Source organism: Burkholderia sp. LFS061 (genome assembly GCF_047978125.1).
In the GTDB taxonomy this organism is placed as follows: domain Bacteria; phylum Pseudomonadota; class Gammaproteobacteria; order Burkholderiales; family Burkholderiaceae; genus Burkholderia; species Burkholderia pyrrocinia_C.
Map to the genome: position 1 here is coordinate 226,740 of NZ_JBFPFS010000001.1, position 57,671 is coordinate 284,410.

The 57,671-nt window shown below is 66.5% G+C and carries 41 protein-coding genes and 7 pseudogenes (1 of these 48 only partly in view); 28 read left to right on the forward strand and 20 right to left on the reverse strand.

What is annotated here, in order from left to right; translation table 11 throughout:
* Positions 1 to 31: 31 nt before the first annotated feature.
* Entirely contained in the window at positions 32 to 991 is a 960-nt protein-coding gene (locus ACNQQL_RS01075) for a LysR substrate-binding domain-containing protein (RefSeq protein ID WP_347062902.1), read from the reverse strand.
* A gap of 147 nt (positions 992 to 1,138) precedes the next feature.
* Between ACNQQL_RS01075 and ACNQQL_RS01080 the strand changes: the two genes are divergently transcribed.
* Positions 1,139 to 1,564 carry a PACE efflux transporter gene (locus tag ACNQQL_RS01080; protein ID WP_347062903.1) on the forward strand — a complete coding sequence of 142 codons (426 nt, stop codon included), beginning with the start codon at positions 1,139 to 1,141 and terminating at the stop codon, positions 1,562 to 1,564.
* Between the two features lie 125 nt (positions 1,565 to 1,689).
* On the opposite strand, the gene ACNQQL_RS01085 is transcribed toward ACNQQL_RS01080, so the two are convergent.
* The 4 genes and pseudogenes from ACNQQL_RS01085 to ACNQQL_RS01100 all read right to left on the reverse strand — a co-directional run.
* Complete coding sequence (locus ACNQQL_RS01085) at positions 1,690 to 2,637, reverse strand: choline ABC transporter substrate-binding protein (RefSeq protein WP_034180834.1); 948 nt, start codon at positions 2,635 to 2,637, stop codon at positions 1,690 to 1,692.
* A gap of 98 nt (positions 2,638 to 2,735) precedes the next feature.
* Complete coding sequence (locus ACNQQL_RS01090) at positions 2,736 to 3,734, reverse strand: GlxA family transcriptional regulator (RefSeq protein ID WP_034180835.1); 999 nt, start codon at positions 3,732 to 3,734, stop codon at positions 2,736 to 2,738.
* A 109-nt stretch (positions 3,735 to 3,843) separates the two neighbouring features.
* On the reverse strand, positions 3,844 to 4,740 hold the full coding sequence (gene choW / locus ACNQQL_RS01095) for a choline ABC transporter permease subunit (RefSeq protein WP_072444506.1): 897 nt from the start codon (positions 4,738 to 4,740) through the stop codon (positions 3,844 to 3,846).
* Positions 4,733 to 6,190 (reverse strand): annotated as a pseudogene (locus tag ACNQQL_RS01100) (quaternary amine ABC transporter ATP-binding protein); the annotation flags it as partial. The pseudogene ACNQQL_RS01100 and the gene choW, both read right to left, overlap by 8 nt.
* A 370-nt stretch (positions 6,191 to 6,560) precedes the next feature.
* Between ACNQQL_RS01100 and ACNQQL_RS01105 the strand changes: the two are divergent.
* Together ACNQQL_RS01105 and ACNQQL_RS01110 are read left to right on the forward strand one after the other, a co-directional pair.
* Positions 6,561 to 9,509 (forward strand): DUF2339 domain-containing protein, encoded by a 2,949-nt coding sequence (locus tag ACNQQL_RS01105; RefSeq protein WP_347062904.1) that lies wholly within the window; start codon positions 6,561 to 6,563, stop codon positions 9,507 to 9,509.
* Positions 9,506 to 10,864 carry a DUF3999 domain-containing protein gene (locus ACNQQL_RS01110; RefSeq protein WP_347062905.1) on the forward strand — a complete coding sequence of 453 codons (1,359 nt, stop codon included), beginning with the start codon at positions 9,506 to 9,508 and terminating at the stop codon, positions 10,862 to 10,864. The genes ACNQQL_RS01105 and ACNQQL_RS01110 overlap by 4 nt, the downstream gene beginning before the upstream one ends.
* Before the next feature lie 329 nt (positions 10,865 to 11,193).
* On the opposite strand, the gene ACNQQL_RS01115 is transcribed toward ACNQQL_RS01110, so the two are convergent.
* The gene (locus tag ACNQQL_RS01115; RefSeq protein ID WP_347062906.1) at positions 11,194 to 11,982 is read right to left on the reverse strand and encodes a GNAT family N-acetyltransferase; all 789 of its coding nucleotides are present in this window, start codon (positions 11,980 to 11,982) and stop codon (positions 11,194 to 11,196) included.
* A 281-nt stretch (positions 11,983 to 12,263) separates the two neighbouring features.
* Between ACNQQL_RS01115 and ACNQQL_RS01120 the strand changes: the two genes are divergently transcribed.
* The 12 genes and pseudogenes from ACNQQL_RS01120 to ACNQQL_RS01175 form a co-directional block, all read left to right on the forward strand.
* Positions 12,264 to 12,569 carry an NIPSNAP family protein gene (locus ACNQQL_RS01120; protein WP_347062907.1) on the forward strand — a complete coding sequence of 102 codons (306 nt, stop codon included), beginning with the start codon at positions 12,264 to 12,266 and terminating at the stop codon, positions 12,567 to 12,569.
* Between the two features lie 310 nt (positions 12,570 to 12,879).
* On the forward strand, positions 12,880 to 13,530 hold the full coding sequence (locus ACNQQL_RS01125) for an NADPH-dependent FMN reductase (RefSeq protein ID WP_072444516.1): 651 nt from the start codon (positions 12,880 to 12,882) through the stop codon (positions 13,528 to 13,530).
* Positions 13,531 to 13,793: 263 nt separating this feature from the next.
* Positions 13,794 to 14,012: a hypothetical protein gene (locus ACNQQL_RS01130; RefSeq protein ID WP_034180843.1), complete on the forward strand. Its 219-nt coding sequence runs from the start codon at positions 13,794 to 13,796 to the stop codon at positions 14,010 to 14,012.
* A gap of 95 nt (positions 14,013 to 14,107) precedes the next feature.
* Complete coding sequence (locus tag ACNQQL_RS01135) at positions 14,108 to 15,010, forward strand: ferritin-like domain-containing protein (protein WP_204421905.1); 903 nt, start codon at positions 14,108 to 14,110, stop codon at positions 15,008 to 15,010.
* Between the two features lie 1,076 nt (positions 15,011 to 16,086).
* Complete coding sequence (locus ACNQQL_RS01140; RefSeq protein WP_347062908.1) at positions 16,087 to 22,170, forward strand: ESPR-type extended signal peptide-containing protein; 6,084 nt, start codon at positions 16,087 to 16,089, stop codon at positions 22,168 to 22,170.
* Positions 22,171 to 22,294: 124 nt separating this feature from the next.
* Positions 22,295 to 22,963 carry an OmpA family protein gene (locus ACNQQL_RS01145; RefSeq protein ID WP_347062909.1) on the forward strand — a complete coding sequence of 223 codons (669 nt, stop codon included), beginning with the start codon at positions 22,295 to 22,297 and terminating at the stop codon, positions 22,961 to 22,963.
* 392 nt (positions 22,964 to 23,355) lie between these two features.
* Positions 23,356 to 24,501 (forward strand): DUF2827 domain-containing protein, encoded by a 1,146-nt coding sequence (locus ACNQQL_RS01150; RefSeq protein WP_347062910.1) that lies wholly within the window; start codon positions 23,356 to 23,358, stop codon positions 24,499 to 24,501.
* Positions 24,502 to 24,515: 14 nt separating this feature from the next.
* A complete protein-coding gene (locus ACNQQL_RS01155; RefSeq protein WP_347062911.1) occupies positions 24,516 to 25,670 on the forward strand; it encodes a DUF2827 domain-containing protein in 1,155 nt (384 codons plus the stop codon).
* 25 nt (positions 25,671 to 25,695) lie between these two features.
* Positions 25,696 to 26,163: a DUF4019 domain-containing protein gene (locus tag ACNQQL_RS01160; RefSeq protein ID WP_347062912.1), complete on the forward strand. Its 468-nt coding sequence runs from the start codon at positions 25,696 to 25,698 to the stop codon at positions 26,161 to 26,163.
* Between the two features lie 30 nt (positions 26,164 to 26,193).
* Positions 26,194 to 26,632 (forward strand): annotated as a pseudogene (locus ACNQQL_RS01165) (DUF2827 family protein); the annotation flags it as partial.
* On the forward strand, positions 26,626 to 27,231 hold the full coding sequence (gene rhlI / locus ACNQQL_RS01170) for an acyl-homoserine-lactone synthase (protein WP_003138177.1): 606 nt from the start codon (positions 26,626 to 26,628) through the stop codon (positions 27,229 to 27,231). The pseudogene ACNQQL_RS01165 and the gene rhlI (ACNQQL_RS01170), both read left to right, overlap by 7 nt.
* Positions 27,232 to 27,936, forward strand: a pseudogene (locus ACNQQL_RS01175) (DUF2827 family protein); the annotation flags it as partial.
* Between the two features lie 172 nt (positions 27,937 to 28,108).
* On the opposite strand, the gene ACNQQL_RS01180 reads toward ACNQQL_RS01175, so the two are convergent.
* Together ACNQQL_RS01180 and ACNQQL_RS01185 are read right to left on the reverse strand one after the other, a co-directional pair.
* Positions 28,109 to 28,549, reverse strand: coding sequence for a hypothetical protein (locus ACNQQL_RS01180; RefSeq protein ID WP_416392490.1), 441 nt, complete (start codon positions 28,547 to 28,549; stop codon positions 28,109 to 28,111).
* 69 nt (positions 28,550 to 28,618) lie between these two features.
* A pseudogene (locus tag ACNQQL_RS01185) lies at positions 28,619 to 28,843 on the reverse strand (EAL domain-containing protein); the annotation flags it as partial.
* Between ACNQQL_RS01185 and rhlI (ACNQQL_RS01190) the strand changes: the two are divergent.
* Positions 28,833 to 29,438 carry an acyl-homoserine-lactone synthase gene (rhlI, locus tag ACNQQL_RS01190; protein WP_003138177.1) on the forward strand — a complete coding sequence of 202 codons (606 nt, stop codon included), beginning with the start codon at positions 28,833 to 28,835 and terminating at the stop codon, positions 29,436 to 29,438. The pseudogene ACNQQL_RS01185 and the gene rhlI (ACNQQL_RS01190) overlap by 11 nt on opposite strands.
* On the opposite strand, the pseudogene ACNQQL_RS01195 reads toward rhlI (ACNQQL_RS01190), so the two are convergent.
* Positions 29,438 to 30,028, reverse strand: a pseudogene (locus ACNQQL_RS01195) (EAL domain-containing protein); the annotation flags it as partial. The gene rhlI (ACNQQL_RS01190) and the pseudogene ACNQQL_RS01195 overlap by 1 nt on opposite strands.
* Before the next feature lie 355 nt (positions 30,029 to 30,383).
* Here ACNQQL_RS01195 and ACNQQL_RS01200 point away from each other — a divergent pair.
* Positions 30,384 to 30,533, forward strand: coding sequence for a hypothetical protein (locus tag ACNQQL_RS01200; RefSeq protein WP_347062913.1), 150 nt, complete (start codon positions 30,384 to 30,386; stop codon positions 30,531 to 30,533).
* A 281-nt stretch (positions 30,534 to 30,814) separates the two neighbouring features.
* Here the strand turns inward: ACNQQL_RS01200 and ACNQQL_RS01205 are convergent, their stop codons facing one another.
* Positions 30,815 to 31,957, reverse strand: a complete 1,143-nt coding sequence (locus tag ACNQQL_RS01205) for a DUF2827 domain-containing protein (protein WP_347062914.1) — start codon at positions 31,955 to 31,957, stop codon at positions 30,815 to 30,817.
* 196 nt (positions 31,958 to 32,153) lie between these two features.
* Here ACNQQL_RS01205 and ACNQQL_RS01210 point away from each other — a divergent pair.
* Positions 32,154 to 32,354 (forward strand): annotated as a pseudogene (locus ACNQQL_RS01210) (galactosyl transferase GMA12/MNN10 domain protein); the annotation flags it as partial.
* 78 nt (positions 32,355 to 32,432) lie between these two features.
* Here ACNQQL_RS01210 and ACNQQL_RS01215 read toward each other — a convergent pair.
* The 5 genes from ACNQQL_RS01215 to ACNQQL_RS01235 all read right to left on the reverse strand — a co-directional run bounded on the left by ACNQQL_RS01215 (position 32,433) and on the right by ACNQQL_RS01235 (position 40,774).
* Complete coding sequence (locus tag ACNQQL_RS01215) at positions 32,433 to 34,547, reverse strand: phosphocholine-specific phospholipase C (RefSeq protein WP_347062915.1); 2,115 nt, start codon at positions 34,545 to 34,547, stop codon at positions 32,433 to 32,435.
* A gap of 568 nt (positions 34,548 to 35,115) precedes the next feature.
* Entirely contained in the window at positions 35,116 to 37,113 is a 1,998-nt protein-coding gene (locus tag ACNQQL_RS01220; RefSeq protein WP_347062916.1) for an acetyl/propionyl/methylcrotonyl-CoA carboxylase subunit alpha, read from the reverse strand.
* Between the two features lie 39 nt (positions 37,114 to 37,152).
* A complete protein-coding gene (locus ACNQQL_RS01225) occupies positions 37,153 to 37,938 on the reverse strand; it encodes an enoyl-CoA hydratase/isomerase family protein (protein WP_175918591.1) in 786 nt (261 codons plus the stop codon).
* Positions 37,939 to 37,953: 15 nt separating this feature from the next.
* The gene (locus ACNQQL_RS01230) at positions 37,954 to 39,561 is read right to left on the reverse strand and encodes a carboxyl transferase domain-containing protein (protein WP_347062917.1); all 1,608 of its coding nucleotides are present in this window, start codon (positions 39,559 to 39,561) and stop codon (positions 37,954 to 37,956) included.
* Between the two features lie 31 nt (positions 39,562 to 39,592).
* On the reverse strand, positions 39,593 to 40,774 hold the full coding sequence (locus tag ACNQQL_RS01235) for an isovaleryl-CoA dehydrogenase (RefSeq protein WP_034180867.1): 1,182 nt from the start codon (positions 40,772 to 40,774) through the stop codon (positions 39,593 to 39,595).
* A gap of 170 nt (positions 40,775 to 40,944) precedes the next feature.
* Here ACNQQL_RS01235 and ACNQQL_RS01240 point away from each other — a divergent pair, with 170 nt between their 5' ends.
* Positions 40,945 to 41,691: a TetR/AcrR family transcriptional regulator gene (locus ACNQQL_RS01240; protein ID WP_204421916.1), complete on the forward strand. Its 747-nt coding sequence runs from the start codon at positions 40,945 to 40,947 to the stop codon at positions 41,689 to 41,691.
* Positions 41,692 to 41,760: 69 nt separating this feature from the next.
* On the opposite strand, the gene ACNQQL_RS01245 is transcribed toward ACNQQL_RS01240, so the two are convergent.
* Positions 41,761 to 42,249: a MarR family winged helix-turn-helix transcriptional regulator gene (locus ACNQQL_RS01245; RefSeq protein WP_347062968.1), complete on the reverse strand. Its 489-nt coding sequence runs from the start codon at positions 42,247 to 42,249 to the stop codon at positions 41,761 to 41,763.
* A 198-nt stretch (positions 42,250 to 42,447) separates the two neighbouring features.
* On the opposite strand from ACNQQL_RS01245, the gene ACNQQL_RS01250 reads away from it, so the two are divergent.
* The 6 genes and pseudogenes from ACNQQL_RS01250 (at position 42,448) to ACNQQL_RS01275 (ending at position 48,803) form a co-directional block, all read left to right on the forward strand.
* On the forward strand, positions 42,448 to 43,527 hold the full coding sequence (locus tag ACNQQL_RS01250) for an aromatic ring-hydroxylating dioxygenase subunit alpha (RefSeq protein WP_347062969.1): 1,080 nt from the start codon (positions 42,448 to 42,450) through the stop codon (positions 43,525 to 43,527).
* A complete protein-coding gene (locus ACNQQL_RS01255) occupies positions 43,524 to 44,489 on the forward strand; it encodes a PDR/VanB family oxidoreductase (protein WP_347062918.1) in 966 nt (321 codons plus the stop codon). Before ACNQQL_RS01250 ends, ACNQQL_RS01255 begins: the two co-directional genes overlap by 4 nt.
* A gap of 48 nt (positions 44,490 to 44,537) precedes the next feature.
* Complete coding sequence (locus tag ACNQQL_RS01260) at positions 44,538 to 45,599, forward strand: aromatic ring-hydroxylating dioxygenase subunit alpha (protein WP_347062919.1); 1,062 nt, start codon at positions 44,538 to 44,540, stop codon at positions 45,597 to 45,599.
* Positions 45,600 to 45,755: 156 nt separating this feature from the next.
* A complete protein-coding gene (locus ACNQQL_RS01265) occupies positions 45,756 to 47,099 on the forward strand; it encodes an MFS transporter (RefSeq protein ID WP_347062920.1) in 1,344 nt (447 codons plus the stop codon).
* Between the two features lie 102 nt (positions 47,100 to 47,201).
* Positions 47,202 to 48,194 (forward strand): annotated as a pseudogene (locus ACNQQL_RS01270) (porin); the annotation flags it as partial.
* A complete protein-coding gene (locus tag ACNQQL_RS01275; protein WP_015877501.1) occupies positions 48,192 to 48,803 on the forward strand; it encodes an acyl-homoserine-lactone synthase in 612 nt (203 codons plus the stop codon). The pseudogene ACNQQL_RS01270 and the gene ACNQQL_RS01275, both read left to right, overlap by 3 nt.
* A gap of 125 nt (positions 48,804 to 48,928) precedes the next feature.
* On the opposite strand, the gene ACNQQL_RS01280 is transcribed toward ACNQQL_RS01275, so the two are convergent.
* Positions 48,929 to 49,375, reverse strand: coding sequence for a hypothetical protein (locus ACNQQL_RS01280; RefSeq protein ID WP_347062921.1), 447 nt, complete (start codon positions 49,373 to 49,375; stop codon positions 48,929 to 48,931).
* A gap of 412 nt (positions 49,376 to 49,787) precedes the next feature.
* On the opposite strand from ACNQQL_RS01280, the gene ACNQQL_RS01285 reads away from it, so the two are divergent.
* Entirely contained in the window at positions 49,788 to 51,989 is a 2,202-nt protein-coding gene (locus ACNQQL_RS01285) for a TonB-dependent siderophore receptor (RefSeq protein WP_347062922.1), read from the forward strand.
* A 63-nt stretch (positions 51,990 to 52,052) separates the two neighbouring features.
* On the opposite strand, the gene ACNQQL_RS01290 is transcribed toward ACNQQL_RS01285, so the two are convergent.
* From ACNQQL_RS01290 to ACNQQL_RS01300, 3 genes are read right to left on the reverse strand one after another with little or no spacing between them, the layout of a single operon-like run.
* Positions 52,053 to 53,084 (reverse strand): Zn-dependent oxidoreductase, encoded by a 1,032-nt coding sequence (locus tag ACNQQL_RS01290; RefSeq protein ID WP_072443811.1) that lies wholly within the window; start codon positions 53,082 to 53,084, stop codon positions 52,053 to 52,055.
* A gap of 29 nt (positions 53,085 to 53,113) precedes the next feature.
* The gene (gene manD, locus ACNQQL_RS01295) at positions 53,114 to 54,322 is read right to left on the reverse strand and encodes a D-mannonate dehydratase ManD (protein WP_347062923.1); all 1,209 of its coding nucleotides are present in this window, start codon (positions 54,320 to 54,322) and stop codon (positions 53,114 to 53,116) included.
* Positions 54,323 to 54,343: 21 nt separating this feature from the next.
* Positions 54,344 to 55,072, reverse strand: a complete 729-nt coding sequence (locus tag ACNQQL_RS01300; protein ID WP_347062924.1) for a GntR family transcriptional regulator — start codon at positions 55,070 to 55,072, stop codon at positions 54,344 to 54,346.
* Between the two features lie 158 nt (positions 55,073 to 55,230).
* Here ACNQQL_RS01300 and ACNQQL_RS01305 point away from each other — a divergent pair, with 158 nt between their 5' ends.
* Together ACNQQL_RS01305 and ACNQQL_RS01310 are read left to right on the forward strand one after the other, a co-directional pair.
* Complete coding sequence (locus ACNQQL_RS01305) at positions 55,231 to 56,697, forward strand: mannitol dehydrogenase family protein (RefSeq protein ID WP_347062925.1); 1,467 nt, start codon at positions 55,231 to 55,233, stop codon at positions 56,695 to 56,697.
* A gap of 126 nt (positions 56,698 to 56,823) precedes the next feature.
* A protein-coding gene (locus tag ACNQQL_RS01310) for an MFS transporter (protein ID WP_347062926.1) crosses the window boundary here: on the forward strand, positions 56,824 to 57,671 show its 5' portion. Its footprint extends 427 nt past the window's final position; 848 of the gene's 1,275 nt are visible here — the first part of the coding sequence; it begins with the start codon at positions 56,824 to 56,826; the stop codon falls past the right edge of the window.

The following is a 57,671-nucleotide window of genomic DNA, read 5'->3' on the forward strand; positions in this document are numbered from 1 at the left end:
CAACCGGAGCCCGACACGCGCGGGTTCGCGGTCACTCGCCGGATCGCGCGTCGACAGGCTCATCGGCGCGGCGGTCGCCCGGCGCCATCCGCGCCACCGCCGCACGCGTGTGCGCGATTTCCGCTTCGAGCCAGTCGAACCGCCTGACCTGCGGCTCGCGTTCCCGCCCGGGGCGACACAGCGCGACGAAGCGTGCACCGTCGATCCGCACCGACGGCTCGATCGGCATCAAAGCACCGCGCTCGACGTGCTCGGCGACCAGCACCGAACTCAACAACGCGACGCCCTGCCCATGCAACACGGCCTGCAACGCGTACTGCTCGTCGTCATAATGCCGGAACACCGCGCGTTCGAGCCACGCCTCGCGATTGGCAGCGCGACACCACGACACCCAGTCGATCGACACCGGCAGCGGCGTATCCCACACGGTCTCGATCAAATCGAGACGCTCGTCCGAACGATGCGCATCGAACCCGGCAGCCGCATACGCGCCGAAATACTCGTCGATCAGCGCGATCTCGTGCAGCGCCGGGAACGTGCGCGACGTCGCGCGAATCGCGAGATCGATCCGCGCTTCGCGTTCGAGATCGGCGAGCGCGTTGCCGGTTTCGACCTTGATGTTCAATTGCGGATCGACGCGACGGAACCGGCCGAGGCGCGGAATCAGCCACATCGCGGCAAATGCGGGCGTGGTGGTCAGCACGAGCGTGCGCTCGTCGGCCGCTTCGGGCCGTACCGCATCGAGCCCGCGGCTCAGCGCAAGCAATGCATCGTGACTCGCGCGAAACAGCCGCTCGCCCTCCGCCGTGAGCCGCACGCCGCTCGCGCCGCGCTCGAACAGCAGCACGCCGAGCCGGCTTTCGAGCGACTTGATCTGGTGCGACACGGCGGCCGGCGTCACGGACAATTCGTCCGCGGCGGCCTTGAACGTGCCGAGCCGCGCCGACGACTCGAATACACGCAATGCGGTCAGGGGAATTTTCGAGAACACGGGGCCTCGCGGGCCGGATGCGGCCGGGTTGAATTCGATTCAATCGGGGTGAGATTAGGTGAATTGAAGCAGGCGCGCAACGCGAATAGCCTTGCGGGACGTCGCGGCACGGTGCCGCGGCGGTTGCCGTCGAACCGGAGAAACAACGTGCAAGGCCTACCGCGCAGGATCACGCAGGCGGTGCTCTACGAAACGATCGCCATCTCCTGCATCTCGCCCGCGATCGCGGCGATCTTCAAGCAGGATCTCGTCTATTCGGGCGCGCTGTCGGCGACGATGTCGGCGATCGCGCTGCTGTGGAACATGATCTTCAACGCGCTGTTCGAGCGCTGGGAAGCGTCGCGCCGGCAGCCGGCACGCACGCTCGGACGGCGGATCCTGCACGCCACGGGATTCGAAGGCGGGCTGATCTTCATGCTCGTGCCCGTGGTGTCGTGGTGGCTCGACATCTCGTGGTTCGACGCGTTCGTCGTCGATATCGGGCTGTTCGCGTTCTTCTTCTGCTACGCGTTCGTGTTCCAGTGGGCGTTCGATCGCGTGTTCGACGTGCCGGCGGCGACGAAGAGGGCGTGACCTTCGTTCTCGCGCGCTGCTTCGCCACACCAAAAAACAACGCGGCCCGCCCGCACGATGCGGGAGGGCCGCGCTTCATCACGCCGGCGCGCCGCCTTCAGCAGGCGCGCCGGCCACGTCGCCGCTCAATGCACGCCGAGATACGCCTTCACCGCCGGCAGCCCCGGCTTCCCGTCGAGCGTCGTCACGCCTGCGAGCCACTTGTCGAGCGCCTGCGGGTTCGCCTTCAACCACGCGGCCGCCGCCTTGTTCGGGTCTTCCTTGTTCATGATCGGCATCATCACGTGGTTCTCGATCGTCGTCGTGAACTGCAGGTTCGACACGAACTTCGCGACGTTCGGGCAGCGCTGCGCGTAGTCGGGCGGCGTTGCCGTCAGCACCTTCGCCTCGCCGTAGTTCGGGCCGAACACGTCGTCGCCGCCGCTCAGGTAGTCGATCTTCATCTGCACGTTCATCGGATGCGGTTCCCAGCCGAGGAACACGATCCACTGCTTGTCGCGGATCGCGCGGTTGACCTCGACCAGCATCCCCGCCTCGCTCGACTCGACCATCTTGAACTTGCCGAGGCCGAACTGGTTGCCGTCGATCATCTTCTTGATCAGCAGGTTGCCGTCATTGCCCGGCTCGATCCCGTAGATCTTGCCGTTCAGCTTGTCCGCGTACTTCTGGATGTCCGCGAACGACTTCAGGCCGCCCTGATACACGTAGTCGGGCACCGCGAGCGTGTACTTCGCACCGGTCAGGTTCGGCGTCGAGAGCACCTTGATCGTGCCGGCCTTCGTGAACGGCTGGATGATCGGGTCCATCGTCGGCGACCAGTAGCCGAGGAACACGTCGATCTGCTTGCTCTTGATCCCGGCAAACGTGATCGGCACCGATGCGATCGTCTTCGTCGGGCTGTAGCCGAGCCCTTGCAGCATCGTCGATGCGAGGCCCGTGGTCGCCGCGATGTCGGACCAGCCGACGTCCGCGAAGCGCACGTTCTTGCACACGGGCGGATCGGCTGCATAAACGGCCGACATCGGCGCGGTTATCCCGATCCCGCACACCGCTGCGATCAATAGGCGCTTCATCTTTCTTCTCCTCAAAGTGATGTCGTTTGCATGAATGCGGGATCGTTTATTGAAGCCGCGCACCGCGATCCCGGCGGCGTCGCGGATCGTACAAACCGTCAGCGCCCCGGCAACCTGCGCTCGTAGCTCGGCGCATGGCCGAACTGCGCGCGGTACGCCTTGCTGAAATGACACGGCGAATGAAAACCGCAGACCGTCGTCACGCGCGCGATCGACGCGTCGGTCGTGCGCAGCAGGTCGCGTGCGCGTTTCAGGCGCAGCGTCAGGTAATAATGGGTCGGCGACACGTTCAGGTACACCTTGAACATGCGCTGCAGGTGCCGCTGCGACAATCGCACGAGGCGCGCGAGCTCCTCGAGCGACAGCGGCTCCTCGATGTTCGCCTCCATCAGCCGCACGACCTCGATCAGCTCCGCACGCGAGAAGCCGACGCGCGCATCGACGGGAATCGGCTGCGTGTCGGTCGAGCTGCGGATGCGCTCCAGGATGAACTGCTCCGACACCTGCGCGGCAAGCTGCTGGCCGAACCGCATGCCGACGAGGTTCAGCATCAGGTCGAGCGGCGCGGTGCCGCCCGTGCAGGTCAGCCGGTCGCGGTCGACGACGAACAGCTCGTCGGCGAAGCCGACCTGCGGAAACTCGGAATGCAGCGCGGACAGGTTCTCCCAGTGCACGGTGCAGCGATAGCCGTCGAGCAGCCCGCTCGACATCAGCGCATACGCGCCCGTGCAGATGCCGCCGAGCGGCAGCCCGCGTTCGGCGAGCGCCGCGAGCGTATCGCGCGCGCCCTCGTCGACCACGTCGCGAATGCGGATGCCGCCGCACACGATCATCACGTCGGGCAGGTTCGTGTAGTCGAGCGCCTGCGTGGGCCGTACCGCAATGCCGTTGCTGGCATGCGCGGGGAAACCGTCGAGCGAGTAGATCGACCACTTGTAATGATCGGCGCGCCCGACGTAGTTCGCCATCCGAAGCACTTCGACCGCGCTCGAAAACGCGATCATCGAAAAGTTCGGCAGCGTCAGGAAGCCGAAATGGGCGAGGGACGAAACCGGTGAAACGCAGGCGGCGGGCGCGACAGCGGCGGCGGACGTCACATCGGACTCCTGGCGAACAGGTTACAAGCGGCCAGCCCCGCGGCAAACGCCGCGGAAGCGGTTATCGAATCAGGGAAGGCGGCCGGAAGACGGGCCGGCCGCCGGTCAGTCAGGCTTGCGCGGGTGTGGCCTTCGCGCGAAAAAGCTGCTTGAGGCCCGAGAACAGCGGCGATTTCACGGCGCCGGGTGCACGGCCGAAGCTTTCGGTGATGCGGTCGAGAATGATCGCGAGCAGCACGACCGACAGACCGCTTTCGAAACCGAGGCCGATGTCGAGGCGCTGGATACTCGCGAGCACGTCGTTGCCGAGACCGCCCGCGCCGACCATCGACGCGATGATCACCATCGACAGCGCCATCATGATCGTCTGGTTCACGCCCTGCATGATCGACGGCAGCGCATTCGGGAACTGCACCTTGTACAGCAGTTGCCACGGCGTGCAGCCGAATGCCTGGCCGGCTTCGACAATCTCGCGGTTCACGTGGCGGATGCCGAGGCTCGTCAGGCGCACGGCAGGCGGCATCGCGAAGATCACCGTCGACAGGATCCCCGGCACGCGGCCGAGACCGAACAGCATCGCGGCCGGAATCAGGTAGACGAATGCGGGCATCGTCTGCATCAGGTCGAGAATCGGACGCACGATCGCGGCGACCCACTTGCTCTTCGCGGCCCAGATGCCGAGCGGGATGCCGAGCACGAGGCTGATGATCGTCGACGACAGCGTGAGGCCAAGCGTGATGACCGTCTGGTCCCAGAAGCCCGTCGCGAAGATCAGCAGCAGCGACGCGGTCGTGAACAGCGCGAAGCGCCAGCCCACCCGCCATAGCCCGACGCCGATGAAGATCGCCATCATCAGCCACATCGGGATCGCTTGCAGGCCGTGTTCGACGAGCGCCGCGAGGCCCTCGATCGCCTGGCCGATCGCGTCGAATGTCTTGGCGTCATGGTCGAGCAGGTAGTGAACGGACTGGTCGACCCAGGTACCGAGCGGAATCATTTCAGACATGGGAACCTCGCGAACGCGTGATGGCTTTCAGGATGAGTGCGCGGTCGACCGAGCCGCAGTAGCAGCCGTCGTCGTCGACGACGGGCAGTGCGTTCGGGCTCGCCACCACGCGGGCGACAACGTGATCGAGCGTCGCGTCGCGGCGAATGCTTTCGATCGGACGGACGGACGGCGACGCATCGCCGATCGCGTCGCGCGTGACGAAGCCGCGGATCTTGCGTTGGGCGTCGAGCACGAACGCGTATTCGTCGTGGCCGTTCAGCGCCGCCGCGACGTTCGCGGCATCGCACTTCGACATGGTCGGCACGACACCCGTCTGCATCAGGTCGCCGGCGGTCAGGTAGCGGCTCGTGTCGATGCCGTCGAAGAACGCGCGCACGTAGTCGTCGGCCGGGTTCGCGATGATGTCCTGCGGCGTGCCGACCTGCACGAGCCGGCCGCCTTCCATGATCGCGATGCGGCTGCCGATGCGCAGCGCTTCCTCGAGATCGTGCGACACGAACATGATCGTGCGGCGCTGCTCCTTCTGGAGCTGCAGCAGCACGTCCTGCATTTCCCTGCGCTTGAGCGGATCGAGCGCGGAGAACGCCTCGTCCATGATCATCAGCGACGGGTTCACGGCCAGCGCGCGTGCGAGGCCGACACGCTGCTGCATCCCGCCCGACAGCTCGGACGGCAGCTTGTGCGAGAACGGCGCGAGGCCGACCTGCTCGAGCACTTCCATCGCACGGCGCTCGCGTTCCTTCTTGCCGACGCCCGCGACCTCGAGGCCGAACGCGGCGTTCGACACCACGGTGCGTTGCGGCATCAGCGCGAACGACTGGAACACCATGCTCATGTCCTTGCGGCGCAGCGCGGTGAGCGCCGAGCGGCGTGCCGACGCGACGTCGAGCCCGTCGATCAGCACCTTGCCGGCGCTCGGATCGACCAGCCGGTTCACGAGGCGGATCAGCGTGGATTTGCCGGAGCCGGACAGGCCCATCAGCACGAAAATTTCGCCTTCCTGCACATCGAAGGAGACGTTGTGTACGCCGACGACCTGACCGGTGCGCTTGAGCACTTCGTCCTTCGTCGCGCCGGCGGCGAGCATGTCGAGCGCCTGCTTCGGGTTGTTTCCAAACACCTTGCACAGACCTTCGACTACGACCTTGGGGGCATCCATCGAAACCTTCTCCTCGTGTAGCGGGGACTCACGCGAGTCATAGCGTGCCTACATAGTTGCTAGAAAAAACCCCGGCCTGCCGACGAATTACGACAAACGCTTGCGCAAATACGACACGGCCTCCAGCCCCGCCAGGCGGGCCGCTGCACGCGGCGGCCCCCGATTGCGGCAGCGCAATACGCGCACACCCAACAACGACGGGCATCGCACGCGGGACTTGTGCGCAGCAGCGCGGCGCGAATCGCATGTTTTTTCGCGCCAATCCGCATCGGGCGCGCGTCGTTTTGCGACAATTTCACGTCCGATCAGCCGGCGTCGCGACTGTCGTCAGATCAATGCATCCCGGCAGCCGTCTCGCCGTGCCTGCCGGCCCCCCCGCAAAAAGCATGACCGTACAGAAAAAACCGTGCCGAGCGATCGTCGTTAACGACGATCAGGCACGCATCGGGGCCTCTCCGCAACCCAGAAAATCCCGCATGCCCGCTGTGATACATTGCCGGCAAACACGCCGATCGCGCTGTTGCCGCGCGCCTTGCGCACGACGATCCGCCAACGGCGCGCGCATGCCGGTTCGCCTGCCGGCCGTGCTGAAACCCGCCTCGATCCGGTGCGAACCGCGAGCGAAGGACGATAACGATACGAGAGAGGGAGTAAGGCGTTGAACTGGGCATTCGCCGTAATCGGCTTCATCATAGGCGGCATCGCCGCATTGATCGGGGATTTCTCGGCCGCGAACGGCTCGCTGCTCGGCGCCGTCGTCGGATTCTGCATCGGTCACGCGCTGCGGCAACACAAACCCAGGAACGACGGCGCCGCGCCCGACGCGTTCGAGATGCCCGCGACGCCGCCGCCCACGCCCGCGCCGCTCGTCGAGCGTGTCGCGCGCCTCGAAGCGACCGTCGAAACGCTCACGCGCGAACTCGATTCGCTGCGCGGCCAGCTCGCCGGCGCGAAGGCCGACGCGGCCGGTGCCTCGTCCGTTCCGCCCTCACCCGCTGCTTCGGCAACGCCACCGCCTGTGCAACCCGCAATCGCAGCCGCCGCGCGCGCGGGCACACCGGCATCGACATCGGTGCCGACGCCGGCCGCGACACCGGCCACCGCAGCGCCCGCCCCCGTTCCCGCCGCCGCCCACGCAACGGCGAACGCACCCGCAACACCCGTCCGCCCCACCCCGCCCGCACCGCGCGAACCCGGCATCGCCGAACGTGCATTCAGCGCCGCGCGCGACTGGCTGCTCGGCGGCAATACCGTCGTGCGCGTCGGGATCGTCGTGCTGTTCTTCGGCGTCGCGTTCCTGCTCAAGTACGCGGCCGACAACAACATGCTGCCGATCGAATTCCGCCTCGCGGGCACCGCGCTCGCCGCGGCCGCGCTGCTCGCGATCGGCTGGCGCGTGCGCGGGCGCCGCGCCGCGTACGGCCTCGTGCTGCAAGGCGGCGGCATCGGCATCCTGTACCTGACGATCTTCGCCGCGACCAAGCTTTATGCGCTGCTGCCCGTCGGCGCCGCGTTTCCGCTGATGGTCGCGGTCTGCGCGCTGAGCGCGTTCCTCGCGGTCAGGCAGAACGCGCTGCCGCTCGCGTTCATGGGCAGCGCGGGCGGCTTTCTCGCACCGGTGCTGCTGTCGACCGGCCAGGGCAACCATGTCGCGCTGTTCAGCTACTACGCGCTGCTGAACGCGGGCATCTTCGCGATCGCGTGGTTCAAGGCATGGCGCCCGCTGAACCTGCTCGGCTTCGTGTTCACGTTCACGATCGGTTCGGCGTGGGGCGTGACGGCCTGCCGCCCCGCGCTGTTCGCGAGCACCGAGCCGTTCCTGATCCTGTTCTTCCTGATGTATGTCGGCATCGCGCTGCTGTATGCGGTGAAACGCGAACTCGCGCTGCGGCACTACGTGGACAGCACGCTCGTGTTCGGCACGCCGATCGTCGCGACCGCGCTGCAGGCGTCGCTCGTAAAGGGCATGCCGTTCGGGCTCGCGTGGAGCGCGGTCGCGCTGTCGGCGTTCTACGTCGCGGTCGCCGCATGGCTCGCGCGGCGCCGCGACCGCCTCGCGCTGCTGTTCGAAGCGATGCTCGCGCTCGCGGTGATCTTCGCGACGCTGGTCGTGCCGCTCGCGTTCTCGGGCCCGACGACGAGCGCCGCCTGGGCGATCGAAGGCGCGGCCGTCGTGTGGCTCGCGGTGCGCCAGAAGCGCCTGCTGCCGTTCGGCTTCGGCCTGCTGATGCAGGTCGCCGCGGCCGGCGCGTTCTTCACGAGCCTGCTCGGGCCGGCCGACGCAACCGCGCTGCCCGTGCTCAACGGCCCGTATATCGCGATGCTGCTGATCGCGCTCGCCGGCCTGTTCACCGGCTGGTGGCTGCACGGGCGTGGCGAAGCGCGCGCGTGGCACGCGTGGATGCCCGAGATCGGCGCCGCGGCCGCGGCGTGGGGGCTGCTGTGGTGGGTGAGCGGCGGGCTGCACGAGATCCTCGTCTACGCGAGCCGTCACGTCGACCTGCATGCCGACCGCTTCGTCGTCGACGCAACCGCGCTGTTCGCGGCCGGCACCGCGTGGCTCGCGCACGTCGCGCGCCGCCGGCTGGCATGGCCGCTCGCCGAATGGCCCGCGCTCGCGCTGACGCCGGTGCTGGCGCTGCTCGCGTTGCGTGCGTTCGATGCGTACGAAGCGCCGCTGTCGGGCCTCGGCGCTTTCGCGTGGCCCGTCGCCGTCGGCGCGGGTCTTGCGCTGCTGTGGCGCCAGTCGCGCGGACCGGCAAGCGCCGATGCCGCGCAGGGTGCGGCACCCGGCATCGGCCAAGCCAACGTCGCAGGCGTGATCGCGCCGCTGCATACGCTGATGTTCTGGACCCTGTGCGGGCTGCTGTCGCTCGAAGGCTTCTGGCGCCTGCGCGCATTCGTGCCCGAAGGCGCATGGAGCTGGAGCGCGTGGGCCTACGGTTTCGGTGCGCTGCTCCTGCTCGTATCGGGCCCCGGCTCGCGCCTGCACTGGCCCGTCGCCGCGTTCCCGCGCGCTTACCAGGTGTGGGGCGCGGCGCCGCTCGCCGCGCTGCTGTGGCTGTGGAGCATTGCCAGCGCGACAAGCGACGGCGACGCATCGCCGCTCTTCTGGCTGCCGCTGCTCAATCCGCTCGACATCGCGCAGTTCCTGGTCTTCGTCGCGTTCGCCGCGTGGCTGCGCCGCTTGAAGACGCTCGGCATCGCGTGGCATTCGCGCGCGATCGACTATGTTGCGATCGCAACCGTATTCCTGTGGTTCAACGCGCTGATGCTGCGCACGCTGCATCACGGGGCCGGCGTGCCGTACGAGTTCGGTGCGATGGCCGAATCGACACTCGTGCAGGCGTCGGTGTCCGTGTACTGGACGGTCTGCGCGCTCGCGACAACGATCTGGGCCACGCGCCGCGGGCTGCGCCCGCTGTGGTTCGTCGGCGCCGCGCTGCTCGCGCTCACGGTCGTCAAGCTGTTCCTGTTCGACCTGTCGCACGTGACCGGCATCGAGCGCATCGTGTCGTTCATCGGCATCGGCGTGCTGCTGCTGTTGATCGGCTATTTCTCGCCGCTGCCGCCGAAGGCCGCGGCCCAACGGGACGACCCGCAATGAAACGACTCGCAGCCCTGCTCGGACTGAGCCTGCTCGCGTCGATCGCGGCCGCCGACGGCACGCCGGGCGGTGGCCGCGTCGCGCAGCGCTTCTCGCTCAACCTCGACGGCAGCGCCGCGTATTACCAGCTCACCGTGCCGCAGCCCGTGTATGCAGCCAGCCGGCGCGACGATCTCGGCGACGTGCGCGTCTTCAACGGCGCGGGCGAGCCGGTTCCGTATTCGCTCGACGCACCCGCGTCGGCCGCGCCCACCGTGCCGCCGTCGCGCACGCCGGTGCACTGGTTCCCGCTGCCGCCGGTGCGCGCCGATAACGGCAACGCGCCGCTCGGCGTGACGGTCGGCCCGGACGGCTCGCTGCGCGCGGCCGTCGCCACGCCGGCACCGGCAAAGCGCGGCGCGGATCTCGTCGACCTGTCGCGTGCGAACGGCGACATCGACGCGCTGCTCGTGCACGTGGGCGACGACAGTTACCAGGGGCGTGTGGCCGTCGATGCCAGCGACGATCTGCGCAACTGGCGCTCGCTCGGCAGCACGCAGTTGCTGAAGGTCGGCCGCGGCGACAACATGCTGGTGCAGGAACGCATCGCACTCGAAGGTGCGGCGCCGCGCTACCTGCGGCTGGACTGGCTCGACGGTGCCCCCGCGATCGCGTCGATCGACGTCGAAACGCATCCGCGCGACGCGCGCGGGACGGATACCGCATCCGTGCCGCGCCAATGGCGCGACGCCGCGCGCGTGCGGGCCGGCAGCGCACCCGGCGAGTATCTGTTCGACACCGACGGCGCGTATCCGGTCGACCGCGTGCGCATCGACCTGCCGCAGCCGAACACCGTCGCGCGCGCAACGCTGCAAAGCCGCCCCGACGCGCAGGCGCCGTGGCGCGACGTCGCGGGCGGCGTGCTGTTCCGGCTGCAGGGCAAGGCCGGCGAGCAGCGCAATCCGCCGCTCGAGTTCGCGGCGAACACGGATCGCGCGTGGCGGATCGTCGTCGACATGCGCAACGGCGGATTCGGCGCCGGCCAGCCGGCCGTCGCGATCGGCTGGCATCCGGCCGCGCTGACCTTCGTCGCACGCGGCACGCCACCGTTTACGCTCGGCGTCGGCGATGCGGCGCTCGTGTCGTCGGCCGTCAGCCGCGATGCGCTGCTGGTCGGCATGGCACCCGAAGTCCGTCCCGCGCGCGTCGGCACGGCGCTGCCGATATCGGCGGTCGCGCCGGCGGCGGCTGCCGATACGGACGCGAAGCGCCGCTACGTGCTGTGGGGCGCGCTGGTCGTCGCGGTCGGCGTGCTCGGCACGATTGCCTGGCGTCTCGCGAAAGGCGGCGGCGAGTCGCGCAACCGCGACGAGTGACGCCACACGCCCGCCGCGTGCCTTTATGCAGCGGTTATCCGGCACACCTGTTTCTTTCGACGGCCGCAACGCATCACTGCGACGAACCGTCGTGACGGCGTTCGGCTTCGCTCTTCGCTGGCCGACACCATCGCGCAGCATCCGTTTCCACTTGAACCATCTTATGAAGGTTCGCGTGAAGATCGCGGCAAAGCATAAAAAGCGCGTAAACATCGGTTTCGCCGCGACGCGGCGGGGGGTCTCATGGGCCGTACAAGAGCGGAAGCGCCACACTCCGCTCACGCGACGTTTACGCGGCAAAACCGGGGAAAAGAGCCCGTGCGCGGCGCTCAGCCGAACGTGTAGCGCCCATGCTGGCGCGGCCGCCAAGGTGACGAACGGCAGCTCGCGGCGCCGGCCGCGCGTCGCGCCGCCCATCCCGCGCCACGGCGTGCGCGCAGGTCGCGCCGTGCCGCTGCCACAACGCGCGCCGGCAACGCATGCGCCAGACGCCGCACGGCCGCCACGCGCGCGGCCAGCCGCGACGCCGGCGGCACGCGGCGCACGACGTGCACGACGGGCCGTTTGCAGAGGATCGCGCTGTCGTAGCGCTTGCCGGCGAAGCGCATCACGTCGACGACCTCGAAACCCTGCGCGCCGTAGAACGCCAGCAGATGCGACGCGGGATGCGGCGTATCCAGCGCGAGCAGCGTATAGCCGCGCAACGCGGCCCACTGCTCGGCGAACGACAGCAGCAATGCGCCGATCCCGCGGCTCTGGCAATCGGGATCCACGGCCACCTGGCGCACGCTCGCGACGCCTTCCTGCCGGTACAGCGAGCAGGCCGAAGACGGATCGGTCCCATACAGCGTGGCCGTGCCGATGACGCGCCCGCCGCATACGGCGACGTAGCACTCGCCCGCTTCCGCACGGCGGCGCGTGACGCCCTCGTCCTGATCGACGCACGTGCAGTTGAGCCCCATCGCGCCGAGCCGCGCGAACGCGCGATGCAGCATCGGCGTGAGTTGCGCATAGCTGTCGACTGCCGGATCGAAACGCCGTACGACCACCCGGTCGGCGCACACGGAAGGCGGCGCGGCAGGGAGACGTTCGGCAATCGCGTTCCAGGGTATCGACATCGCAGTGCTCCGTGGTTGGGATGCCCGAAGTCTATGAGCGCGCCGACCGCCCTCGCAAGAAAAAATGTCGTAAAAGTTCGGGGAAATACTTGCAGGAAAAACGGCGACGAAGATGCGCGCCACCGCTCTGCCGGCGTCGTTGCGAACGCATGAAAATACGCCGATCGTTGTGCGTGCAAGCAACTAATCCCGCGACGGCGTCGACGCCCCGCACGCGCTCCGTTGACACCTGCGGCGACGCGATCCAGACTCGCTGTTCCGTCACCGCACCGCGAGCGCTCATGGTCACCTGCTTCCTCCGCTACGTCATCGATCCGTACAAGCTCGACCAGTTCGAAACCTACGGCAAGATGTGGATTCCGCTCGTCGAAAAGTTCGGCGGCACGCATCACGGCTATTTCCTGCCGTCCGAAGGTGCGAGCAACATCGCGCTCGCGATGTTCTCGTTCCCGAGCCTCGCCGAGTACGAGCGCTACCGCGAACGTTCGAAGGACGATCCGGCATGCCAGGCCGCGTTCCGCCATGCGGAGGAAACGCGCTGCATCGTCAGCTACGAACGCAGCTTCTTCCGGCCGGTATTCGAGTAACCGGCAACGGCCGCAGGCATCGCGCCCCTTTTCCTGACCGGGACGAAAAAAAGCCCCGCCTGCATCCGCGCGGCGGGGCCAACCCATGTCAGTAGAGACATCATGGAGGAGACGGGCCCATCTTATCGACCGCGGCGCACCGTCCCAACCAAGCATTTCTGCTATCGATCTGCGCGGCCGCGCACACGATTGCCCCCGCCGCGCGGCATATCGATAGAACGAAAAGTCGTTTTCAGAGTGGCGATGGGGTCGTTACCATCTGGTTTTAAGCCTGTGCTTAGCCGGGCAAGCCATCCCCGAGGAGCGCCCCTTGACTGCATTCGATCAACACCGCCGCCCGTTCGTCGTCGGCATCGGTGGTACCACCCGAGCAGCGTCGTCGACCGAACGCGCGCTGTCGTTCGCGCTGCGCGGCGCGCAAGCCGCCGGCGCGCGCACGCGCCTGTTCGACGGCCCGTTCCTGCATACGCTGCCGCACTACGCCCCCGAACACAAAACGCTGACCGACGCGCAGCGCGAACTGATCGACGCCGTGCGCCAGGCCGACGCGATCATCATCGCGACGCCCGGCTATCACGGCGGCGTCTCCGGCCTCGTGAAGAACGCACTCGACACGCTCGAGGAACTGCGCGCGGACGATCGCCCCTATCTCGACGGCCGCGCGGTCGGCCTGATCGTCACCGCGTACGGCTGGCAGGCAGCCGGCACCGTGCTGACGTCGCTGCGTTCGATCGTCCATGCGCTGCGCGGCTGGCCGACGCCGTTCGGCGCGACCGTGAACACGCTCGAAACGCGTTTCGAAAGCGCCGACAGCTGCTCGGATCCGAAGGTCGTCGCGCAGCTCGAGACGGTCGGCGCGCAAGCCGCCGAGTTCGCGCTCGCATTCGCGTCGCATCGCGCGACCACACACGCGGCATCGGTCGACGCGCTCGCCCCCGTGCTGAAGGTCGCCAACCAGTAATCCCCTTCACTCCGCCGCCCGCGCCCGGCCAACAAGGTCCGCCGTGCGCGGGCGGCGCGTCTTCGGACGCGCGGCGATGTGCTGCGCGCGCCGGCACCGCGCCACGCACGAACCACAGCGACGCTTCGCGTCGAATCCCCTTTCCCGGCATGCCCTCTCGATATCGATTCGGCCCGCCGCGTGATTTGCATTGGCCGAAAGATTGGTTCACGCGGCCGGCGGGTTTTCGTACGCTGAAAGTCCGAACTTTCTCCGCGCACGCCATGAACCGTACGATCCGCTACAAGGGCTATGAAGTCGCCCCCGCCGCCGCCCGGTTGCCGAACGGGCTGTTCGCCGCCAACCTGACGATCGAGCGAGCGGGCGGCGGGCCGTCGCCGCGCTCCGTTTCGTTCGACGCGATCGATTTCTTCTTCGAAGAAGAACACGCGCTCGCCTATGCGTCCCGCTGGGGCCGCCTCTGGGTCGACACGCACGCGTGACGCACGCCTGGCCGGCGTGCGCATGGCCGCGCGAAAATACGCGTTTACGGAAGCTATGCAAGAATCTTTCGACCCGTAATCGCATAACAACAGCCATGACTGACACGCTGCAGGAAGAGCACGCAGCCGCAGATCACGCGATGCGCAACTGGACCTTCGAGAGTCATGGTCCGGTCAGGATCGGTTCCGATGCGCACAAGCAGATGTTCTGTCGCATGCTGCTCGACACACATAACCCGTACAAGCCGGCCGTGATCGACTGGCCGGCGCTCAAGCCCGACGAGCTCAGGCGGCTCACGTCGCTGCCGATCTGGGACATCGCGGTGCAAACCGAAGGCCGCGCGTCGATTCGCGTGGCGACCTACGCAGCGACGGTCGGCGATCCGCTGCTGCGCCGCGCGCTCGAGATGGACGGCGGCGAGGAAGCGCGCCACAAGGTCGTATTGTCGAAGCTCGTCGCGGCCTACGGCATCCGGCTCGCGCCCGAGCCGGCCTACCCGGCGCCGAAGGACCCCGAGTGGTCGTGGATGATGACGGGCTTCAGCGAATGCATCGACAGCTTCTTCGCGTTCGGCCTGTTCCGCTCCGCGCAGCGCTCCGGTTATTTCCCGCCCGAACTCGTCGACACCTTCGAGCCGGTGATCCAGGAAGAAGGCCGCCACATCCTGTTCTTCGCGAACTGGTACGCCTGGTACTGGCGCACGATCCCGTGGTGGCGCCGGCCGTGGTTCTTCGCGCGCGTCGCGGCCGTGTGGGTGCACCTGATCCGCGACCGCATCGGCATCGCGCGCGGCATCGATGCCGACGGCGTCGCGCGTGACGCGAACTTCCCGGCAACCGGCACCGCCGACATCGGCGATGCGCTGAACCCGCGCGAGCTGATCGAGCTGTGTCTGGTCGAGAACGACCGGCGGATGGCCGGTTACGACAAGCGCCTGCTGCGCCCGATGTTCGTGCCGCGGATGGCGCGGTTCGCGCTGCGGTTTCTCAAGAAGTAAGGTCGAGGGGCCCGGCTGCAGGTCATGCGGGCCTACAAACCACCGTGCGCTGGGCGGTGCGTCCGCGCAGCGCGGGTTGACCGTCGCCACCGCGGACGATTCGATCCGGAGCGCTCGCACCGCATGCCGGACGAATCGGCGCCCCTCCTGCTCGAAACCAGCTCGTTCCATGCGGTGAGCGACCGCTTCGGCTCACATCCGTGGACCGAATGTGGCGCGCCCGATACACCTTCTCCCACCTTTTTGCCTCCGACGATTCGGCGCGCCCACGGCGTGAGGGCACTGACCAGCGGGGGTCTTTGACACCCCTGGCGACGCCACGTGGGGCACGCTGCGGGGCCGTCTCCCCGGCTGTCCGGCATGCCTCCCGATTTCGCTCGGATACCGGCATCACCGATATCGGTCAATAGGACAAATCCGATAGTTGAATGCCAAGAATCCTATCTGTCGCTTTGTAGCAATTTTCGTAGCAACTTTTTACAAATTCGACGAGCCCGCCGGCCCGGAACGCCCGCCGTATGGGCAGCCACGACGGCCGAGATGCGCAAATCGGCACAGACCCATATTCGCCACCTCAAATTTATTTGATTTACATACAATCAAATTAAATAAAAATCACCCCCCAATAAAATCACAACTTAATAAGATAACAAGACATTCAATACATTATCAATCCGCACATCGCCAGACATTACAAAAATGAAAGAACGACCTTCCCCGCAAACGTTTGCTATTTCATTTGTCTTACTTATTCACTCACCCCATGTGTAATACGCCACACAAAACACGCGCAACCAGTTGATTTTTATACGAATTCATAGCGAGATCGCGAAAAACTCAAGACCTTCAAGTAACATTCTTACGCCTTTCATATTCATTCTTCTCCAATGCATCAAAAGACGATGTATTAACCATCTTTTAACTTTCACAACCCTCCATTTATCACTATTTGTCAATCAATAAAATCCACCTCCAATAAACTCCGCCCATCAATTTTGAGATTCGCGCGAGCGCACGGAGTATTCCTCTAACAAAAGAGACCGGTGTGTGGCGTGCACATTTGGAGGTAACAGGACATGAACCGCACATACCGCTCGATCTGGAACGAAGCGCTTGGCGCCTGGGTCGCGGCATCGGAAATCGATTCGGCACGGGGCAAGCCGAACAAGTCGGCCGTCGTGGTCGCCGCAGTCGCAGCACTGGCGATCGGCCTGCCGGGGCTCGCCGAGGCCAATACGCTCAACACACAGCAGACCTGCTTTACGGGAAGCAACGGCGCAGTCGGCCGAGTTAACCCGGGTGGCACGCAAAACCAGGCTGGCGACGGCTCCGGTACGTATTCGATCGTGGCCGGCTGTAACTCCAACGGCAACGGCTGGACCGGCGTCACGGTTTACGGCTCCTTCGCGCAAGCGACCGGTAACGGCGCCGTCGCCACCGGCATGCAGTCGTCGGCCGGCCTGTGGGGCGTCGCGGCCGGCCTCGAAACCACCGCGAGCGGCGCAGGCGCCACCGCGCTCGGCTTCGGCTCGACGGCAAACGCGTTGAACTCGGTCGCAATCGGCGGTGCGGGCGGCAACGGCACGACGCCGCTGTCGCAGGCAAATTCGACCATCGCGTCGGGCGCGGGCTCGATCGCAATCGGCAGCAACGCAACGAAGGGCGCACAGTCGGCCGCTTCGGACAGCATCGCGATCGGCGGGCAGTCGGCAGTTACGTCGGCCGCCACGTCGGGGATCGCAATCGGCGTCAATTCGAGCGCGACTGTTGCAAACTCGGTTGCACTTGGCAGCAACTCGATCACGACCTCCGCCGCAGGCACCACGACCGGCGGCACGGGCGCGGTCAGCAATACGACGATCGGTAGTCAGACCTTTGGCACGTATGCAGGCGCGAATTCGGCAGGCGGCGTGGTCAGCGTCGGTGCTGTGAACGCAGAGCGTCGTATCCAGAACGTCGCAGCAGGGCTCGTCAGTGCAAGCAGCACCGACGCGATCAACGGTAGCCAGCTCTACGCAGTCGCGAGCACGACGACGTCGAATATCACCAGTCTGTCGACCTCAACGTCGACGGGTTTGTCGTCGGCTAACAGCTCGATCACTTCGTTGTCCACTTCGACTTCGACCGGCATCTCGTCGCTGTCCACGTCGACCTCGACCGGTCTGTCGTCGGCTAACAGCTCCATCACTTCGCTGTCGACTTCGACCTCGACCGGCCTTTCATCGGCCAACAGCTCCATCACGTCACTGTCCACGTCGACCTCGACGGGTCTGTCGTCGGCTAATAGCTCGATCACTTCGCTGTCGACCTCCACGTCAACGGGTCTGTCGTCGGCGAATAGCTCCATCACGTCGCTGTCCACCTCGACCTCGACGGGTCTCTCGTCGGCCAACAGCTCCATCACGTCGCTGTCCACCTCGACCTCGACGGGTCTCTCGTCGGCCAACAGCTCCATCACGTCGCTGTCCACGTCGACCTCGACCGGCATCAACTCGCTGTCCACTGGCCTGAGCTCGGCCAACAGCTCGGTGACGTCGCTGTCCACCTCGACCTCGACGGGGCTCTCGTCGGCTAATAGCTCGATCACTTCGCTTTCGACTTCCACGTCGACCGGCCTTTCGTCGGCCAACAGCTCCATCACGTCGCTGTCCACGTCGACCTCGACGGGTCTGTCGTCGGCTAATAGCTCGATCACCTCCCTGTCCACGTCGACCTCGACCGGCATCAACTCGCTGTCCACCGGCCTCAGCTCGGCCAACAGCTCGGTGACGTCGCTGTCCACCTCGACCTCGACCGGCCTCTCGTCGGCTAACAGCTCGATCACTTCGCTGTCGACCTCGACCTCGACCGGCATCAACTCGCTGTCCACCGGCCTGAGCTCGGCCAACAGCTCGGTGACGTCGCTGTCCACTTCGACCTCGACGGGTCTCTCGTCGGCTAATAGCTCGATCTCGTCGCTTTCGACCTCGACCTCGACCGGCATCAGCTCGCTGTCCACCGGCCTGAGCACGGTCACGACCAAGACGGACAACCTCGGCAACAGCACGGCATCGGCACTCGGCGGCGGCTCCACGTACAACCCGACGACCGGGACGGTCTCCGCACCGGCGTACACGACCTACAACGCGAACGGCACGACGTCGACCGCCAGCAGCGTCGGCTCGGCGATCGACAACATCAACAGTCAGGGCATCAAGTACTTCCACGCGAACTCGACCGGTGCCGACAGCGTCGCGACCGGCACCGACGCCGTCGCCATCGGCAGCGGCGCCACCGCCGGCACCAACAATTCCGTCGCGCTCGGCGCCAACTCGCAGACCGCCGCAGCCAATCCCACGAGCAGCGCGACCGTCAACGGCGTCACGTTCGGAGGATTCGCAGGCACCGCGCCGGTCGGCACCGTCAGCGTCGGCAGCCCGGGCAACGAGCGACAAATCACCAACGTCGCCGCCGGCCAGGTGACGCAGACCAGTACCGACGCGATCAACGGCAGCCAGCTTTATTCGGTTGCCCAACAGGTTGGTACCGCGACCAGTGCCATTTCGTCGTTGTCCACGTCGACCTCGACCGGCCTCTCGTCGGCTAACAGCTCGATCACGTCGCTGTCCACCTCGACTTCGACCGGCATCAATTCGCTGTCCACCGGCCTGAGCTCGACCAACAGTTCGGTGTCGTCGCTGTCGACTTCCACGTCGACGGGCCTGTCCTCAGCTAACAGTTCGATCACTTCGTTGTCCACCTCGACTTCGACGGGAATCAACTCGCTGTCCACCGGCCTCAGCTCGACCAACAGCTCGGTGACTTCGCTTTCGACCTCCACGTCGACCGGCCTCTCATCAGCCAACAGCTCGATCACCTCGCTGTCGACCTCGACCTCGACCGGTCTGTCGTCGGCTAACAGCTCCATCACTTCGCTGTCGACTTCGACCTCGACCGGCATCAACTCGCTGTCCACCGGCCTCAGCTCGACCGACAGCTCGGTGACTTCGCTTTCGACTTCCACGTCGACCGGCCTGTCGTCGGCTAACAGCTCCATCACGTCGTTGTCCACCTCGACTTCGACGGGTCTCTCGTCGGCCAACAGCTCGATCACGTCGCTGTCCACCTCGACTTCGACCGGCATCAATTCGCTGTCCACCGGCCTCAGCTCGACCGACAGCTCGGTGGCTTCGTTGTCGACTTCCACGTCGACGGGTCTGTCCTCGGCTAACAGCTCGATCACGTCGTTGTCCACCTCGACTTCGACGGGCCTCTCGTCGGCCAACAGCTCGATCACTTCGCTGTCCACCTCGACTTCGACCGGCATCAATTCGCTGTCCACCGGCCTCAGCTCGACCGACAGCTCGGTGACTTCGCTTTCGACTTCCACGTCGACCGGCCTTTCGTCGGCTAACAGCTCCATCACGTCGTTGTCCACCTCGACTTCGACGGGTCTGTCGTCGGCCAACAGCTCGATCACTTCGTTGTCCACCTCGACTTCGACTGGCCTGTCCTCGGCGAACAGCTCGATCACATCGCTGTCCACGTCGACCTCGACCGGCATCAACTCGCTGTCCACCGGCCTCAGCTCGACCAACAGCTCGGTGACTTCGCTGTCGACTTCCACCTCGACGGGCCTGTCCTCGGCAAACAGCTCGATCACGTCCCTGTCCACGTCGACCTCGACCGGCATCAATTCGCTGTCCACCGGCCTCAGCTCGACCGACAGCTCGGTGGCTTCGTTGTCGACTTCCACGTCGACGGGTCTGTCCTCGGCGAACAGCTCGATCACGTCGCTGTCCACTTCGACCTCGACCGGCATCAATTCGCTGTCCACCGGACTGAGCTCGACCAACAGCTCGGTGACGTCGCTGTCAACTTCCACCTCGACTGGCCTGTCCTCGGCGAACAGCTCGATCACGTCGCTGTCCACCTCGACTTCGACCGGCATCAACTCGCTCTCCACCGGCCTCAGCTCGACCGACAGCTCGGTGGCTTCGTTGTCGACTTCCACCTCGACTGGCCTGTCCTCGGCAAACAGCTCGATCACCTCGCTGTCCACCTCGACCTCGACCGGCATCAATTCGTTGTCCACCGGCCTCAGCTCGACCGACAGCTCGGTGGCTTCGTTGTCGACTTCCACGTCGACGGGCCTGTCCTCGGCAAACAGCTCGATCACCTCGCTGTCCACCTCGACCTCGACCGGCATCAATTCGTTGTCCACCGGCCTGAGCTCGACCAACAGCTCGGTGACTTCGCTGTCGACCTCCACGTCGACCGGCCTGTCCTCGGCCAACAGCTCGATCACCTCGCTGTCGACCTCGACCTCGACCGGTCTGTCGTCGGCTAACAGCTCCATCACTTCGCTGTCGACTTCGACCTCGACCGGCATCAACTCGCTGTCCACCGGCCTGAGCTCGACCGACAGCACGATCCTGTCGCTGTCGACCTCGACCTCGACCGGCATCGGCTCGCTGTCCACCGGCCTGAGCTCGACGAACAGCTCGGTGTCGTCGCTGTCGACTTCCACCTCGACCGCGATCAACGCCGCGAAGACGCACTACTACAGCGTCAACGACAACGGCACGCAGCAAAGCAACTACGCCAACGACGGCGCAACGGGCGCCAACGCCCTCGCGGCAGGCGTCAACGCAAGTGCGGCAGGCGCAAGCAGCGTCGCGGTCGGCGACGGTTCGAACGCGCAGTCGGCAGGCGCGGTCGCGATCGGCCAGAACGCATCGGCAACGGGCGGCAAGGCCGTGTCGATCGGCTCCGGCAACACCGCGAGCGGCGACGGCGCGGTAGCGATCGGCGATCCGAGCGTCGCGACGGGTACCGGCGCGGTAGCGATGGGCGCGAACGACACGGCGACCGGCAACGGCGCAGTGGCGCTCGGCAACGCAAACACGGCAAACGGCGCCAGCGCGCTCGCCCTCGGCAGCTCGAACCAGGCCACCGCGGACAACACGATCGCGCTGGGCAGCCAGTCCACGGCCAGCGCCACCGGCGCACAAGCCTACGGCTCGGCTGCCAAAGCCACGGCCGCCGACGCGCTCGCTTTCGGTACGAACGCGCAAGCCAACGTCGCCAACTCGATCGCGCTCGGTGCGAACTCGGTCACGAGTGCCGCGAACCCGACGTCGAGCGCCACGATCGGCGGTGTCACGTACCTCTTCGCGGGCAGCTCGCCGGCAGGCGTGGTGAGCGTCGGCGCGCCGGGCCAGGAACGCCAGATCACGAACGTCGCCGCCGGCCGGATCTCGGCCAGCAGCACGGACGCGATCAACGGCAGCCAGCTCAACGCGACGAACAACGCGGTCACCGCGCTGTCGACGTCCACCGCGTCGAACGTCGCGTCGCTGTCGACCGGCATCAACTCGCTGTCCACGGGTCTCAGCTCGACGAACAGCAACCTCACGTCGCTGTCCACGTCGACCTCGACCGCGATCAGCTCGCTGTCGACGGGCCTCAGCGCGACGAACAGCAACGTGTCGTCGCTGTCCACGTCGACGTCGACCGGCATCGGTTCGCTGTCCACCGGACTGAGCTCGACGAACAGCACGGTCGCCTCGCTGTCGACCGGCGTGACGAACATCAACAACACGCTGAACCAGTTGTCGACGACGCTCAACAACAACACGACGCGCGCGATCAATACCAACGGCGTCGCCGCCGACATGAACGGTACCGGCAGCGATCACCCGACCGTCACCGCCGGCTCGAACTCGGTGGCGATCGGCGCGAATTCGACGGATGGCGGCCGCCAGAACGTCGTCTCGGTCGGCAGCGACACGCAGCAGCGCCAGATCGTGAACGTCGCGCCGGGTACGCAAGGCACCGACGCAGTGAACGTGAACCAGCTGACGCAGGTGCAGACGACGCTGTCGACGGCACTGTCGGGCCAGCAGGCGCAGATCAACTCGCTGGGTTCGCAACTGCAGCAGACCGACCAGATGGCGAAGCAGGGTATCGCGGCCGTCGGCGCGATGGCGTCGATCCCGCAGCTCGATCGCGACGCCAACTTCGGCATGGGTGTCGGCACGTCGACCTTCCTCGGCCAGAAGGCGATGGCGGTCAACATGCAGGCTCGCATCACGGAGAACCTGAAGGCGTCGATCAACGGCGGCTTCAGCGGCGGTCAGAAGGTGATCGGCGCCGGCATGCTGTACCAGTGGAAGTAACGCGTCGCGCCGCCAGGTCGCCCGGCTCGCCAGCCGGCCGGCCCGCGGCGGCCCCGACGGCAGGACGAGCCGGCCGCGCAGCCCGCGGCCGGCTTCTGTCAACCCAAGCTTTGAGGACGTAACCGTGAACAAACTCGCTTTTGCGCTCGCGCTTTCCGCAATGGCCCTCGCCGCGTGCTCGACCGCATCCGGCCCGACCTTCAGCGCCTCCGAACTGCAACCGCGCGACGGCATGCGCACATTCCAGGTGGACTGCCACGGCCTGCTGTCCGGCCCGCAGACCTGCATGAAGGCCGCCCGCAAGATCTGCGGCGACCAGCCGGTGCGTGCCGTCGACTCGGCCCGCGCGCTGCGCGACAAATCCGATCCTGCGACGCTCGTCTTCCAGTGCGGCGCCGCGCCGGCCGAAGCGGCTGCGGCCACGGCCGCCGAACCGGCGCCTGCCACCGTCGAACACGTGAACCTGTCGGGCGACGCGCTGTTCGCGACCGACCACGCGACGCTCGCACCGACCGCACGCGAATCGCTCGACCGGCTGCTGAGCGAGCGCGCGGACCGCACGTACTCGCAGGTGACGATCACCGGCTTTACGGATACGGTGGGCAGCGACGACTACAACCTTGCGCTGTCGAAGCGCCGTGCCGAATCCGTCGCCGCCTATCTGAAGGCGCACGGGCTGAAGGCCGACACGCTGACGGTCACGGGCCGCGGCAAGGCCGATCCGGTTGCGTCCAACGCGACGCCCGAAGGCCGTGCCAGCAACCGCCGCGTCGAAATCACGCTGCAGCACTGAGCGGGCGACCGCCGCGCGCGGCGGCCGATCCGGCAGGCCGCCAGCGCCGCGCCGGACATCCGCCGATCGACGCGGGCGCCGCTGCGCCGGCGCCCCGTTCCCGCTGGCCGTCGGCTATGTCAAAGTTCGTCACGCCCCTCCACAAACCGGCGATTTCCGTGCCACAATCGCCGCAGACAGTCGCCGGGGCAGCCCGCCCGAATCGCACGCCGTGCCAGGCGTGCCCGACGACACGCCGGAATCCGGCTGCCGCCCTCGCGAACCACGTCGCCCGATTCGCGTGCCGCGGCGCACCGGCGCGAATGCAACCATGACAATCCACGGCGCGCCGCTTCCGGGCCAGACGCTCGACGCCATGCCCGGACGCACGACGCCGCAGAGGAAACCAACCGGTGACGGACATCAATGAAGCCGCCTCGGGCGGCACCCGCAAGCAACGGCCGGCGGTCGGCATCTCGCTGTTTGCGCGGGACGGCCAGGCGATCTGGGAAAACGGCATTCACCAGAACATCGCGTTCCTCGCGATGATGCTCAAGCGCTCGGATCGCGTCGGCCCCGTCTATTTCCTGAACGGCGGCGACGCCAACGCACTGCCGGCCGGCCTCGAACTCGACGGCCTCGACATCCCGCTCGTGAATCCCGCCGACGTCACGCACGAACTCGACGTCGTGATCGAAATGGGCGCGCAGTTGCCGGTCGAATGGCTCAGGCACATGAAGGCGCTCGGCAAGAAAATCGCCGCGTTCTTCTGCGGGCACGTGTATGCCGGCCTGTGCGAAACCCCGATCTTCGAAAAACCGTCGGGGCATATCTTCAACGGCGCGCCGTTCGACGAAGTGTGGCTGCTGCCGCAATACGACAAGACCGCGGCGCCGATGCTGCAGACCATCCTGCGCGCGCCGGTGCACCTGATGCCGCACATCTGGTCGCCGTACTTCCTCGATCGCCGCATCGCCGCGCTGGCGAGCGAAGGCGCGACGTTCGGCTATCGGCCCGGCCGCCGCCCGTGGCGCCTGGCGATGCTCGAGCCGAACATCTCGGTCGTCAAGTCCTGCCACTACCCGATGCTCGCGTGCGACGAGTTCTATCGCGCGCGGCCGGACGCGGTGCTACACATGTTCGTCGTCAACGCGATGCACATGAAGGAGCATCCGACCTTCGTGCACTTCGCGAACAGCCTCGATCTCGTGCGCCAGCACAAGGCGACCTTCGAACCGCGCATCGACCTGCCGGGCTTCATGGCGCGCCATGCGGATGCGGTCGTGTCGCACCACTGGGAAAACGGGCAGAACTACCTGTACTACGACGTGCTGCACGGCGGTTATCCGCTGATCCACAACTCGACGCTGCTCGGCGACGCCGGCTATTACTACCCGGACTTCGACTCGGCCGCGGGCGGCCGCGCGCTGCTCGAAGCGTGGCTGCATCACGACGAACGCCTCGACGACTACCGTGCGAAGGCCGACCGGCTGCTGCAGTCGGTCTCGATCGACAACCCCGCGAACCTCGACGCGTTCGTCTCGCGTCTGGTCGCCTGAACCGGAGCATACGCATGTCGGACTCCAATGCCCGTCAAGCGCCCGGCGAGGGCAAGCGTCTCGTCGTCGGCGTGTCGCTGTTCGTCCGCGGCGCCGGCCAGTCGCTGTGGGAAAACGGCATCTTCCAGAACTGCCTGCTGCTGATCCTGCTGCTGCGCCAGTCGCCGCTCGTCGCGGAAGCCGTGATGGTGAACGGCGGCGAACAGGTCGCCGATCCGCAGATGATGCTCGGCGAATGGGACGTGCCGCTGCTGTCGATGGACGAAGCGCTGCAACGCTGCGACGTGCTGATCGAAATGAGCGCGCAGTTCGGCGCGGACTACCTGCGCGCGTTCCGCGAGCGCGGCGGCAAGGTCGTCACGATGCGGGTCGGCAACGACTACGTGATCGACATCGAGCGCGCGATGTTCAACAAGCCGTCGGGCTTCCTGTTCTCGGGCGCGCCGTACGACGCGGTGTGGACGATTCCCGAATTCGAGCGCTCGTGCCTGCACTATTACCAGACGGGGCTGCGTGCGCCGGTCACGATCGTCCCGCACATCTGGCACCCGATGCTGTTCGACAAGGCGCGCGCGACGCTCGGCGCCGGTTTGTCGTACGGCTATCGGCCTGGCAAGCCGCGCTGGCGCGTGACGATGTTCGAGCCGAACATCTGCATGGTGAAGACGAGCATCATCCCGATGCTGGTCACGGAAGAGGCATACCGCGCCGATCCGAAATTCCTTGAATTCGTGCGCGTGTGCAACACGATCCACATCAAGGAGCACGCAACCTTCGTCCACTTCGCGAAGAGCCTCGACATCGTGAATCATGGCATCACGACGTTCGAAAGCCGCTATGCGGTGTACGAGTTCATGGCCGCGTACGGCGATGCGGTAGTGTCGCACACGTGGGAAAACGCGCAGAACTACCTGTATTACGAGCTGCTGTACGGCGACTATCCGCTAATCCACAACTCGCCGTTCCTCGGCAAGGCTGGGTATTTCTATCCGGACTTCGACTGCCAGGCCGGCGGTCGCGCGCTGCTGCAGGCGTTCGCCGAACACGACGCGAACCTGGAAGCGTACCGCGAGCAGTCGAAGCACGTGCTCAGCTCGGTCAGCATCTACAACCCCGGGAACGTCGCCGCCTATACGGACGCGATCGCCACCCTCTATCGCGACGCGTGACGCGCCGCCCTTTCCGGACCCCGACATGAACGTACGCACGCCCCTCACCCGGGCCAAATGGATGATCGGCTGCGCCGTCGCTTCGATCGCGATCGGCGCGCACGCGCAATCCGCCGGCGAATCGGCCGACTCGCTGCTCCGCGACTCGAACGCGGTGTTCAAGCAGCTCGATGCCGGCCAGTACGACGCTGTGTGGAGCGGCGCCGCCGCGTTCGTGAAGGCGCGCATCAAGCAGGACCAGTTCGCGGCCGACATGCAGCATGCGCGCCAGTCCGTCGGTACGGTCAGCCATCGCGGCTGGGCGCAGATCACGCGCATCCGCTACACGAACGCATCGGCGATGCCCGACGGGCTCTACGCGAACGTCGACTATGCAACCACGCTGACGAACGGCGCGACCGTGTACGAGAAGCTGAGCTTTCGCCTCGACGACGACGGCCGCTGGCACCTGACGGGCTACGTGCCGCGCCAGTCGCAAGGCGCCGTGCAGTAAGCCGCGCACCGCCCGCCTCACGGAGCCGCCATGAAACTCAATGTCGCGATAACGATGAACGTGCAGCGCGACGCGACGCAGTCGATCTGGTACAACGGCGCGAACCAGCATTGCGTGTACCTGTACATGCTGCTGAAGCAGTCGCCACTGATCGGCGAGGTGTGGCTCGCGCACGACGACGGCGTCACCGACTATCCGCAGGCGCTGATGATGGATGCGTTCGGCGACGCGCTGCGGCCGCTGTCGTCGGTCGTCCACCAGACCGACCTGTTGATCGAGATGAACGCGTTCGTCGACCCGTCGCACACGGACGTCGTGCGCCGTCGCGGCGGCAAGTGCGTGTCGTACCGCTTCGGCAACGACTACGTGATCGCGGTCGAGACGATCAACTTCGAGAAGAACGACTGGCGGCCGAACCCGCACCGCGTGCAGTTCGACGAGATCTGGACCAACCCGCAGCACATGATCGAATTGCTCTCTGAATCGCTGGAAGGGCTTTCCGCCGCCATGATCGCCGAGCTGGGACGCTACCGGCATCAAGTCTTCATCGAGAAGCTGGGCTGGGACGTGGTCTCCACCTCCAGGGTCCGCGACCAGGAATTCGACCAGTTCGACCATCCGCAAACCCGCTACATCGTCGCCATGGGCCGCCAGGGCATCTGCGGTTGCGCCCGCCTGCTGCCGACGACCGACGCCTACCTGCTCAAGGACGTCTTCGCCTACCTGTGCAGCGAAACCCCGCCGAGCGATCCGTCGGTCTGGGAGCTTTCGCGCTACGCCGCCAGCGCGGCGGACGATCCGCAGCTGGCGATGAAGATATTCTGGTCCAGCCTGCAATGCGGCTGGTACCTGGGGGCCAGTTCGGTGGTGGCGGTGACCACCACGGCCATGGAGCGCTATTTCGTTCGCAACGGCGTGATCCTCCAGCGCCTCGGCCCGCCGCAGAAGGTCAAGGGCGAGACGCTGGTCGCGATCAGCTTCCCGGCCTACCAGGAGCGCGGCCTGGAGATGCTGTTGCGCTACCACCCGGAATGGCTGCAGGGTGTACCGCTGTCGATGGCGGTGTGAATGCATACTTGCGCGGCCTATTTCCAGGCCGTGTATCGCGCGCCGGTGATCGAACTGCCGCATATCTGGTCGCCGTATTTCATCGAGCGCAGCCTCGACGCCGACCCCGAACTGAAGGCCCGCTTCGGCTACCGGAATCACGGCCCGGCAAAGCGCATCGCGTTCTTCGAACCGAACCTGAACGTCGTGAAGAGTTCGATCGTGCCGATGCTCGCCGCGAACGCGTGCTACGTCGAGCATCCGGAGTTCGTCGAGCACGTGTACATGACCAATACGTTCGACAAGAAGGAGAACGTCGCCTTCAAGCATCTCGCGCTCGGGCTCGAGATGGTGCGCGACGGCAAGGCGACGGCCGACGTGCGCGCGCCGTTCGTCGCGTGGGCCGCGCATCACACCGACATCGTCGTGTCGCATCACTGGGAAAACGGCCTCAACTACCTGCTGTACGACGCGCTGTACGGCAACTACCCGCTCGTGCACAACTCGCCGTTCCTGCGCGACGTCGGCTACTACTATCCGGACTTCGAGATCTTCGACGCGGCGCGCGCGATCGCGACCGCCGCGCAAACGCACGACGCGCGGCTCGACGACTATGCGGCGGCCGCTCGCCGCTGCCTGCACCAGGTCGACACGCTCGCCGAACACAACGTCCGCGCGTATTCCGCGCAGATCCAGCAGCTGTTCGCCGGCCGCGCGCTCGGCTGACCGCATTCGCACACGCCCCTGCCCATACGACGCGATCGACCGCGCGATGGCGCTCGTGCTCGGCGGCGTCGGAATGGATCGATCGATTTGTTGAGCGTCCGGACGGCAGGCTGATCGCGCCCGGACGATGTCGAAGCCGGCCGCATGCCGGCCCGTACGCACTCCGGATGCGCTACACCAGCACCCGGTCGCCGCTTTGCGCGGCGAATGCGCGGCCATGCCGTCGCCCCGTGCGAGCGAGCATGGCGAAGCAACGAGCCGCCGGCCGGCTTGCGCCGCCGGATTGCTTCACGAGGCTGTCGGACACGCCGCGCGCGATCGCCGAATCGTCGCCGCACGCGCCCGCGATAACGCCCGCGTAATAGTGCCGCGCCGCCAGCTCGCGGCCGTTGGCGTCGAGCAGTGTCATCCGCTGAATACGGCGCGCGACCGCCTTCAGGCCGTCGAGATACGGCGCGACGTCGATCGGCACATCGGTCGATTCGGCACCCAGTTGCCACAGCATGTCGGCCAGCTCGGCGAGCGCGACCAGGTCGCACGCATCGGTCGCCTGCGTGCCCGTTCCGCCTCCGGTCTTCGTCCCCGCCATGCTCACGCCCCTTTTGCGAATCATCCCGGCCACGTGCCGGCCCCAACCGACTCCGGCGCGCATCACGCATGCCGCCCGCCTGTTCCCGCGCCGTCACGCGGCGGCCGGCGGCCGCCATGTAAAACGGATGCCCTGCGCCCATGCGACGCCGGCATCCACGATGATCTGCCGGTCGATCTCGTTCTCGACGCCTTCGACGACGACGTGCCGCGCGCCTTCATGCGCGAACGCGATCAGCCTGCGGAACTGGTATCGCCCGATCGCGTTGCGCTTGATCATCGACAGGATCGACCGGTCGAGCTTCACGATGATCGAATTGCTCTCTGAATCGCTGGAAGGGCTTTCCGCCGCCATGATCGCCGAGCTGGGACGCTACCGGCATCAAGTCTTCATCGAGAAGCTGGGCTGGGACGTGGTCTCCACCTCCAGGGTCCGCGACCAGGAATTCGACCAGTTCGACCATCCGCAAACCCGCTACATCGTCGCCATGGGCCGCCAGGGCATCTGCGGTTGCGCCCGCCTGCTGCCGACGACCGACGCCTACCTGCTCAAGGACGTCTTCGCCTACCTGTGCAGCGAAACCCCGCCGAGCGATCCGTCGGTCTGGGAGCTTTCGCGCTACGCCGCCAGCGCGGCGGACGATCCGCAGCTGGCGATGAAGATATTCTGGTCCAGCCTGCAATGCGGCTGGTACCTGGGGGCCAGTTCGGTGGTGGCGGTGACCACCACGGCCATGGAGCGCTATTTCGTTCGCAACGGCGTGATCCTCCAGCGCCTCGGCCCGCCGCAGAAGGTCAAGGGCGAGACGCTGGTCGCGATCAGCTTCCCGGCCTACCAGGAGCGCGGCCTGGAGATGCTGTTGCGCTACCACCCGGAATGGCTGCAGGGTGTACCGCTGTCGATGGCGGTGTGAATGTCGGGATTGCCGACCACCAGATTGTTCAAGGCGCTGAAGCCGACGCCGAAATCGTCGATCGCGATCCGGCACCCGGCCTGCCGGAAGCGGTTCACGAACGACCGGCCCGCGACGGGATTCAGCGGCCCCGTCTCCGTGATCTCGACCACCAGACGCGCCGCGACCGACGGTTCGCGCTCGAGCCGCCTGAAAATCGCGAGCCACGCATCGTCGACGACCGCACTCGCCGCCGCGACGTTGCACCCGTAGACGGCGCCCGGATCGGCGCGCAGCCCGTCGATCGTCCGGCTCACCACGAGCCGGTCGAACCAGCGCATCAGCCCGAGCGCCTCGAGGCGCGGCAGGAACGCGACCGGCGGCAGCACGTCGCGCTCGCCCCAGCGCAACCGCGCCAGGCATTCCTGGTACAGCACGCCGCCCGACAGGTCGGATCGGCACACCGGCTCGTGCGCGAACCCGAGCCGGCTTTCCACGAAACTGCGTACCGACGCGAGGTCGGGATGATCGTCGGGGGCGCCGAACACGAGATCGATTTCGTCACGATTCGCTTCCCGATTCGCCTCCAGGCGAGCTTCGACCGCATTCATCCGGCGCTCCGGCAAATGGCGAGCCGCCGAAGACGGCTCGACCTCAACAAACATGCGGAGCGAACCGACCATGACGCGCTCCGCCGCCTACCCGGCCCATCCTGTTATGTCGATCTTTTCCGGGAGCGTACTTATCGCTTCGGCGCGCCGTCAAATTCGATATTTTCAACGGTATTCAACTACTGGGAATACACCATGCACGCACGACACCGACAGTGCGACAGGTTACACAACGCGAATTACGGAAACCCAATCCGGAAACCGTTTGTCTTTTTCGTCTAAACAACTTCATCCGAATCGGTTTTCCGCGATATGCCAGCATCCAAAATCGGGAATTTCTCAATTGATCAGATAAATGCTGGTGCATGAAGCGCCGCCCGCACTCGATGCCAAGCCCACCGCCGTGGCCGGTTGCCCGGGGCCATTATCCGCAGAAAACCTGCCGCCGCGCGATCATTCGATCGCCGCAGCATGCAATTTTCCGTTTTCAAACGAAATTATTTAACTTCAAAACAGAATCAAACCACCTCGAATCAATAATATCAATTTAAATTATATGATGATTATCGATCGAACCTAATTTAACAATCTTTCCGACTTGTTAACCTATAAACTTGTTTTCGACGAACTTCCCTCGGAGCCGTCAAATTCGTGCCTTCAAAAACCGTCGACCCGAACGGGTTCGACGGTTTCTTTTTTAACGGCATTAATTCATCAGACATTAGGGCGGGACAACCCCGATGGCGGCCCGCGGCGCAGCGGGCAAGCGCCTCGAAAAAACGGGCGTTATGCGGCCGTCGCACCGATCAGGTTCGCGAGCAGCACGTCGTATTCGGCGACGAGCGCGGGATTCGCCGACGTGTAGCGGCTGAGGATGTCGCGCTGGCGCCGCGTGTACGCTTCCCAGTCGTCGTCATGCGTATGGAGCGCGCGCAGCAGCGCATCGGCGCCCTGCTGCACGTCGTTGTCCGGATAGTAGTAGCCGAGATCGGGCGCGAGGCTCGCGTTGTGCACGAGCGGATAGCCCTGCCAGCACACGTCGAAATAGAAATAGTTGAGCGGGTTCGACCATTGATGCGACACGACGATATCGGTCAGGTCGGCCAGGAACAGCGGCGTATCGAAGCGCCCGACGAAGCTTGCCTTGCCCGCACGCACGATGTCCAGGTAATTCATCAGCATCACGAACTCGGGGCTGTCGTGCGCGAGGCGATCGGCGTTCGTCACGTGCGTGAAGCAGATCGCATCGGGGTCGCGGCGATACGCCTCGTCGATGATCAGCATCGGATACACGCAGAACTTCACGACGTTGTGGTTCGGCTCCATTACCGTCAGTCGCTTGCCTGGCTCGCTGCGCGGCCGGTATTCGCCGTGCTCCGGCAGCGATTGCGCGCGTGCGCTCAGGAACATCGGATCCCACACGAACGGCACGACGCGCCCCGGGCAGCGGCGCAGCGACTGCAGGAACGGCAGCGACGACGGCGCGATCTGCGGAATCGCCCACACCTCGTCGTAGCCGCGGTTGATGAAGAGCGAATCCCACAGCCGCCGGCCGAACAGCATCGACTCCATTGCATTGATGTACTCGACGCCGCAGCAATAGCTGACGAGTTTCGCACCGCGCGCTTTCAGGTAGGCCGTCTGCTCGCCGTCGATCTGCCCGCCGAGCTCGATCACCACGTCGAGCGAATCCTTCATGTCGGCGAACGCGCGGGTGTCGTACACGGCGCGATCCCACGGCAGCGCGTCGGTAAGCGGCACGTCGGTCGTGTTGACCAGCGTCACGCGGTAGCCGTGCGGCGACGCCATCAGCAGCTTCGCGAGAAACAGCGCGTTCTGCTTGATGCCGTTGATCCACAGGCTTTCGTCAGGGGCACGCAATCCGATCGTGATACCGATGCGCAGGCCGTTCAGGACAGGAGACGTCATCGTCGGCGGGATGGGAGGTTGGATGGGAGGTTGGATGGGAGGTTGGATGGGAATGGAATGAACGCAGTGTAGCGCGCGAAGCGCCGCCCGCGTCAAGCTGCGGCGGCAATCGGGCATTCTAGCGAATCACCGGCGGGCGCACTGTCATGGATGGTTAGCGCCCGGCTGGCGCACGCAAATCCGCGAACCGGTTATGCGGTCCTCCGGCAACCAGCTGCCTTTCATTCGCGCGATGGAGCGTGACGGGCAGTTGCACGGCGAAGGCGTGGCCGATCTCGTCAGCTTCAACACGCCCTGGCTGTTTCGCCGCGCGGACAGCTATATCGTGCATTACTACGGGATGTGGTCCGCGATGCGCGCGCTGATGATGGCGCACGACGACGGGCTGCTGCCCTGACGCCGCCACCGCAACCTCGACATCGCATGCGCATGCGCCGGCCGGCTCCAACCAGCCGGCGGCGCGCGCCGCTTGCCGTCAGATCGCCGAAATCGTCGGCGCCACGGCGGCCGGATCGGTGATGCTGGCCTTGCCGGTCTCGACGTGCCCCGCGATGCGGCGCATCCAGCCCGCATTCCCGGCAACCGCGAACTGCAGGTCGTACCAGTGGCTGCTGCACGACAGATCCCAGTGCGCCTCGACGCGCTGCCCCGCTGGAATCGTCAGCGTGCGCGCCGCCCCGCCGTACGCGACATCGGTCGCCGTGACCGTCAGCGCGCTGCTGCCCGCATTCGCGAACGTCACGTAAACGTCGCCGTTCGCGGCGTCGTAGCACGCGGTGATTTCAGGCTTCGCGGCGGCGTCCGCGGCTGCGGACCCCGCAAAGCGCCGGAAATAGCCGTTCGGCCCCCAGACGCTCACCAGGTAGCTGCCGTTCGCGTCGAGCGCCCACGTATCGGTCAACTGCTTGCCCGCTTCGACCGTGTAGCGGCGCGGCATCGCGGTGGCGTCGCCCGTATAGACCCAGAAGTGCGCGCCTTGCGTGCCGGTATTCGCGAACGTCAGCGCGTAGCCTTGCGCGCCGAGCTGGCCGGTGACGTGCAGTTCGTACGGCAGCGCGCGCGCCGGCCGCGTGCCGGGCTCCTGCGCGGTCACGACCTGCTGCGCGGTGCTGGCCGGCGCGGTCTGCGACGACGCGCGCGAACACTGCAGGTCCGCCTGCGCGACATACGCCTGCGTGCTCGGCAAGGTCGGCAGCGTCGCATCCGGTTTCGAGAAATCGAGCGCCGACGTCAGGTCGCCGCAGATCGCGCGGCGCCACGGCGAGATGTTCGTTTCCATCACGCCGAAGCGCTTCTCGATGAATTGCAGCACCGACGTGTGATCGAAGACCTGCGAGCAGACGAAGCCGCCCTTCGACCACGGCGACACGACGAACATCGGCACGCGCGGGCCGAGGCCGTACGGCAGGTTGTCGGCGGTATACGTGCCGGTCTGCGTCGAGGTCACGACGTTGTGCCGCTCGAGCGACACGTCCACGGTGCTCATGCCGGATCCCGGCAGCGTCGGCGCCTGCGGCGGCACGACATGGTCGAAGAAGCCGTCGTTCTCGTCGTACATGACGAGCAGGACGGTCTTGCTCCACACGTCGGGATTGGACGTCAGCGCATCGAGGATCGTCGACAGGTAGTAGGCGCCGTACAGCGGCGTGAACTTCGGGTGTTCCGAATACGCGGCGGGCGGCAGCAGCCACGATACCTGCGGCAGCGCGTTCGCCTGCACGTCGGCTTTCAGTTGCGTGATCGGGCGTGTGCTCATCCCGCGCGTCTGCAGCGACGAACCGGCCGGCGCATTCACGAAGTTGTCGAAGCACGCCAGCATGTTCGTGCCGTAGTTGCCGGTGAAGTTGTCGAACCCGGTGCCCTGCTGGTAGACCTGCCACGAGATGCCGGCCTGTTCGAGCCGCTCCGGGTAGGTCGTCCAGCTGAAGGGCGGCAACTTGATCTTGTCGAACTGGTTGTCGATGTAGTCGGTGTTGTCGAGCAGCGGGCCACCGCCCGTGCCGAGCGGATCGACCATGCCCGTCATCAGGTACATGCGGTTCGGGTGCGTGTTGCCCGGGATCGAGCAGAAGTAGTTGTCGCACACCGTGAACGCATCCGCGAGCGCGTAGTGGAACGGGATGTCGTCGCGGACGTGGTAACCCATCGTCATGTTGGACTTCTGCACCGCCCATTGGTCCGCGCGGCCGTTGTCGATCGCGCCGTGCGTCGTCGCCCACGTATGCGGCAGGCCGCCGATGCACTGCGCGTTCACGCCCGGGTTGGTCGTGTCGTAGCGGAACGGCGCGATCACGCTCGTATTGTCCTCCTGCCGCGGCTGGAACCACACCGGCTTGCCGTTCGGCAGCGTGACCGGGAAGCGGTCGTTGTAGCCGCGCACGCCGCTCAGGTGCCCGAGGTAGTGGTCGAACGAGCGGTTTTCCTGCATGAACACGACGATGTGCTGGACATCCTGGATCGTGCCCGTCACGGTATTCGGCTCGATCGCGAGCGCCTTGCGGATCGATTCGGGAAGCAGTGCGGTGGCGGCGGTCGCGCCGGCGAGCCCGGCGGAGAACTTCAGAAAATCGCGTCGCGAATGGGTGGCCATGCTGGTTGCTCTCGATTGGATTTCTGGTTGGAACGACCGGTATCAGGAAGCGGGCGACGATGCGGGCGCGGTGAAACCCGGCGGGCAGCGCATCTGCGCGGTGGCGACGGCTGCGCCGCCGCAGGCGGCCTTCTGCTGTGCGACGGGCGCAGGGTCTGCATTCAGGTCGTCGCCGCAGGCGCTGAGGAGTGCTATCAGCGCGACCAGGCCGGCGACCGCGAAAGGCCGTAGGGCCGACGTTCGCATAACGTATCTCCGTGGACGTGATGAAGTGACACGGACGCGAGCCCGCGCCGGTCATATCGACGGCGAGATGCTATGTTCGACTTGTTACACGACGGTGTCGAGTGGAGATGGACGTGCGGCGGGAGGGTGTGGCGCAACGGGCCACGCGTTCGACGGAAGTATGGATTTCGCCGGCAAAACGTAATTCGATCGAAAGATTCGTGCGGCGCCGGCGTGTCGACGCAATCGAAACAGTACCTGTCGCAACCACCTGCGTGCGGTGATTCGCGAAGCGGTTTCCACGGGCCGGCAGCCGCCGGCCCGCGCACGGCGAAAGCGTCGATCAGCCTTCCGCCATCATCAGCAACTGCGCGCCATCCGCGACCTGGTCGCCGACGCCGTACAGCACTTCCGCGACAATGCCCGCACCCGGCGCGCCGATCGTGTGCTCCATCTTCATCGCTTCCATCACGATCAGCGGCGTGCCGGCTTCGACCTTCTGGCCCGGTTCGACCAGCACCGCGATCACCTTGCCGGGCATCGGCGCGGTCAAACGCCCGCCGCCCTGTTCGGTGTCGCCCGCATGCGCGAGCAGGTTGCGCCATTCGAACGTCTCGGCCGCGCCCTGCGTGAACACATGGAACGTGTCGCCGTCCGCATACACGCGGCCGCTGCCGCGCACGCCGCCGAGCGTCACATCGAAATCGAGCGGCGTTGCGCCGCGCGTCCACGCGAACGGCTGTGGGGCCGCGTCGCCGGCCGCGATGCGCGCAACGGCGCCATCGTCTTCGTACGCGACGGTCACGTCCGCGTCGCGATCGACCGCATGCCATTCGAGCGTGCGACGATAACCGCCGTTCAGTCGCCAGTCCGGCAGCGCGCCCCATGGCGATGCACCTGGTGCGGCCGCGCCGCGTTCGCGCGCGAGCAGCGCCGCGCAAGCGAGCGCGAGCGTCGCGCGCGGCGGCTGTTGCGGTGCGAACAGCGCGTCGTGGTTGCGCTCGATCAGGCCCGTATCGAGATCGGCCGTCGCGAACGGCTCGCACGCGACGATCCGCTGCAGGAACACGGCGTTCGTGTGCAGGCCGACCACCTCGCACGCGCGCAGCGCGCGCAGCATCAGGCCCAGCGCTGCCGTGCGGTCCGCGCCATGGACGATCAGCTTCGCGATCATCGGATCGTAGAACGGCGTGATCGCATCGCCTTCGCGCACGCCGCTGTCGATACGCACCGCTGCGCCGATGTCGAACTCGACGCCCTCCGGCAGCCGCAGGTGCTTCAGCGTACCCGTGGACGGCAGGAAGCCGCGTGCAGGGTTCTCCGCGTAAAGGCGCGCCTCGAGTGCGTGACCCTGCACGCGCAGTTCATCCTGCATCAACGGCAGCGGCTCGCCGGACGCGACGCGCAGTTGCCATTCGACGAGATCGAGCCCGGTGACCATCTCGGTGACCGGATGCTCGACCTGCAGGCGCGTGTTCATTTCCATGAAGTAGAACGCGTCGCCCGTCATGATGAATTCGACGGTGCCCGCGCCGACATAACCGACCGCGCGCGCGGCCGCGACGGCCGCCTCGCCCATCGCGCGGCGCACGTCGTCGTGCAGGCCCGGCGCCGGCGCTTCCTCGAGCACCTTCTGATGACGGCGCTGCACCGAGCAGTCGCGGTCGAACAGGTAGACGGTATTGCCGTGCGTGTCGCCGAACACCTGCACCTCGACGTGGCGCGGGCGCGTCAGGTATTTCTCGATCAGCACGCGGTCGTTGCCGAAGCTGCTCGCGGCCTCGCGCTGGCACGACGCTAGCGCCGCCGGGAAATCGTCGGAGCGCTCGACCACGCGCATCCCCTTGCCGCCGCCGCCCGCGCTGGCCTTCAGCAGCACCGGATAGCCGATCGCATCGGCTTCGCGATGCAGGTTGCCCGCGTCCTGGTCGTCGCCGTGATAGCCGGGCACGAGCGGCACGGCGGCCGCGTGCATCAGCGCCTTCGCGGCGGCCTTCGACCCCATCGCCGCGATCGCGTCGACCGGCGGCCCGATGAACGCGATGCCGGCTGCTTCGCACGCATGCGCGAAATCTTCGTTCTCCGACAGGAAGCCGTAGCCGGGGTGGATCGCCTGCGCGCCGGTCGCGCGCGCGGCTTCGATGATGCGCTCGATGCGCAGATAGCTGTCCGCGGCCGCGGAGCCGCCGATATGCACGGCTTCGTCGCATGCGGCCACGTGCTTCGCGTTCGCATCGGCGTCGGAATAGACGGCGACGCTCGCGATCCCGAGACGTTTGCACGTCGCGGCGACGCGGCACGCGATTTCGCCGCGGTTGGCGATCAGAATCTTGTCGAACATGGCTTCGGTTTCGTCCGGAAAGGGTGGATCACGACGACGTCATTCACGCCACGACGGCGTGCGTTTCTCGAGGAAGGCCGCGATCCCTTCGCGCGCTTCCGCACCCGCGCGGGTCCGCGCGATCCAGTCGGCGGTCTGCTCGATCAGCGTCGCGTCGAGTGCGCGGCCGGCCACATCGGCGACGAGCCGCTTGCACGCGCGCACCGCGTCGGGGCCGTTCGCGACGAGCGTCGCGGCCAGCTTCGCGACCGTTTCGTCGAGCGCGTCGGCCGGCACCGCGTCGTGAATGAAGCCGAGCGATGCGGCGCGCGCGCTGTCGAATACCTCGGCCGTCGTGAAGTAGCGGCGCGCCGCACGCTCGCCCATCGCGCGCACGACGTACGGTGCGATCGTCGCGGGAATCAGTCCGAGCCGCGCTTCCGACAGGCAGAACTTCACGCCGTCGGCGGCGATCGCGATATCGGCCGCCGCGACGAGGCCCACGCCGCCCGCATACGCGTCGCCATGCACGCGCGCGATCACCGGCTTGCCGCAGCGATGGATCGCCTCGAGCATCCGCGCGAGCTTGCGCGCATCGGCACGGTTCTCGTCGTCCGAGTACCCGGCCATCTTCTTCATCCAGTTCAGGTCCGCGCCCGCGCAGAACGCGGTGCCTTCCGCCGCGAGCACGATCGCGCGCACGCCTTCGTGCGCGTCGAGCCATTCGAACGCGGTGGTCAGCTCGGCGATCGTTGTCTCGTTGAACGCGTTGCGCACGTCGGGACGCGCGAGCGTGACGGTCGCGACGCGGTTTGCTTCGTTAACCTTGATGGTTTCGTATCGCATCGTCCGCTCTCCTCGTTACATCCGGAACACGCCGAAGCGCGTATCGTCGATCGGCGCGTTCATCGATGCGGCAAGACCGAGCCCGAGCACGTCGCGCGTCTGCGCGGGATCGATCACGCCGTCGTCCCACAGCCGCGCGCTCGCGTAGTACGGATGGCCCTGGCGCTCGTACTGGTCGCGGATCGGCTGCTTGAACGCTTCCTCTTCGTCGGTCGACCACTCGCCGCCCTTCGCCTCGATGCCGTCGCGGCGAACGGTCGCGAGCACCGACGCGGCCTGCTCGCCACCCATCACCGAGATGCGCGCGTTCGGCCACATCCACAGGAAACGCGGCCCGAATGCGCGGCCGCACATCCCGTAATTGCCGGCACCGAACGAGCCGCCGATGATCACCGTGAACTTCGGTACCTTCGCGTTCGACACGGCCGTGACCATCTTCGCGCCATGCCGCGCGATACCTTCGTTCTCGTACTTGCGCCCGACCATGAAGCCCGTGATGTTCTGCAGGAACACGAGCGGGATCTTGCGCTGGCAGCACAGCTCGATGAAATGCGCGCCCTTCACTGCCGATTCGGAAAACAGGATGCCGTTGTTCGCGACGATCCCGACCGGATGGCCCCAGATGTGCGCGAAGCCCGTGACGAGCGTCGTGCCGAAGCGCGCCTTGAATTCGTCGAACTCGGAATCGTCGACGATGCGCGCGATCACCTCGCGCACGTCGAACGGCTTGCGCGTATCGACGGGGATCACGCCGTACAGGCTCTTCGCGTCGTAACGCGGCGGCTTCGGCTCGCGCAGCGCCACTGGCGGCGCGATCTTCGGTGCGAGATGATCGACGATGTTGCGCGCGATCGACAGCGCATGCGCGTCGTTCTGCGCGAGGTGGTCGGCCACGCCCGACAGGCGCGTGTGCACGTCGCCGCCGCCGAGATCCTCGGCACTCACTTCCTCGCCGGTCGCGGCCTTCACGAGCGGCGGCCCGCCGAGGAAAATCGTGCCTTGGTCCTTCACGATGATCGACTCGTCGCTCATCGCGGGTACATACGCGCCGCCCGCCGTGCACGAGCCCATCACGACGGCGATCTGCGCGATGCCCGCGGCCGACATCGTCGCCTGGTTGAAGAAGATGCGGCCGAAGTGGTCGCGATCGGGAAACACGTCGTCCTGGTTCGGCAGGTTCGCGCCGCCCGAATCGACGAGGTACACGCACGGCAGCCGGTTTTCCGCGGCGATTTCCTGCGCGCGCACGTGCTTCTTCACGGTCATCGGGTAGTAGGTGCCGCCCTTGACCGTCGCGTCGTTGCACACGATCACGCACTCGCGGCCCGCGATCCGGCCGATCCCGGTGATGACGCCCGCGCCCGGCGCGTCGTCGTTGTACATGCCGTTCGCCGCGAGCTGCGACAGCTCGAGGAACGGTGCACCCGGATCGAGCAGTTGCGCGATGCGGTCGCGCGGCAGCAGCTTGCCGCGCGACAGGTGCTTGTCGCGCGCGGCCTGGCCGCCGCCCTGCGCGAGCTGTTCGATCTTCGCTCGCAAGTCGGCAACGACCGCCTCGAGCGCCGCGGTGTTCGCGCGGAAGTCTTCCGAACGCGGGTTCAGTCTGGATTCGATGATCGGCATCGACGGGGCTCCGTTCGCGTGACGTGGGGCGTTACATCGTTTCCGCGAACAGCTCGCGGCCGATCAGCATCCGGCGGATCTCGCTCGTGCCGGCGCCGATTTCATACAGCTTCGCATCGCGCCACAGGCGGCCGACCGGGTATTCGTTGATGTAGCCGTTGCCGCCGAGGATCTGGATCGCCTCGCCGGCCATCCACGTCGCCTTCTCGGCCGTATAGAGGATCACGCCCGCGCAGTCCTTGCGCACCTGGCGAATGTGGTCGCTGCCCGCCGAGTCGAGATGGCGGCCGACCGCGTACAGATACGCGCGGCACGCCTGGAACGTGGTGTACATGTCCGCGACCTTGCCCTGGATCAGCTGGAATTCGCCGATCGCCTGGCCGAACTGCTTGCGGTCGTGGATATACGGCACGACCGCGTCGAGGCATGCGGCCATGATGCCCGTCGGGCCGCCCGACAGCACCGCGCGCTCGTAGTCGAGGCCGCTCATCAGCACCTTCACGCCGCCGTTGAGCTGGCCGAGGATGTTCTCTTCCGGTACTTCGACGTCCTGGAATACCAGCTCGCCCGTGTGCGAGCCGCGCATGCCGAGCTTGTCGAGCTTCTGCGCGACCGAGAAGCCCTTCATCCCCTTCTCGACGATGAACGCGGTGATGCCGCGCGCATTCGCTTCGACGTCCGTCTTCGCGTAGACGACGAGCGTGTCGCAATCGGGGCCGTTGGTGATCCACATCTTCGTGCCGTTCAGCACGTAGCGGTCGCCGCGCTTGTCGGCGCGCAGCTTCATGCTGACGACGTCGGAGCCGGCATTCGGTTCGCTCATCGCGAGCGCGCCGATGTGTTCGCCCGACACGAGCTTCGGCAGGTACTTCTGCTTTTGCGCTTCGGTGCCGTTGCGGTGAATCTGGTTCACGCACAGGTTCGAATGCGCGCCGTACGACAGGCCGATCGACGCCGATGCGCGCGAAATCTCTTCCATCGCGACCATGTGCGCGGTGTAGCCCATGTTCGCGCCGCCGTACTCCTCGGCGACCGTCATGCCGAGCACGCCGAGATCGCCGAACTTCTTCCACAGATCCATCGGAAACTGGTCGGTGCGGTCGACCTCCGCCGCGCGCGGCGTGATTTCCTTCGCCGCGAACGTCGCGACGGCATCGCGCAGCATCTCGATGTCTTCACCGAGCATGAATTGCACGCCGGGCAGGTTGATCATGTCTCCTCCGTCTCCAGAAAGTGTGTCGCACGCACCGATTTCTGAGTTTCGCTCAAATCGAATGAATGCGTCGATTCATTGACAAATACAGCGGAAATTTTGCACAGTTTCGCGCCTCGCCCGGTTCTGCGTCAATAGTTTTTTGAGTGACACTCAGATATCATGCCGACATGACAGCCGCTACCGCCGACACCATGACCGCCACCGTCAAAGCCGACCGCGCCGACACGCCGCGCGCGCCCGCCGGGCGCAAATCCCAGCAGCGCGTGCAGGACATCCTGCGCGCCGGTCGTGAAGTGTTTGCCGAAAAAGGCTACGAGCATGCGACGGCCGCCGAGATCGCGCAGCGCGTGGGGGTATCCGAGGCGACGGTGTTCAGCTACTTCCGCGGCAAGCGTGAACTGTGCGCGCGCGTCATCGCCGATTGGTACGACGAAATCATCGCCGCGTTCGAGCACGGGATGCCGCAGGATGCGTCGGTGCAGCAGCAGTTCGCGTTCATCGTGCGCACCCACCTGCGGCTGATGCTCGTGAACGGCACGGGGCTGTGCGCGCTGGTGCTGTCGGAAGGCCGCGCGAAGCAGCATGCGCTGAGCGACGAGCTCACCGCGCTGCAGCGCCGCTATACGGCGCCGCTGATGGACGTGCTCGCGCGCGGCCAAGCGGCCGGGCAGGTTCGCGCGGACCTGCCGCTGAGCCTGCTGCGCTCGATGGTGTTCGGGCCGATCGAGCACGTGCTGTGGGATGCGATCCTCGGGCACCGCAAGCTCGATACGGAAACGATGGCCACGCAACTGGTCGACATGCTGTGGGCCGCCGTGCAGCCGCCCGCGCCGGAACAGGCGGCGCTCGTGCGCTTCAGGAACGAGGTCGCGGAAGCGGTGCGGCGGCTGGAGGGGGAAGCGTCACGCCCGTAATGCAGGCAGGCGGCGCGAAGCTGCTGCCGCCTTGCCGCATCTGCTCTTCCATCGCGCGGAAATCAGCCGCTACGACTCCTCGCCGACCCGCAGCGGCGCGCGGCTCTGCTCATTGTTCAAATGGACGAACTTGCGCAACAGGCGCATCAGTTCCTGCGAATCGTCCTCGCCCATGCCGTCGAACAGGCCGGCACGCAGCTCCTGCACCGACGGAATCAGGTGCGTGAGCAGTTCGACGCCCGCCGGCGTCAGCAGTAAGCGCCGCTGACGCCGCGGCAGCACTTCGCGGACGATCAATCCTTTCGCTTCGAGCCGGACCGCGAGGTCCGCGGTCGTCGACGTGTCGAGCGCCACCCGCTGCGCGAGCGTCACCTGATCGAGCCCCGGACACTCGTACAGCATCCGCAGGACCGCGTACTGCACCGGCGTCACATCCCGGCCCAGCTTCTCGTAGAACATCGCAACCGCGATCTGATGGGCGCGCCGGATCAGGTGCCCGGGTTCGTCGTACAGATCGAGCGGGAAAACCGGTGCGCCGGCGGGATTCGTTTTTTCCATGAATGAGTCGATGACGTAGGCGGCGCACGCTGTTGCGTGCGCCCACGGCATGGCGCTGCCTCGCGCCATTTCCCGGGAAAACCAGTATACCGCTCGCCTTGCCCCGGCCAATCTCGATGAGTACACTGAATCTCATTCAGCACACTGAATGAAGAACTGCCGCGTACCAGCGGCACCGCCCCGAAGGAGACGATGAACGTGTTTCTCAAGAACGCTTGGTATGTGGCGTGCACGCCCGATGAAATCGACGGCAAGCCGCTGGGCCGCAGGATTTGCAGCGAATCGATGGTGTTTTACCGCGCGGCGAACGGCCAGGTCGCCGCGCTCGAGGACTTCTGCCCGCACCGCGGCGCGCCGCTGTCGCTGGGATTCGTGCGCGACGGCGTACTCGTGTGCGGCTATCACGGGCTGGAAATGGGTTGCAACGGCAAGGCAACCGGCATGCCGGGCCAGCGCGTCGGCGGATTCCCGTCGATCCGCAGCTTCCCGGTAGTCGAGCGGTACGGATTCGTCTGGGTCTGGCCGGGCGATGCGTCCGAAGCCGATCCCGGCAAGCTGCCCGCGCTGTCGTGGGCCGAAGATCCGGCCTGGGCGCACGGCGGCGGCCTGTATCACATCCGTTGCGACTACCGGCTGATGATCGACAACCTGATGGACCTCACGCACGAGACCTACGTGCATGCGACGAGCATCGGCCAGAAGGAAATCGACGAAGCGCCGCCGAAGACGACCAGCCATGGCGACGAAGTCGTCACGAGCCGCTTCATGCAGAACGTGATGCCGCCGCCGTTCTGGCGGATGGCGCTGCGCGGCAACGGCCTCGCCGACGATGTGCCGGTCGACCGCTGGCAGATCTGCCGCTTCACGCCGCCGAGCCACGTGATGATCGAAGTGGGCGTCGCGCATGCGGGCCACGGCGGCTACGACGCGCCGGCCGACCTGAAGGCGTCGTCGATCGTGGTCGACTTCATCACGCCCGAGACGGACACCTCGATCTGGTACTTCTGGGGGATGGCGCGCAACTTCCGGCCCGACGATCACGCGCTGACCGCCGAGATTCGCGAAGGCCAGGGCAAGATCTTCGCCGAGGATCTCGAGATGCTCGAGCGCCAGCAGCTCAATCTCGAGAAGTGGCCGGACCGCAAGCTGCTCAAGCTCAACATCGACGCCGGCGGCGTGCTGTCGCGCAAGGTGATCGAACGGCTGCTCGCCGATGAAAACGCATCGAACCCGCAGCGGCCCGCGATTCCGCTCGCGCACATCAAGGAGGCGTCATGAGCGCCGCGACGCTGACGGTCCGGGTGGCCCGCAAGTGGCAGGAAGCGCGCGACATCTGCGGCTTCGAATTCGTCAGCGATGACGGTTCGCCATTGCCGCGCTTCGACGCCGGCGCCCATATCGACGTGCATTTGCCGGGCGGGCTCGTGCGCCAGTACTCGCTGTGCAATCACCCGGAACATGACGATCGCTATCAGATCGCCGTGCTGCGCGATGCCGAGGGCCGCGGCGGGTCGCGCGCCATTCACGACGAAGTCCGTCAAGGCGATACCGTGCGGATCGGCATGCCGCGCAATCAATTCCCGCTCGCCCCCGACGCACCGCACCACCTGTTGCTCGCGGGCGGGATCGGCGTCACGCCGATTCTCTGCATGGCGGAACGGCTGTTTTCGTCCGGCATGCCATTCGACATGCACTACTGCGCGCGTTCGACCGATCGCATGGCCTTCGTCGAGCGGATCAACGCAGCCGGGTTCAACGACCGCGCCCGCTTCCACGTCGACGACGGCGACCCCGCGCAACGCTTCGACCTGGCTTCCGTGCTCGCCGCGGCGCCTGACGGCACGCACCTGTACGTATGCGGCCCGCGCGGCTTCATGGATGCGGTGCTGAACGCAGCGCGCGAGCGCAACTGGGCCGACGAGCGGCTGCACTACGAGTTTTTCGGCGGCACGGTTGCGACGTCCGGCGCGGATCGCGCGTTCCAGGTCCGGATCGCGAGCAGCGGCAAGGTGATCGACGTGCCGGCCGAATGCACGGTCATCGCGGCGCTGGCGGCCAACGGCGTCGACGTGCTGACGTCGTGCGAGCAAGGCGTATGCGGGACCTGCGTGACGCGCGTGCTGCAAGGCGAGCCCGATCATCGCGATTCGTATCTGACGGAAGCGGAACAAGCGGCCGGCGACCAGTTCATGCCGTGCTGTTCGCGATCCCGAACCGACCTGCTGGTACTCGATCTGTAGACGGACCGCCCGACACGCGGCGGCCAACAACAATACCGGAGACGATCAATGGAGCAAGATGCCCGACCACCGATCAATACTGCCAAGTTCCCGATCGACCGATGGTGGGTTGCCGCGCTGTCATCCGAACTGACGGACAAACCCGTCGCCCGCACCCTGCTCGGCCGCCCGGTCGTCCTGTTCCGGTTGCCGTCCGGGGAAGTCGGCGCGCTGGAGGATCGCTGCTGCCACAAGTCGCTGCCGCTGTCGTGCGGCTCGCTCGAAGCGCGCGGCCTGCGCTGCGGCTACCACGGGCTGCTGTTCGACCGCGGCGGCACATGCGTGGAGATTCCCGGCCAGGACCGGATTCCGGCGAAGGCGTGCGTAACGTCGTATCCGGTGCAGGAACAGGACGCCATCGTGTGGATCTGGATCGGTGCCGACGCGCACGCCCAGCCGACCTGCGCGCCGCCGCGCTACGCGTTCCACACGGATCCGCAGTACCGGTTCGGCGGCGGCAACTACCATTACGACGCACCGTATCAGCTGATTCACGACAACCTGATGGACCTGAGCCACCTCGGCTATGTCCATCTGAAAACGATCGGCGGCAACGCGCCGCTGCACATGGGCGCGGAAACCCGCGTCAGCACCGACGGCGACACGGTGACGCTGATCCGCCGGATGCCGGATTCCGCCCCGCCACCGACCTACACCGCCGCATGGCCGTTCGCGGGCCGCGTCGATCGCTGGCAGGAAATCGAATTCCACGTGTCACACATCCGGATCTGGACCGGCGCGATGGACGCCGGCACCGGCGACCCGCTCGATCCGGCGCGCGGCGGCTTTCACATGCGCGGCTTCCATGGCATCACGCCCGAGACGGACACCACGACGCACTACTTCTGGACCGTCGCGACCAATCCGCAACACGATGTCGAACGCGTCGCGCAAACGGTCATCGAGCAATCCGCGGCGACGTTCGATGAGGACAAGACCGTGATCGAAGCGCAATACCGGAATCAGATGCGGTTTCCGGGCCGCCACCAGATCGACATTCACGTCGACGCGGGGCCCAATCGCGCACGGCGCGTGATCGAGCGGCTGCTGCTGCAACCCGAACCCGCGTAACCATCGCGCCGGTGCGCGAACGGCACCTGCCGGTCGCGGCGGGCGTCCCCTGGTTGCCCGTCAACCCACGCCTTCGCTTTCGTCCCATTCGCTACTGCCGGCTTCGATTTCATCCCATTCAATTAGTCATACTATTTTTTATGAAGGATCTTTGACGTGAACGCAAATATCCGCAATACGCTCGACGAATCCCCGATGAGCGCGTTCCAGACGACGGCTGTCGCAGCCTGCGTCGTGCTGAACATGCTCGACGGGTTCGACGTGCTGGCCATCGCGTTTGCCGCGCCGCACCTGGCGGCCGAATGGAAACTGAGCGGCAAGGAAATCGGCCTGCTGCTGAGTGCCGGGCTGGCCGGCATGGGCATCGGCTCGGTGCTGATCGCGCCGCTGGCCGACCGGGTCGGCCGCCGCCGCATCATCCTGCTCTGCCTCGCCGTGATCTCGACCGGGATGCTCGCCTGCGCGGCCACGCACAGCACGCTGCAACTCGCGGTCGCGCGTGCCTATACGGGGCTCGGCATCGGCGGCATGCTGGCGAGCCTGACCGTCATCAGCGGCGAGTATGCATCGAACAAATGGCGCAGCGCCGCGATCGGCATGCAGTCGACCGGCTACGCGATCGGCGCCACCGCCGGCGGCGTCATCGCCGGCTATCTGCTGTCGGTGTGGGGATGGCGCAGCGTGTTCGCGTTCGGCGGCATCCTGACCTTGATGGCGATCCCGATGGTGCTCGCGCTGCTGCCGGAATCGCTCGACTTCCTGCTGGCGAGGCGTCCGGACAACGCGCTGCAGAAAATCAACCGCATCCTCGCGAGAATGAAGCACGCGCCGATCGACACGCTGCCGGCTGCGACTGCGTCCATCGACACGGCGAACCCCGCGTCAAGCTGGACGGCCGTGCTGCGCGCACCACTTACGCGCCGCACGATCGCGCTGTGGATCGCGTTCTTTCTCGTGATGGGCAGCTTCTACTTCGTCGTGAGCTGGACGCCGAAGCTGCTGGTCCAGGCCGGACTGTCGGCGTCGCAGGGCGTGACCGGCGGCGTGCTGCTCAATCTCGGCGGCATTGCGGGCGCCTCGCTCTTCAGCCTGCTGTCGACGCGGTTCGGCCTGCGCAACCTGCTGGGCGCGACGCTGCTGCTGGGCGGCGCACTGATGGTCGTGTTCGGTGCGAACACGGGCTCCCTCGGCATCGGGATGACCGTCGCGGTGCTCCTCGGTGCCGTGATCAATGCGTGCGTGGCCGGCATGTATGCGCTGTCGCCGACGCCGTATCCCGCCGAAATCCGCACGACCGGCATCGGCCTCGCGGTCGGCATCGGCCGCCTCGGCGCGATCCTGTCGCCGATGACGGTCGGTGCGCTGCTGGACGACGGCTGGACCGTGCCTCATCTCTATCTCGCGTTCCTCGTGCCGATGGTCGGCGCGGCGATCGCCGTCGCCGTGGCGGGCGCGCGTGCCGCGGCACCGCACCGGCAACGCGATCCGGCGATGTCGTAACGCGCGACGCCCGCAGTCCTGCCGATACCCGTCGGTATCCCGGACATGTCCTGGGCACTAAAAAAATCGATAAGCATATCTACATACTGTTTGGAGACAGTCATGAAAACGAAACTGGGCGCCGCACTCGCGACGGCGATGGCGCTGGCCGGACCGGCCTGCGCACAAAGCAGCGTCACGCTGTACGGGATCATCGATACCGGCGTGTCCTACTACAACAACGCCGCGCACGGCGGCTCGTTCACCGGGATGCCGACGCTGACCGGCGAGGTGCCGTCACGCTGGGGCCTGAAAGGCACGGAGGATCTCGGCGGCGGCTACCAGGCCTTCTTCGTGCTCGAAAACGGCTTCCAGCCCGGCACCGGCGCGCTGAACTACGGCGGGCGCCTGTTCGGGCGGCAGGCGAACGTGGGCGTGAACAGCCCCTTCGGCGCGCTGACCCTCGGCCGCCAGATGAACATGTCGATGATCGTGCTGACCAATGCCGACGTGATCGGTCCGTCGATTCATTCGATGGCGGATTTCGACTCCTATCTGCCGAACGCGCGCAGCGACAATGCGATCGGCTACAAGGGCACGTTCCACGGCGTGACGCTCGGCGCCACCTACAGTTTCGGCCGCGACGCGGCCGGGCCGGCAGGACCGTCGGCGACGGGCTGCGCCGGACAGGTGCCCGGCGACATCGTCGCCTGTCGTCAATACACGGCGATGCTCGCCTATGACGCGAGAAATTTCGGGCTGGCCGCATCGCACGACGTGATGCGCGGCGGCGGCGGTGCGCTGGCGCCGCTGAACAATCCGGCGTACACCGACACGCGCGACATCGTCGCCGGCTACGTGAAGTTCGGCCCCGCGAAACTGGGCGCCGGGTGGATCCGCCGCAACCTCGCGGCGGCCGAACACCTGCAGGCCGACATCGTGTTCGCCGGCGGCACGTATTACGCGACGCCCTACCTCGCGCTCGACCTGCAGGGCGTACGCTACCTGCAGCGTCGCGAAAACAGCGAAGGCGGCACGAACGCCACGCTGCTCGTCGGCCGCGCGAACTATTTCCTGTCCAAGCGGACGACCGTTTATACGTCGGCGGGCTACATGCAAACTTTCGTTCACGAGGCAGGCCGCCTTCCCGCCCATATCGCCGCCGAGCTGGGTTCGTACCGTTATCGCGTGTTCGTCGAGCAGCTCGGCTGGCAGCTGCCGTCCGAAGACGAAAAATTCGAGCGCGATCAGTACGATCGCGACGATACCGTCTACGTATTGGGACGCGATGCGAATGGGGAGATATGCGGTTGCGCGCGGCTGCTGCCGACCACCCGCCCCTACCTGTTGCAGGAAGTGTTCCCGCACCTGCTGGCCGACGAGCATCCGGCGCCGCGCTCCGCCCACGTCTGGGAGCTGTCGCGCTTCGCGGCGACCCCCGAGGAAGGGGCCGATGCCGGCAGCCTGGCCTGGTCGGTGCGGCCGATGCTCGCCGCCGCCGTGGAGTGCGCGGCACGGCGCGGCGCGCGCCAGTTGATCGGGGTCACGTTCTGCAGCATCGAGCGGCTGTTCCGCCGGATCGGCGTGCATGCCCACCGGGCCGGCGCACCGGTGTCGATCGACGGGCGCATGGTGGTGGCATGCTGGATCGACATCGACGCGCAGACGCTGGCCGCGCTCGACCTCGACCCGGCGCTTTGCGCGTCGCAACCCGAAGCGGCCTGAATGTTCAACAGCACGCTGGCCGCGAACGCGGTCGCCGCCGGCGGGACGGTCGGCACCGGGATGAATCAGCTCGGCGTGATGGCCGGCATCCAGCAGAAGTTCTGAACGCCGGCCCCCGCACTACCTCAATCGGCGAGCCGGCAATGCAAGAGCTTCAACCCCGGCAGCACCGGCGCGTCGATATAGCCTTCGTTCACGCAGCTGAAGCGGAAATTCGCGGACGCCGTGAACGGCTTGATCTCGCCGCCGGGAAATTTCGGCTTCAGCGCGGCCTGGTCGGCCACATCGAAATGCGTGTCGAACTGCCCGCCGTCGGTCGTCAGCGCGCCGAAGTACGTGCCGCCCGGATCGCTGCCCATCCGGATCACGGCGCCGACGAACGCGAGGCGCTTGCCGTCGTATTTCGTCTTCGCGGCGGCCATGTCCTGCGTATAGGCCTCGATCACGGCACTGTAATGCGCGTCGATCGCGGGCTCGTCCGCCGGTGCGGCGCAGGCGTTCTGGTGAACGCCCGCCAGCATCGTGCACGCCGCAAGCGCGGCCGCCGCGAACGGCGCGGAAATCTTTTTCATTGGGTGGTCTCCCGTCAGGCTTGGCGGTTGAAGTGATTGAAAGCGGCGCGGTGCCGGCTGCCCGGCATAACGCCAGATGAATTCGCTTCCGTTTTAATCGTTCGAATGGCGGAACACGGCTGCGATCACTTCACCACCCGCAAGGTCGAGTGCGGTACGTTGCGTCGCGCCGAACGCGACGTGACAGGAAGATGACATGGTGCGGCCCCCGGCTCTCATTGAATTTCACTGCGTTTGATTTTGGCCGCTACGGTAGCAGACGGCCGACGGCCCGGCAACCAAGGCCCGCCCGCCGCCGATCGCGTCATTACAATTGCAAATAATTCTCATTACATATATCATCCGCATCCCGGTTGCGGCGCAGTGCTGTGGCCCGCGACACGATCCTTAGCACTCCGTCCTGCATCGATTCATGCCATCCCGCCGAACAACCCGCCGCACCCGGACCCTTCGTCCGTGGCGCACGAGCCTGCCTGCCCTGATCACTCTTTGCGTCGCAAGCGGTGCGCATGCCGAGGCCGCCGAACGCACCGACGCCGAATCCGTTGCGTCAACATCCGCCTCCACGCCCGCATCGACGCCCTCGACGCCCGCCGAACACGAACTGCCGCCCATCCGCGTCAACGCATCGGCGGCCGTCGATCCGACGATCGGCTATCAGCCGCGCACCAGCAGCATCGCGGGCGGCAGCGACCGCCCGCTCAAGGAGATTCCGCAATCGGTCGCGGTGGTCAGCAGCAGCGTGATGCAGGACCAGCAGGCGCGCTCGCTCGACGACGTGCTCGGCAACATCAGCGGCGTCACGCAGACGAACACGCTCGGCGGCACGCGCGACGCGTTCACCAAGCGCGGCTTCGGATCGAACAACGACGGCTCCGTGCTCGTCGACGGCGTGCGCACGCCGGTGCTGCACAGCTATCTCGCGACGATCGACCGCGTCGAAGTGCTGAAGGGCCCTGCTTCGCTGCTCTACGGGATGCAGGATCCGGGCGGCGTGATCAACCTCGTCACGCGCAAGCCGGAAGACACGTTCGGCGGCTCGATCTCCGCGTCGCGCACGAGCCACGGCGGCAGCAGCGCGCTGTTCGATCTCACGGGCCCGCTCGGCAAGCCCGGCCAGGTCGCCGGCGGCACGCTCGCGTTCCGGCTGACCGGCGAATACGACACGAGCCGCTACTGGCGCAGCTTCGGCCGCCAGCGCGACGCGCTGATCGCGCCCGCGCTGTCGTGGCACGACGCGAACACGTCGGTCGACGTCAGCTACCAGTACGTCGACTACACGACGCCGTTCGATCGCGGCACCGTGCTCGTGAACGGCCAGCTCGACGATGCGCTGCGCTATCGCCGCTACGAGGAAGCGTGGTCGCAGAGCAGCGGCATCCAGGAAACGCTGCGTGCGCGCATCGAGCACCGCTTCTCCGACGCGTGGCGCGTGCGCGCGACCTACGGCTGGGGCCGCGACCGCTACGACCAGTACATTACCCGCGGCAACTCGTTCAACAGCAAGACGGGCGCAATGACGCGCTCGTCCGATGCAAACCTCGGGCGCAACGATTCCGACCAGATCGCGACGCTCGGCCTGCTCGGCAACGTGACGCTTGCCGGGATGAACCACGCTATCTACATCGGCGGCGAATACGAGCGGCAGCGCAGCTTCCGCGGCGACACGATCCGCGGCAAGGCAACGACGGGCTTCAATCTCTACGATCCTGTGTACGGCCTGCTCGCGCCGGGCGGCACGCCCAACCCGAAGCAAAGCGATTCGCGCTCGGTGGTGCATGCGTATTCGATGGTCGTGCAGGACTCGGTGAAGCTCACCGAGCGTCTCACCGCGGTCGGCGGGTTGCGCTGGGAAAACTGGCAGCAGGAATCGGGGATGGGGCGGCCGTTCGTGTTCGCCGACCGCTCGCGCGGCAATGTCTGGCTGCCGCAGTTCGGGCTCGCGTATGCGCTCACGCCTGCGCTGACCGCGTATGCGAACGTGAGCCGTTCATTCAAGCCGAACGTCGCAACGAATGTCGCCGCGCCGCTCGCGCCTGAATACGGCCGCGTGCTCGAGGCCGGGCTGAAGTTCAGCGTGAAGCCCGCGATCACGGGCACGCTCGCGGTCTACCAGATCGACAAGCGCAACGTCGCGGTCACGAACGGCGACATCACGTCGACGATCGGCACCGCGCGCTCGCGCGGGATCGAACTCGACGTCGCGGGGCAGATCACGCGCCACCTGAGCGTGATCGGCAGCTATGCGTATACGAACGCGACCGATCGCGACAGCAATACGCCGCTCGTCAACGTCGCGCGCCACACGGGCAGCCTGTTCGCGGTGTACGACACGGCGATCGCGAACCTGCCCGGCCGCTGGCGCTTCGGCGGCGGCGCGCGCCTTGTCGGCGCACGCTCCGGCGACACCGCGAACAGTTTCACGCTGCCCGGCTACGTGACCGTCGACGCGTTCGCGGCCTACGAAACGACGATCGGCAAGTTCCCGACGCGCTTCCAGCTCAACGTGAAGAACCTGCTCGACAAGACCTACTACCCGTCGAGCAACAACAACCTGATCATCGCGGTCGGCGAGCCGCGGCTCGTCACGCTGACGACGACGGTGTCGTTCTGACGCACGACACGACGCGCGCGACACGCACGCCGGGCACCGGCCGCCCGGCGGCGCGAACCGGTATCAGCCGCCCGCGAAATCGAGCAGGATCTTGCAGCTCTCGGCAGGCCGCTGCTCGGCCATCTCGAACGCCTGCGCAACGTCGCGGAAACCCACCTTGTGCGTGACGATATGCTCCGGCTGGATCAGCCCGCGGCCGATCCAGTCGATCACCTGCGGGAACATTGCGCAATTCAGCCGCGACGCGGCGAGCGTGAGTTCCTTCTTCGTCAGTTCCGCCTGCACGATCGCCGACGGTTCCGACGAGAAGCCGAGCACGCCGATCCGGCCCGCCGGCGCGGCGATCCGCACCGCCTCCTCGAGAATCGACGGATGGCAGACCGCGTCGAAGATCAGCGTCGGGCCACCGTCGACGCCGCGCTGCGCCAGCGCGTCCGGTAACGACTCGACGCTCGTGTTGATGATCTCGTCTTCCGCCGCGCCGCACTTTCGCGCGAGCTGCAGGCGCGCGTCGAGCCGGTCGGTGATGAACGCGCGGATGCCGTACACGCGCTTGAGCACCTGCAGGATCGTCAGCCCGACGGTGCCGGCGCCGTAGATCAGCGCGACATCGCCCGGCAGCACCCCGGTGCGCGACGTCGCGTTCGCGGCCACCGCGAACGGCTCGACGATCGCCGCGCAGGTGTCGGCGATCTCCGCCGGAATCCGGTATGCGTTGCCGGCCGGCACGCAGGTGTATTGGCTGAAGCCGCCGTCGCGATGCACGCCGAGCACGGTCAGGTGCCGGCAGACATTGCGCCGGCCGATCGTGCACGCATGGCAATGCCCGCAACTGATCACGGGATCGACCGCGACGGTCTCGCCGAGCCGCGCTGCGTCGACGCCCTCGCCGACCGACTCGATCGTCCCGACGAATTCGTGGCCGATGATGCGCGGATACGACACGAACGGATTCTTGCCGTGAAAGATGTGCAGGTCCGACCCGCAGATGCCCGCATAGCGGACCTTCACGCGCACTTCGCCGGCGGCGGGCACGGGCAGCGGCACCTCGCGCACACCCATGCTGTTCGGACGATCGACAACGACGCTCAACATTTCGGTTCTCTCCTTCGGTTCTTCGCCGCTCACCAGTTCCACATCGACCCATCGCGCAGCCGCGCGACCGGCAGGTACGCGCGCTCGTACGGGTACTTCGCGGCCAGCGTCTCGTCGATGTCGACGCCGAGGCCCGGCACGTCGTCCATCACGAGATAACCGTCCTCGAAACGGTAGCTGTGCGGAAACACTTCATCGGTCAGCGGGCTGTGCGGCATCAGTTCCTGGATGCCGAAGTTCGGCGCCCACAGCCCGAAGTTCACGGCCGCCGCCATGCAGACCGGCGACAGGTCGGTCGCACCATGAAAGCCCGTGCGCACCTGGTACATCGCCGCGTAGTCGGCGATCCGGCGCACGTGCGTGATCCCGCCCGCATGCACGATCGTCGCGCGGATGTAGTCGATCAGCTGATCGCGGATCAGGTCCTTGCAATCCCAGATCGAGTTGAACACTTCGCCGACCGCGAGCGGCGTCGTCGTGTGCTGGCGGATCAGGCGGAATGCGTCCTGGTTCTCGGCGGGCGTCGCGTCTTCCAGCCAGAAGAGACGATGCGGCTCGAGATCGCGGCCGAGCCGCGCGGCCTCGATCGGCGTAAGCCGGTGATGGGCGTCGTGCAGCAGGTGCGGCGCATCGCCGACCGCGTCGCGCACCTTGCGAAACAGGTCCGGCGTATGGCGCAGATAAAGCGCGGTATCCCACGGCTCTTCAGGCGGCAGGCCTTTTTCGGCGGGTTCGTACGCACCCGCAGTCTTGCCGACGCCGTACACCTTGTCGAGCCCCGGCACGCCCGACTGCACGCGGATCGCACGGAAGCCTGCCTCGATATGCGCGCGCACCGCATCGACCGCTTCCTCGTGATCGCGCCCGTTCGCGTGGCCGTACACCATCAGGCCGTCGCGACTCTTGCCGCCGAGCAGCTGGTAAACCGGCATGCCCGCGAGCTTGCCCAAGATGTCCCACAACGCCATGTCGATCGCGGCAATCGCCGTCATCGTCACGGGCCCGCGCCGCCAGTACGCGCCGCGATACAGGTATTGCCAGACGTCCTCTATGTTGCGCGGGTCGCGGCCGACGAGGCAGGGAAATACATGGTCTTCCAGGTATGCGCTCACGGCGAGCTCGCGCCCGTTGAGCGTCGCGTCGCCGAGACCGTAGACGCCTTCGTCGGTCACGATCTTCACCGTCACGAAGTTCCGGCCCGGACACGTGACGATGGTCTGCAAGCGTTCGATTTTCACTGCGCTCCTCCAGCGGGCGATTCAGTCGACAAAGTAATGGGGCGCGCGGCTGCGCACGTCCGGTAGATGCGAGCCGATCCGGTCGACGTGTGCCGCGACCGATGCGCCGAGCAGTGCCATGTTGCGCGACGCGATATGCGCGAGGATCTGCTCGTGCTCCTGCAGCGCACGGCGCGCATGATCCTCGACGCGGTCGAGCAGCAGCCAGCGCACGCGATCGAACTGGCGCTTCATCGGCTGCAGCATTTCCCACACGTGCGGCCGGCCCGCGAACGCGAACATCCGGCCGTGCATCGCTTCATCCAGTTCGAAGAACGCCTCGACATCGTGCGCGGCCACCGCGGCACGCTGCGCGTCGATGATCCGCGACAGCTCCGCGAGTTGTTCCGCCGTGATTTTCTGCGCGAGCTCGACGTGGTTCGCGCATTCGAGCGTGCTGCGTGCGAACCGCCCTTCCTCGAGGATCGACATCGGAATCGGCGCGACGAACGTGCCGACCTTCCGGTGGATCTGCACGAGCCGCTCGTCGGCCAGTTGCGCGAACGCTTCGCGCACGGGCGTGCGGCTGACCTTGATCGTCGTCGAGATCACGGCCTCCGACAGCGCGGTGTGCGGCGGCAGCGCGCCCCGCACGATCGCGTGGCGCAGCAGCGCGTGCACCTGCCCCGTATAAGACCGGCTCTCGTCCAGCGAGAACCCCTGCAACGCCGTGACGACGACGTCTTCCTCAAATGCTGCCGTTTCGCTCATGTTTGCCGATGCATCTGACTCGATTTCGATAACTACCATGGTACACAACACAAGGAAATTGATCGAACTGGCGTTTACACCAATAACTTCCGGTAAAAACCCGCAATAACCTTCACTCACCTCGATATCTACCATGGTACAACATGTTGCCGACCATCATGCCACCCGCACCCGACTTCCTGCGCACCGCGCCGCCCGGCACGCGCCGCCCCCGCTATGACCGGCGCGCGGTCCGCACGGGCATCGTCCACCTCGGCCTCGGCGCGTTCCATCGCGCGCATCAGGCGCTCCATACGGAAACGGTGCTCGAACAGGGCGATCTCCGCTGGGGGATCGTCGGCGTCGAGTTGCGGCGGCGCCATACCGTCGACCTGCTCGCCGCGCAGGACCACCTGTACACGGTGACCGAACGCGGCGGCGGCGGCGTGCGCACCCGGATCGTCGGCGCCGTGCACGGCGCGCTGTTCGCACCGGAATCGCTGCCCGCGCTGCTCGCGCTGATCGCCGATCCGCGCGTGTCGATCGTCAGCCTGACCGTGACCGAGAAGGGCTATTGCCGCCGGCCCGGCGGCGGCCTCGATGACGACGATCCCGCGATCCGCGCAGACCTCGCCGCGCCCGACACGCCGCGCACCGCGCTCGGCGTAATCGCCGCCGGCCTCCGGCAGCGGCCGGCCGGCGCGCCGCTCACCGTCGTCTGCTGCGACAACATGACGTCGAACGGCGACACGCTGCGCGCGCTGCTGCTCGACTACGCGGCATGCGTCGACGACGGCGCGCTCGCGCGGCGCATCCGCGACGACGTCGCATTCCCGAACAGCATGGTCGACCGGATCGTGCCGGCCGCGACGCCCGAATCGCTCGACTGGGCGCAAGCGCATCTCGGCGCGCGCGACGCGGCCGCGATCGTCTGCGAACCGTTCTCGCAATGGGTGATCGAGGATCGCTTCGCCGGCCCGCGCCCGCGCTGGGAAGACGCCGGCGCGCGCCTCGTCGCGGACGTGCGGCCATACGAAACGATGAAGCTGCGGCTGCTGAACGGCTCGCATTCGGCGATCGCGTATGCAGGGCAGTTGCGCGGCCGCGCGACGGTGTCGGACGCAATGGCCGATCCGGCGATCGCGGCATTCGTCGACGGCGTGATGACGCACGACCTGCTCGCGAGCGTCGACGTGCCGTCCGGCTTCGACGCGCACGACTATTGCGCGACGCTCGTGCAGCGCTTCCGTAATCCGACGCTCGCGCACCGCACCGAACAGATCGCGATGGACGGCACGCAGAAGGTGCCGCTGCGCTGGCTGCCCGCGCTCGCCGAAAGCGCTGCGGCGGGCGTCGAGCGCCCGTATCTTGAGCGTGCGCTTGCGCTATGGCTGTACTACCTGACCACCGCGCACGACGCTTGCGGCCGACCGCTGACGATCAGCGACCCGGGCGCGGCCGCGCTCGCCGAGACGCTCGGCGCGGCCAACGACGCGAACGGCGCGGTGCGCGCGGCGCTCGCCAGTGCCGCGCTCGCCGGCCCGGCCGCGTGGCCCGACGCGCTGGTCGCGCGCGTCGGCGCGCATCTGTCGACGCTGCGTGCGCACGGCACCGATGCGCTGCTCGCGCCGCTGCACGTGCGCTGAACGCCCGCACGGCCGGTTGGACGCCGCCGCGAACCGCGTGACGCCCCTGCCCGTCGATGTCCGTGTCGACGCGGCGAACGATGGAAAAGACATGACGGCCGGCCCACCGGCACGAAGGAGACAGACATGAAGCAGAAGTCGCAGGCATGGTTCACGGTATTCCTGCTGTTCATCGTGTATGGCATCAACTATCTCGACCGCGTCGCGCTGTCGATCGTCGCGCCGATCGTGCAGACCGATCTCGGCATCGACGCCGCGCAGATGGGTATCGTGTTCAGCACGTTCTTCGTCGGCTACGCGCTGTTCAATTTCATCGGCGGGCTCGCGTCCGACCGGCTCGGGCCGAAGCTCGTGTACGTGCTGGCGGTCGGCCTCTGGTCGATCTTCTGCGGGATGACCGCGCTGACCGTCGGCTTCGTGAGCCTGCTGATCGTGCGGCTGCTGTTCGGCATGGCCGAAGGCCCGCTGTGCTCGGCCGCGAACAAGATGGTCAACAACTGGCTGCCGCGCGACGGCGCCGCGACCGCGATGGGGCTGCTCAGTGCGGGCTCGCCGCTCGGCGGCGCGATCGCCGGGCCGATCGTCGGCCTGCTGGCCGCGCAGTTCGGCTGGCGGCCGGCATTCTGGATCGTCTGCGCGATCGGGCTCGCGTGGGTCGTGCTGTGGATGGTGTCGACGTCGGACCGTCCGGCCACGCCGGCAAACGAGGCGCCGAACGTGCCCGCCGCCGCCCGCGCGAGCGACGACGACGCATCGGCACCCGCGCGTACGCTGTCGCACTATGTGCGCCAGCCGCGCATCCTCGCGACGGCGGTCGCGTTCTTCAGCTACAACTACGTGCTGTTCTTCTTCCTGAGTTGGTTCCCGAGCTATCTCGTGCGCGCGCATCATCTGAACATCAAGGAGATGAGCATCGCCACCGTCGTGCCCTGGCTCGTCGGCACGGTCGGCCTCGCATGCGGCGGCGCGATCTC

Excerpts from the sequence above, each read along its gene's own strand:
- ACNQQL_RS01085 (WP_034180834.1), bottom strand. The coding sequence starts at position 2,637 with ATGAAGCGCCTATTGATCGCAGCGGTGTGCGGGATCGGGATAACCGCG.
- choW (WP_072444506.1), bottom strand. The coding sequence starts at position 4,740 with ATGTCTGAAATGATTCCGCTCGGTACCTGGGTCGACCAGTCCGTTCAC.
- ACNQQL_RS01110 (WP_347062905.1), top strand. The coding sequence starts at position 9,506 with ATGAAACGACTCGCAGCCCTGCTCGGACTGAGCCTGCTCGCGTCGATC.
- ACNQQL_RS01115 (WP_347062906.1), bottom strand. The coding sequence starts at position 11,982 with ATGTCGATACCCTGGAACGCGATTGCCGAACGTCTCCCTGCCGCGCCG.
- ACNQQL_RS01120 (WP_347062907.1), top strand. The coding sequence starts at position 12,264 with ATGGTCACCTGCTTCCTCCGCTACGTCATCGATCCGTACAAGCTCGAC.
- ACNQQL_RS01130 (WP_034180843.1), top strand. The coding sequence starts at position 13,794 with ATGAACCGTACGATCCGCTACAAGGGCTATGAAGTCGCCCCCGCCGCC.
- ACNQQL_RS01135 (WP_204421905.1), top strand. The coding sequence starts at position 14,108 with ATGACTGACACGCTGCAGGAAGAGCACGCAGCCGCAGATCACGCGATG.
- ACNQQL_RS01140 (WP_347062908.1), top strand. The coding sequence starts at position 16,087 with ATGAACCGCACATACCGCTCGATCTGGAACGAAGCGCTTGGCGCCTGG.
- ACNQQL_RS01155 (WP_347062911.1), top strand. The coding sequence starts at position 24,516 with ATGTCGGACTCCAATGCCCGTCAAGCGCCCGGCGAGGGCAAGCGTCTC.
- ACNQQL_RS01160 (WP_347062912.1), top strand. The coding sequence starts at position 25,696 with ATGAACGTACGCACGCCCCTCACCCGGGCCAAATGGATGATCGGCTGC.
- rhlI (WP_003138177.1), top strand. The coding sequence starts at position 26,626 with ATGATCGAATTGCTCTCTGAATCGCTGGAAGGGCTTTCCGCCGCCATG.
- ACNQQL_RS01180 (WP_416392490.1), bottom strand. The coding sequence starts at position 28,549 with ATGATTCGCAAAAGGGGCGTGAGCATGGCGGGGACGAAGACCGGAGGC.
- rhlI (WP_003138177.1), top strand. The coding sequence starts at position 28,833 with ATGATCGAATTGCTCTCTGAATCGCTGGAAGGGCTTTCCGCCGCCATG.
- ACNQQL_RS01200 (WP_347062913.1), top strand. The coding sequence starts at position 30,384 with ATGCTGGTGCATGAAGCGCCGCCCGCACTCGATGCCAAGCCCACCGCC.
- ACNQQL_RS01205 (WP_347062914.1), bottom strand. The coding sequence starts at position 31,957 with ATGACGTCTCCTGTCCTGAACGGCCTGCGCATCGGTATCACGATCGGA.
- ACNQQL_RS01215 (WP_347062915.1), bottom strand. The coding sequence starts at position 34,547 with ATGGCCACCCATTCGCGACGCGATTTTCTGAAGTTCTCCGCCGGGCTC.
- ACNQQL_RS01220 (WP_347062916.1), bottom strand. The coding sequence starts at position 37,113 with ATGTTCGACAAGATTCTGATCGCCAACCGCGGCGAAATCGCGTGCCGC.
- ACNQQL_RS01225 (WP_175918591.1), bottom strand. The coding sequence starts at position 37,938 with ATGCGATACGAAACCATCAAGGTTAACGAAGCAAACCGCGTCGCGACC.
- ACNQQL_RS01230 (WP_347062917.1), bottom strand. The coding sequence starts at position 39,561 with ATGCCGATCATCGAATCCAGACTGAACCCGCGTTCGGAAGACTTCCGC.
- ACNQQL_RS01235 (WP_034180867.1), bottom strand. The coding sequence starts at position 40,774 with ATGATCAACCTGCCCGGCGTGCAATTCATGCTCGGTGAAGACATCGAG.
- ACNQQL_RS01240 (WP_204421916.1), top strand. The coding sequence starts at position 40,945 with ATGACAGCCGCTACCGCCGACACCATGACCGCCACCGTCAAAGCCGAC.
- ACNQQL_RS01245 (WP_347062968.1), bottom strand. The coding sequence starts at position 42,249 with ATGGAAAAAACGAATCCCGCCGGCGCACCGGTTTTCCCGCTCGATCTG.
- ACNQQL_RS01255 (WP_347062918.1), top strand. The coding sequence starts at position 43,524 with ATGAGCGCCGCGACGCTGACGGTCCGGGTGGCCCGCAAGTGGCAGGAA.
- ACNQQL_RS01260 (WP_347062919.1), top strand. The coding sequence starts at position 44,538 with ATGGAGCAAGATGCCCGACCACCGATCAATACTGCCAAGTTCCCGATC.
- ACNQQL_RS01275 (WP_015877501.1), top strand. The coding sequence starts at position 48,192 with ATGCAAACTTTCGTTCACGAGGCAGGCCGCCTTCCCGCCCATATCGCC.
- ACNQQL_RS01280 (WP_347062921.1), bottom strand. The coding sequence starts at position 49,375 with ATGAAAAAGATTTCCGCGCCGTTCGCGGCGGCCGCGCTTGCGGCGTGC.
- ACNQQL_RS01285 (WP_347062922.1), top strand. The coding sequence starts at position 49,788 with ATGCCATCCCGCCGAACAACCCGCCGCACCCGGACCCTTCGTCCGTGG.
- ACNQQL_RS01290 (WP_072443811.1), bottom strand. The coding sequence starts at position 53,084 with ATGTTGAGCGTCGTTGTCGATCGTCCGAACAGCATGGGTGTGCGCGAG.
- ACNQQL_RS01300 (WP_347062924.1), bottom strand. The coding sequence starts at position 55,072 with ATGAGCGAAACGGCAGCATTTGAGGAAGACGTCGTCGTCACGGCGTTG.
- ACNQQL_RS01305 (WP_347062925.1), top strand. The coding sequence starts at position 55,231 with ATGCCACCCGCACCCGACTTCCTGCGCACCGCGCCGCCCGGCACGCGC.